The 48,521-nt window shown below is 72.2% G+C and carries 47 protein-coding genes and 1 tRNA gene; 20 read left to right on the top strand and 28 right to left on the bottom strand.

What is annotated here, in order from left to right; genetic code table 11:
- Positions 1-1,906, top strand: a 1,906-nt coding sequence (locus ACZ6H8_RS10285) for an acyltransferase family protein (protein ID WP_464146709.1), incomplete at its 5' end; no start/stop codon positions are given.
- A gap of 209 nt (positions 1,907-2,115) precedes the next feature.
- On the opposite strand, the gene ACZ6H8_RS10280 is transcribed toward ACZ6H8_RS10285, so the two are convergent.
- From ACZ6H8_RS10280 to ACZ6H8_RS10270, 3 genes are read right to left on the bottom strand one after another with little or no spacing between them, the layout of a single operon-like run.
- Positions 2,116-3,027 carry an NAD(P)/FAD-dependent oxidoreductase gene (locus ACZ6H8_RS10280; RefSeq protein WP_464146708.1) on the bottom strand — a complete coding sequence of 304 codons (912 nt, stop codon included), beginning with the start codon at positions 3,025-3,027 and terminating at the stop codon, positions 2,116-2,118.
- 2 nt (positions 3,028-3,029) lie between these two features.
- Complete coding sequence (gene gltX, locus ACZ6H8_RS10275) at positions 3,030-4,535, bottom strand: glutamate--tRNA ligase (protein ID WP_464146707.1); 1,506 nt, start codon at positions 4,533-4,535, stop codon at positions 3,030-3,032.
- A gap of 1 nt (position 4,536) precedes the next feature.
- A complete protein-coding gene (locus ACZ6H8_RS10270) occupies positions 4,537-5,307 on the bottom strand; it encodes a MerR family transcriptional regulator (RefSeq protein ID WP_464146706.1) in 771 nt (256 codons plus the stop codon).
- Positions 5,308-5,388: 81 nt separating this feature from the next.
- Between ACZ6H8_RS10270 and ACZ6H8_RS10265 the strand changes: the two genes are divergently transcribed.
- Together ACZ6H8_RS10265 and ACZ6H8_RS10260 are read left to right on the top strand one after the other, a co-directional pair.
- Entirely contained in the window at positions 5,389-6,948 is a 1,560-nt protein-coding gene (locus ACZ6H8_RS10265; protein WP_464146705.1) for an alpha/beta hydrolase, read from the top strand.
- 133 nt (positions 6,949-7,081) lie between these two features.
- Complete coding sequence (locus ACZ6H8_RS10260) at positions 7,082-8,611, top strand: alanine/glycine:cation symporter family protein (protein ID WP_464146704.1); 1,530 nt, start codon at positions 7,082-7,084, stop codon at positions 8,609-8,611.
- A gap of 36 nt (positions 8,612-8,647) precedes the next feature.
- Here the strand turns inward: ACZ6H8_RS10260 and ACZ6H8_RS10255 are convergent, their stop codons facing one another.
- Complete coding sequence (locus ACZ6H8_RS10255) at positions 8,648-9,364, bottom strand: DUF937 domain-containing protein (RefSeq protein ID WP_464146703.1); 717 nt, start codon at positions 9,362-9,364, stop codon at positions 8,648-8,650.
- A 117-nt stretch (positions 9,365-9,481) separates the two neighbouring features.
- Between ACZ6H8_RS10255 and ACZ6H8_RS10250 the strand changes: the two genes are divergently transcribed.
- Complete coding sequence (locus tag ACZ6H8_RS10250) at positions 9,482-10,747, top strand: glutaminase (RefSeq protein WP_464146702.1); 1,266 nt, start codon at positions 9,482-9,484, stop codon at positions 10,745-10,747.
- A gap of 30 nt (positions 10,748-10,777) precedes the next feature.
- On the opposite strand, the gene ACZ6H8_RS10245 is transcribed toward ACZ6H8_RS10250, so the two are convergent.
- Genes ACZ6H8_RS10245 through ACZ6H8_RS10230 form a run of 4 tightly spaced genes read right to left on the bottom strand, consistent with a single transcriptional unit; the run spans position 10,778 to position 14,706 of the window.
- The gene (locus ACZ6H8_RS10245; RefSeq protein WP_464146701.1) at positions 10,778-11,773 is read right to left on the bottom strand and encodes a YeiH family protein; all 996 of its coding nucleotides are present in this window, start codon (positions 11,771-11,773) and stop codon (positions 10,778-10,780) included.
- 14 nt (positions 11,774-11,787) lie between these two features.
- Positions 11,788-12,552 (bottom strand): fumarylacetoacetate hydrolase family protein, encoded by a 765-nt coding sequence (locus ACZ6H8_RS10240; RefSeq protein WP_464146700.1) that lies wholly within the window; start codon positions 12,550-12,552, stop codon positions 11,788-11,790.
- Positions 12,552-13,649 (bottom strand): branched-chain amino acid aminotransferase, encoded by a 1,098-nt coding sequence (locus ACZ6H8_RS10235; protein ID WP_464146699.1) that lies wholly within the window; start codon positions 13,647-13,649, stop codon positions 12,552-12,554. Before ACZ6H8_RS10235 ends, ACZ6H8_RS10240 begins: the two co-directional genes overlap by 1 nt.
- Before the next feature lie 10 nt (positions 13,650-13,659).
- On the bottom strand, positions 13,660-14,706 hold the full coding sequence (locus tag ACZ6H8_RS10230; RefSeq protein WP_464146698.1) for a 3-isopropylmalate dehydrogenase: 1,047 nt from the start codon (positions 14,704-14,706) through the stop codon (positions 13,660-13,662).
- A gap of 188 nt (positions 14,707-14,894) precedes the next feature.
- On the opposite strand from ACZ6H8_RS10230, the gene ACZ6H8_RS10225 reads away from it, so the two are divergent.
- Together ACZ6H8_RS10225 and ACZ6H8_RS10220 are read left to right on the top strand one after the other, a co-directional pair.
- Positions 14,895-15,149 carry a DUF6458 family protein gene (locus ACZ6H8_RS10225; protein ID WP_464146697.1) on the top strand — a complete coding sequence of 85 codons (255 nt, stop codon included), beginning with the start codon at positions 14,895-14,897 and terminating at the stop codon, positions 15,147-15,149.
- The gene (locus ACZ6H8_RS10220; RefSeq protein WP_464146696.1) at positions 15,149-15,538 is read left to right on the top strand and encodes a VOC family protein; all 390 of its coding nucleotides are present in this window, start codon (positions 15,149-15,151) and stop codon (positions 15,536-15,538) included. The genes ACZ6H8_RS10225 and ACZ6H8_RS10220 overlap by 1 nt, the downstream gene beginning before the upstream one ends.
- Before the next feature lie 12 nt (positions 15,539-15,550).
- Here the strand turns inward: ACZ6H8_RS10220 and ACZ6H8_RS10215 are convergent, their stop codons facing one another.
- Positions 15,551-15,973: a hypothetical protein gene (locus tag ACZ6H8_RS10215; RefSeq protein WP_464146695.1), complete on the bottom strand. Its 423-nt coding sequence runs from the start codon at positions 15,971-15,973 to the stop codon at positions 15,551-15,553.
- Between the two features lie 136 nt (positions 15,974-16,109).
- Entirely contained in the window at positions 16,110-17,669 is a 1,560-nt protein-coding gene (locus ACZ6H8_RS10210; protein ID WP_464146694.1) for an MFS transporter, read from the bottom strand.
- Positions 17,670-17,720: 51 nt separating this feature from the next.
- Here ACZ6H8_RS10210 and ACZ6H8_RS10205 point away from each other — a divergent pair, with 51 nt between their 5' ends.
- Positions 17,721-18,260, top strand: a complete 540-nt coding sequence (locus ACZ6H8_RS10205; RefSeq protein WP_464146693.1) for a TetR/AcrR family transcriptional regulator — start codon at positions 17,721-17,723, stop codon at positions 18,258-18,260.
- A gap of 17 nt (positions 18,261-18,277) precedes the next feature.
- Here ACZ6H8_RS10205 and ACZ6H8_RS10200 read toward each other — a convergent pair whose 3' ends face one another.
- Both ACZ6H8_RS10200 and serA read right to left on the bottom strand, forming a co-directional pair.
- Positions 18,278-18,991, bottom strand: a complete 714-nt coding sequence (locus ACZ6H8_RS10200) for an alpha/beta fold hydrolase (RefSeq protein WP_464146692.1) — start codon at positions 18,989-18,991, stop codon at positions 18,278-18,280.
- A gap of 54 nt (positions 18,992-19,045) precedes the next feature.
- Positions 19,046-20,641 (bottom strand): phosphoglycerate dehydrogenase, encoded by a 1,596-nt coding sequence (serA, locus tag ACZ6H8_RS10195; RefSeq protein ID WP_464146691.1) that lies wholly within the window; start codon positions 20,639-20,641, stop codon positions 19,046-19,048.
- A gap of 502 nt (positions 20,642-21,143) precedes the next feature.
- Between serA and ACZ6H8_RS10190 the strand changes: the two genes are divergently transcribed.
- The 5 genes from ACZ6H8_RS10190 to ACZ6H8_RS10170 all read left to right on the top strand — a co-directional run bounded on the left by ACZ6H8_RS10190 (position 21,144) and on the right by ACZ6H8_RS10170 (position 25,433).
- Positions 21,144-22,448 (top strand): quaternary amine ABC transporter ATP-binding protein, encoded by a 1,305-nt coding sequence (locus tag ACZ6H8_RS10190; RefSeq protein WP_464146690.1) that lies wholly within the window; start codon positions 21,144-21,146, stop codon positions 22,446-22,448.
- Positions 22,448-23,359: an ABC transporter permease gene (locus ACZ6H8_RS10185; RefSeq protein ID WP_464146688.1), complete on the top strand. Its 912-nt coding sequence runs from the start codon at positions 22,448-22,450 to the stop codon at positions 23,357-23,359. The genes ACZ6H8_RS10190 and ACZ6H8_RS10185 overlap by 1 nt, the downstream gene beginning before the upstream one ends.
- A gap of 103 nt (positions 23,360-23,462) precedes the next feature.
- Positions 23,463-24,374 (top strand): glycine betaine ABC transporter substrate-binding protein, encoded by a 912-nt coding sequence (locus tag ACZ6H8_RS10180; protein WP_464146687.1) that lies wholly within the window; start codon positions 23,463-23,465, stop codon positions 24,372-24,374.
- Positions 24,375-24,505: 131 nt separating this feature from the next.
- Complete coding sequence (locus ACZ6H8_RS10175; protein WP_464146686.1) at positions 24,506-24,997, top strand: YbjQ family protein; 492 nt, start codon at positions 24,506-24,508, stop codon at positions 24,995-24,997.
- A 40-nt stretch (positions 24,998-25,037) separates the two neighbouring features.
- Positions 25,038-25,433 carry a DoxX family protein gene (locus tag ACZ6H8_RS10170; RefSeq protein ID WP_464146685.1) on the top strand — a complete coding sequence of 132 codons (396 nt, stop codon included), beginning with the start codon at positions 25,038-25,040 and terminating at the stop codon, positions 25,431-25,433.
- A gap of 24 nt (positions 25,434-25,457) precedes the next feature.
- On the opposite strand, the gene ACZ6H8_RS10165 is transcribed toward ACZ6H8_RS10170, so the two are convergent.
- The 10 genes from ACZ6H8_RS10165 to ACZ6H8_RS10120 form a co-directional block, all read right to left on the bottom strand.
- Positions 25,458-25,997 carry a hypothetical protein gene (locus ACZ6H8_RS10165; protein ID WP_464146684.1) on the bottom strand — a complete coding sequence of 180 codons (540 nt, stop codon included), beginning with the start codon at positions 25,995-25,997 and terminating at the stop codon, positions 25,458-25,460.
- Positions 25,994-26,404 (bottom strand): hypothetical protein, encoded by a 411-nt coding sequence (locus tag ACZ6H8_RS10160; RefSeq protein WP_464146683.1) that lies wholly within the window; start codon positions 26,402-26,404, stop codon positions 25,994-25,996. Before ACZ6H8_RS10160 ends, ACZ6H8_RS10165 begins: the two co-directional genes overlap by 4 nt.
- A gap of 42 nt (positions 26,405-26,446) precedes the next feature.
- A complete protein-coding gene (locus tag ACZ6H8_RS10155) occupies positions 26,447-27,454 on the bottom strand; it encodes a DUF2332 family protein (RefSeq protein WP_464146682.1) in 1,008 nt (335 codons plus the stop codon).
- Positions 27,455-27,532: 78 nt separating this feature from the next.
- Positions 27,533-28,573 (bottom strand): sugar phosphate isomerase/epimerase family protein, encoded by a 1,041-nt coding sequence (locus ACZ6H8_RS10150; protein ID WP_464146681.1) that lies wholly within the window; start codon positions 28,571-28,573, stop codon positions 27,533-27,535.
- Positions 28,570-29,673 (bottom strand): Gfo/Idh/MocA family protein, encoded by a 1,104-nt coding sequence (locus tag ACZ6H8_RS10145; RefSeq protein WP_464146680.1) that lies wholly within the window; start codon positions 29,671-29,673, stop codon positions 28,570-28,572. Before ACZ6H8_RS10145 ends, ACZ6H8_RS10150 begins: the two co-directional genes overlap by 4 nt.
- Entirely contained in the window at positions 29,670-30,800 is a 1,131-nt protein-coding gene (locus ACZ6H8_RS10140; RefSeq protein ID WP_464146679.1) for a Gfo/Idh/MocA family protein, read from the bottom strand. Before ACZ6H8_RS10140 ends, ACZ6H8_RS10145 begins: the two co-directional genes overlap by 4 nt.
- 17 nt (positions 30,801-30,817) lie before the next feature.
- Positions 30,818-31,657 (bottom strand): carbohydrate ABC transporter permease, encoded by an 840-nt coding sequence (locus ACZ6H8_RS10135; RefSeq protein WP_464146678.1) that lies wholly within the window; start codon positions 31,655-31,657, stop codon positions 30,818-30,820.
- Positions 31,650-32,645, bottom strand: a complete 996-nt coding sequence (locus ACZ6H8_RS10130; protein WP_464146677.1) for a carbohydrate ABC transporter permease — start codon at positions 32,643-32,645, stop codon at positions 31,650-31,652. Before ACZ6H8_RS10130 ends, ACZ6H8_RS10135 begins: the two co-directional genes overlap by 8 nt.
- Positions 32,646-32,700: 55 nt before the next feature.
- Positions 32,701-34,002, bottom strand: a complete 1,302-nt coding sequence (locus tag ACZ6H8_RS10125; RefSeq protein WP_464146676.1) for an ABC transporter substrate-binding protein — start codon at positions 34,000-34,002, stop codon at positions 32,701-32,703.
- 108 nt (positions 34,003-34,110) lie between these two features.
- Positions 34,111-34,872: a sugar phosphate isomerase/epimerase family protein gene (locus ACZ6H8_RS10120; protein ID WP_464146675.1), complete on the bottom strand. Its 762-nt coding sequence runs from the start codon at positions 34,870-34,872 to the stop codon at positions 34,111-34,113.
- Between the two features lie 157 nt (positions 34,873-35,029).
- On the opposite strand from ACZ6H8_RS10120, the gene ACZ6H8_RS10115 reads away from it, so the two are divergent.
- On the top strand, positions 35,030-36,208 hold the full coding sequence (locus ACZ6H8_RS10115; RefSeq protein ID WP_464146674.1) for an ROK family protein: 1,179 nt from the start codon (positions 35,030-35,032) through the stop codon (positions 36,206-36,208).
- 105 nt (positions 36,209-36,313) lie between these two features.
- Here ACZ6H8_RS10115 and ilvC read toward each other — a convergent pair whose 3' ends face one another.
- The 4 genes from ilvC to ilvD are packed head-to-tail and all read right to left on the bottom strand — an operon-like array spanning position 36,314 to position 41,415.
- Positions 36,314-37,339: a ketol-acid reductoisomerase gene (ilvC, locus tag ACZ6H8_RS10110; protein WP_464146673.1), complete on the bottom strand. Its 1,026-nt coding sequence runs from the start codon at positions 37,337-37,339 to the stop codon at positions 36,314-36,316.
- Between the two features lie 56 nt (positions 37,340-37,395).
- Complete coding sequence (gene ilvN / locus ACZ6H8_RS10105; RefSeq protein ID WP_464146671.1) at positions 37,396-37,905, bottom strand: acetolactate synthase small subunit; 510 nt, start codon at positions 37,903-37,905, stop codon at positions 37,396-37,398.
- Positions 37,905-39,692 carry an acetolactate synthase large subunit gene (locus ACZ6H8_RS10100; protein ID WP_464146670.1) on the bottom strand — a complete coding sequence of 596 codons (1,788 nt, stop codon included), beginning with the start codon at positions 39,690-39,692 and terminating at the stop codon, positions 37,905-37,907. The genes ilvN and ACZ6H8_RS10100 overlap by 1 nt, the downstream gene beginning before the upstream one ends.
- Before the next feature lie 31 nt (positions 39,693-39,723).
- Complete coding sequence (gene ilvD, locus ACZ6H8_RS10095; RefSeq protein WP_464146669.1) at positions 39,724-41,415, bottom strand: dihydroxy-acid dehydratase; 1,692 nt, start codon at positions 41,413-41,415, stop codon at positions 39,724-39,726.
- Positions 41,416-41,506: 91 nt separating this feature from the next.
- Between ilvD and ACZ6H8_RS10090 the strand changes: the two genes are divergently transcribed.
- From ACZ6H8_RS10090 to ACZ6H8_RS10075, 4 genes are all read left to right on the top strand, one after another.
- A complete protein-coding gene (locus tag ACZ6H8_RS10090) occupies positions 41,507-42,298 on the top strand; it encodes a sugar phosphate isomerase/epimerase family protein (RefSeq protein WP_464146668.1) in 792 nt (263 codons plus the stop codon).
- Positions 42,299-42,383: 85 nt separating this feature from the next.
- Positions 42,384-42,593, top strand: a complete 210-nt coding sequence (locus ACZ6H8_RS10085) for a hypothetical protein (RefSeq protein ID WP_464146667.1) — start codon at positions 42,384-42,386, stop codon at positions 42,591-42,593.
- A gap of 37 nt (positions 42,594-42,630) precedes the next feature.
- Complete coding sequence (locus ACZ6H8_RS10080; protein ID WP_464146666.1) at positions 42,631-43,512, top strand: carbohydrate kinase family protein; 882 nt, start codon at positions 42,631-42,633, stop codon at positions 43,510-43,512.
- 119 nt (positions 43,513-43,631) lie between these two features.
- Positions 43,632-44,855 carry a pyridoxal phosphate-dependent aminotransferase gene (locus ACZ6H8_RS10075; protein WP_464146665.1) on the top strand — a complete coding sequence of 408 codons (1,224 nt, stop codon included), beginning with the start codon at positions 43,632-43,634 and terminating at the stop codon, positions 44,853-44,855.
- Positions 44,856-44,879: 24 nt separating this feature from the next.
- Here the strand turns inward: ACZ6H8_RS10075 and ACZ6H8_RS10070 are convergent, their stop codons facing one another.
- On the bottom strand, positions 44,880-45,713 hold the full coding sequence (locus ACZ6H8_RS10070; protein WP_464146664.1) for a hypothetical protein: 834 nt from the start codon (positions 45,711-45,713) through the stop codon (positions 44,880-44,882).
- A 119-nt stretch (positions 45,714-45,832) separates the two neighbouring features.
- Here ACZ6H8_RS10070 and ACZ6H8_RS10065 point away from each other — a divergent pair, with 119 nt between their 5' ends.
- Positions 45,833-46,126: a hypothetical protein gene (locus ACZ6H8_RS10065; RefSeq protein WP_464146662.1), complete on the top strand. Its 294-nt coding sequence runs from the start codon at positions 45,833-45,835 to the stop codon at positions 46,124-46,126.
- A gap of 84 nt (positions 46,127-46,210) precedes the next feature.
- On the opposite strand, the gene ACZ6H8_RS10060 is transcribed toward ACZ6H8_RS10065, so the two are convergent.
- Positions 46,211-46,283, bottom strand: a tRNA-Lys gene (locus ACZ6H8_RS10060).
- A gap of 74 nt (positions 46,284-46,357) precedes the next feature.
- On the opposite strand from ACZ6H8_RS10060, the gene bcp reads away from it, so the two are divergent.
- The gene (gene bcp, locus ACZ6H8_RS10055) at positions 46,358-46,822 is read left to right on the top strand and encodes a thioredoxin-dependent thiol peroxidase (RefSeq protein WP_464146661.1); all 465 of its coding nucleotides are present in this window, start codon (positions 46,358-46,360) and stop codon (positions 46,820-46,822) included.
- Between the two features lie 204 nt (positions 46,823-47,026).
- Positions 47,027-48,427 (top strand): FGGY family carbohydrate kinase, encoded by a 1,401-nt coding sequence (locus ACZ6H8_RS10050; RefSeq protein ID WP_464146659.1) that lies wholly within the window; start codon positions 47,027-47,029, stop codon positions 48,425-48,427.
- Positions 48,428-48,521 lie beyond the last annotated feature (94 nt).

The raw sequence follows: 48,521 nt of genomic DNA, 5'->3' as shown, positions 1-48,521 counted from the left end.
GGTCTCGGGCGGGGTCGACGTGTTCTTCGTCATCGCAGGCTTCGTGCTCGTGCCGCCGCTCGTCGCCGCGATCGTCGACCGCGGCCCGCGCGCAGCGGCCAGCACCATCCGGCGGGCGATCGTGCGGCAGCTGCCGCTCGCCGGGCTCGTGCTGGGCGCCGTCGCCATCGCCGTGCTCGTGCTCTGGCCCCCGCACCTGCGCCGCGGCATCCTGCTCGACGTGCTGTCGGCGGCGACCTGGACCATCAACTGGCGCCTCGTCGACCGCAGCACCGACTACCTCGCGCAGACCGCCACCGCCTCCCCCGTGCAGCACCTGTGGGCGACGTCGGTGCAGCTGCAGGCGACGATCGGGCTCGTGGGCGTCGTGCTCGTCGCCGTGCTGCTCGGCCGTCGCCCCCACGCCCGTCGGCGGGTGCTCGTCGCGCTCGCGGGCGTCGCGGCAGCGTCGTTCGCGTGGGCGCAGGTGCACGTGACGCTCGCACCCGAGGCGGCGTACTTCGACACCGCCGCACGGCTCTGGGAGCCTGCCGTCGGCGCGCTCGCCGGACTGCTGGCCCCCTCGCTGCGCGTCGCGCACCGGTGGCGGGGTGCGGTGGCCGGTGGCGGGCTCGTGCTGCTGCTGGGCTCCGGGGCGCTGTCGCCGCTCGGCGACCACCCCGGCCCCGTCGCGCTCGTGCCCGTCGCGGGGGCCGTCTGCATCCTCGTCGCAGGCGCTGCCGGTGCGCCCACTGCTGCGGCGCGCGTGCTCGGCGCTCGGCCGCTCGTCTGGCTCGGCGGCCTGTCGTGGGGCCTCTACCTGTGGTCGTGGCCGCTGCTCGTCGCGTACCGGCTCGTCGCGCCCGGGCGCTCGGCGGCGACGCCGCTGCTCGACGGCGCGCTGCTCCTGGTCACCGCCATCGTGCTCGCGTGGCTGTCGCAGCACGTGCTGCACGCCCTCGACCGGCTCGCCAGATGGCGTCCGTCGCGACTGCTCGCGCCTGCCGCAGCCACGGTGACGCTGCTCGCGATCGTCACCGTCGGTGCCGCCTCGCCCGCGTCGGCGCACGTCGCTCGCATCGACTCCCCCGCCGCCGCGCAGACCGCGATCGACGCGACGCTCGCGGAGGGCACGTTCGCGGGCACCGACGCCATCGGCCGCGTCGCACAGGCGCCCGAGTGGGTGGAGGACGACTGCCTCGACGCCGGCCCCGACCGCGCCGACCGCTGCATCTACGGACCCGCAGACGCAGCGCTCGACGTCGCGGTCGTCGGCGACTCGCAGGCGATCTCGTGGATGCCCGCGCTGCGCCTCGCGATGCCGGAGGCGCGCATCCAGCTGCTCACGATGGGGTCGTGCGCGTTCTCGACCGTGACGACCGACGTGCCCGACATCGCCCGAGACGCGTGCCTGCGCCACGGCGACTGGGTCACCGAGCGGCTGCTCGCCGACCCGCCGGGCCTCGTCGTCGTCGCGAACGGGCTGCACCGCGTCGACGGGCTCGTGGGCCCTGCCGGCCCCGTCTCGCCCGTGGACGCGACCCGTGCCGCCGCCGACGGCACCGCAGAGCGCCTCGCGCCGCTCGCGGCGACGGGCTCGCGCATCCTCTGGCTCGATGCCCCGCCGCCGATCCCCTCGCTCGCGTCGTGCGCGACGCCGCACGCCGTCGAGCCCGCGCTCGACCGGTGCACGACCGACGGCCGCAGGCTCGACGCGCGCGTCGACGCCTTCGCGGATGCCGCGGCCATGCTGCCGGGCGCGACGTTCGTCGACGTGCGGGCGTGGGTCTGCCAGGACGGCACGCTGCGATGCCCCGCGACGATCGACGGCATGCTCGTCACCGCCGACGGCTCGCACCTGTCGTGGATGGCGTCGCGTGCGCTGGCGCCGCTCGTCGCCGACGTCGCGCACGCAGCGCTCGCCTGAGCCGAACCAGCACGTGAGCGCACCCTCGGCTGCACCATGCAGCGGAACCCCCGCTCACGTGCTGGTTCGGCGCCGCGAGCCCCACCCCTCCCGCAGGCCGCGCACCGCTCCACGTCGCGATCTTCCAGTCGATGCGGCGATGCGGCCGATTCGCCGCATCGACTGACCGATCAGGAGGCGGCAGCGACCGATCGAGGTCGAGAGCGCAGCTAGCGGCCGGCAGCGATGAGGTCGCGGTTGATGACCGACGACGCGATCGTGCCCTCGCCCGCCGCGACGGCGAGCTGCCGGAAGCCGGGCGTGATGTCGCCAGCGGCGTAGATGCCGGGCACGCTCGTGCGCTGGCTGCCGTCGACGACGACGGAGCCCTCGGCGTCGCGCTCGAGCCCCAGCAGGTCGGCGAAGCCGATGCTCGCATGCCACACGGGGCGCACGAAGCCTCCCGTGCGCGCCGAGCGGCGCCCGTCGTCGAGCACGACCTCGCGCATGCCATCGCGGTCGCCCTCGATCGCGGCGATCGGGGTGCGCTCCACGACGATGCCCAGCGCATCCAGCCGCGCCTCGTCGTCGGCCGTGACCGTGCCGACGCCGTTCGTGTAGACGACGAGGTCGTCGGTGTGCCTGCGGATGACGAGCGCCCGCTCGGCGAGGTCGTCGGTCTCGCCGATGAGCGCCAGCGGCCGACCGCGCTTGTCGTAGCCGTCGCAATCCATGCAGGAGTGCAGGCTCGTGCCGTACCAGGGCCGCACCATCGACGGCAGCGGCAACGTCTCCGTGAGGCCCGTCGCGATGAGCACGGCGGGGCTGTGCAGCTCGGTCTGCTCGTCGGTGCCCTGCCGCTTCGCGACCGTCACGAACCCGTCCGACACGGGCGAGATCGAATGCACGATCGTGCGCTCGTACGACACCGTCGGGTACGCGAGCGCCTCCTCGCGACCGAGCGTGCGCAGCTCGAGCGGCGAGATGCCGTCGCGGGTGACGAAGCCGTGGCTCGCGAGCGTCGCCGCATGCCGCGGCCGGTTCGAGTCGAGCAGCGCCACGTGCCGGTGCGCCCTCGCGAGGTTGAGCGTCGCAGCGAGGCCGGCCGGCCCCGCGCCGACGACGACGACGTCGAGGTCCACCGCTAGATGCGGCCCATGAGGCGCGTGAGACGCGCGACGGTCTCGTCGCGCCCCAGCAGCACCATCGACTCGAACAGCGGCGGGGAGATGCGACGGCCGCTGAGCGCGACGCGCAACGGCGCGAACGCGAGACGAGGCTTGAGCCCCAGGCCGTCGATGAGCACCTCGCGCAGCACGCGCTCGACGTCCTCGGTCGTGAACGGCACGGTCTCGTCTGCGAGGGCTGCGGATGCCGCGGCGAGCGTCGCGTGCGCGTCGTCGCGAAGCGCACCGAGCGCGTCGTCCTCGTAGTGCACCTCGTCGGCGGTGAGGAACAGGAACCGCAGCAGGCCGTCGGCCTCGCCGAGCAGCTGCATGCGCTCCTGCACGAGCGGCGCCGCCTCCGTGAGCAGCGCGAGCTCCGCGGCGGTCGGCGGCGTCGAGAGCGCATCGCCGAGGTACGGCACGAGCCGGGTCGCGAAGTCGATGGGCTGCAGGGCGCGCACGTGGTCGCCGTTCAGCGACTCCGCCTTCTTCGCGTCGAAGCGCGACGGGTTGGGCAGCACGTCGGCGACGTCGAACGCGGCGACGAGCTCGTCGCGCGTGAAGACGTCGCGGTCGGGTGCGAGCGCCCAGCCCAGCAGCGACAGGTAGTTGAGGAGCCCCTCGGGGATGAAGCCGGCCTCGCGCAGCAGGAACAGGTTCGACTGCGGGTCGCGCTTCGACAGCTTCTTGTTGCCATCGCCCATCACGTAGGGCAGGTGGCCGAAGCGCGGGATGGCGTCGACGACGCCGATGTCGGCGAGCGCGCGGTACAGCGCGATCTGGCGGGGCGTCGACGAGAGGAGGTCCTCGCCGCGCAGCACGTGCGTGATGCCCATGAGCGCGTCGTCGACGGGGTTCACGAACGTGTACAGCGGCTGGCCGTTGGGGCGCACGACGACGAAGTCGGGCGACGAGCCTGCCGGGAACGTGATCTCTCCGCGCACGAGGTCGTCGAACGAGAGGTCCTCGTCGGGCACGCGCAGGCGCAGGCTCGGCTGACGCCCCTCGGCGCGGAACGCGGCGCGCTGCTCGTCGGTGAGGTCGCGCTCGTGGTTGTCGTAGCCCTGGCGCGGGTCACGGCCGGCCGCGCGGTTGCGCTCCTCCATCTCCTCCGCCGTCGCGTACGACTCGTAGAGGTGCCCGGCCTCGAGCAGTCGCTCGATGATGCCGCGATAGAGCTCGCCGCGCTGCGACTGCCGGTACGGGGCGTGCGGGCCGCCGATCTCGACGCCCTCGTCCCAGTCGATGCCGAGCCAGCCGAGCGCGTCCAGCAGCTGCTGGTACGACTCCTCGGAGTCGCGGGCGGCGTCGGTGTCCTCAATGCGGAACACGAGACGACCGCCGGTGTGGCGCGCGTAGGCCCAGTTGAACAGGGCGGTGCGGATGAGACCGACATGCGGGGTGCCGGTGGGCGACGGGCAGAAGCGGACGCGGACGTCGGCGCCGGACGCGGTGGAGAAGGGGACGCTCATGGCGATCCCCATCCTAGGCGGGCGGGCCGCTCTCGTCGGCGATGCCGGCGCCTCCCGCTGCAGCCCGCTGCTCCTCGAGGACGCGGTGCGCGCGGGCCATGACGTCGAGCTGCGCGACGGAGTACACCTCGAGCATCGTGCCGATCACGGTCGCCTCCATCTCGGCTGGGCCCCGCGTGGCGTGCTCGGTCGGGTCGTTCACCCACGCCCACCGCTCGCGGATCTCCGCGAGATACGGCGCGTAGCGCTGCGCGAGCGCCTCGCGCGTCGCCTCGTCGGCGTCGGCGGGGAGGGCGTCGAGCTCGTCGTCGAGGGGCGTGCGGCCGAGCTCGCCGATCATCTCCCGCATGCGGTCCATGCCGGCGTCGTCGTAGATGCGCGAGTACACGAGCATGAGTGCGCGGTCGGCCTCGGTCATGCGGCTCGAGAGCTCGCTGAACCCCTCTGGCACGTCGGTCGCCCCGCCGTGCTCGACGATCGCCGAGACCTCGTCGCGCATGCGCTGCAGGCGATCGATCTGCGCGCCGAGCTCGGCGTCGAGGGCGCGCAGCGCATCCATGCCGCTGCCGGGGTCGTCGACCATGTCGCCGATGCGTGCCAGCGGGATGCCGAGGTCGACGAGCCTGCGGATGCGCAGCAGCCGCACGAGGTGCGCCGCGCCGTACTGCTTGTAGCCGTTCATGCGGCGCTCGGGCTCGGGCAGCAGCCCCACCGAGTGGTAGTGCCGCACCGTCTTCACGGTCGTGCCTGCGAGCTCGGCCAGCTGCCTCGTGCTCCACGCCATGGCGACGAGCCTGGCACGGATCGCTTGACCCTGCCCCGAGGGCACGGGTTGGGGTGGTGGTCGAACGAACCAGGAGGATGCATGACGACCCCATCTCGCAGGACGCTCGCGGCGATCGCCGCCGCCGCCCTGCTCGTACCGCTCGCAGCGTGCACGACGACCGATCCCGACGCCTCCGCACCGCCGGACGACGCGCTCGCGACCTTCCACGAGCAGGAGCTGGGCTGGGAGGCCTGCGAGGGCTACGGCACGACGAGCGTCGAGAGCGAGGTCCTCGCGCTCGCGCCGACCGCCGAATGCGCCAGGCTCGCGGTGCCACTCGACTACGACGACCCTGAAGGCGACGAGGCATCGATCGCCGTCGTCCGCATCCCTGCGCGCGGCGACGCGATCGCGCCGCTCGTCACGAACCCCGGCGGCCCGGGCGGCACCGGCATGATGACCGCGGTGCTCACGAGCCTGAGCCTGCCGGAGAGCGAGATCACCGAGCGCTTCGACGTGGTGGGGTTCGATCCACGCGGCGTCGGCGCCTCGACCCCTGCGGCGTCGTGCATGACGGATGCCGAGGCCGACGAGGGCTCGGTGCGCACCTCGTCGATCGACGGCACCGCGGCGTGGACCGAGGAGACGACGCGTGACCTCTTCGAGCGCTGCGCGGCGGGCGTCGGCGGCGAGGACGTGCTCGCGCACCTCGGCACGCGCGATGCGGCTCGCGACATGGACGTGCTGCGCGCCGCGCTCGGCGAGGAGCGGCTGACCTACCTGGGGCAGAGCTACGGGAGCAGGCTCGGCGCCGTCTACGCGGAGCAGTTCCCCGAGCGGGTGCGCGCGATGGTGCTGGACGGCGTCGGCGACCCGACGGCCGGCACGATCGAGCGGCGCATCCAGGCGTACACGGGATTCCAGGGCGCGTTCGAGGACTTCACGGCGTGGTGCACGCAGCAGGCGGACTGTCCGCTCGGCACCGACCCGGCAGCGGCGCTCGACCGGTACCACGAGATCGTGCGTCCGCTGCTCGACGAGCCCGTGCCTGCGCTCGGCACCGACCTGACGTTCGACGAGGCGATCGGCGGCATGATCTCGGGCCTGTACGACCAGGGTGCGTGGCCGCGCATGAGCACAGGCCTCGCGCAGGTGCAGCAGGGCTTCGGCGACGAGCTGCTGCAGCTCACGCGTGACTTCGCCGGACGCGCGCCGGACGGCGAGTGGCCGAGCTTCACGTCGTCGAACCTCGTCATCGACTGCATGGACGAGCAGCGCTTCGACGCCGCCGAGGCGCAGCGTCTGCGCGAGTCGATCCACGACGCGGCACCGTTCATGGATCCGGGCGTCGAGGTGCCGGGCGCGCGCGACGCCTGCGAGCACTGGCCTGCGGAGCCGACGCTCGACATCCCCTACGCGCAGGACGTCGAGGGCCTGCCGGACACGCTGATCGTGTCGATCACCGGCGACCCCACGACGCCGCACGCCGGCGCCATCGTGATGGCGGAGGCGCTCGACAGCGCGCTGCTGACCGTCGAGGGCACGGGCCACACCGTCGTGATGGGCGGCACGACGCCCTGCGTCGACGAGGTCGCCGCGCGCTACCTCGTCGACCTCGAGGTGCCCGCCGCGGGAGCGAGCTGCACGCTCGGCGGATGACGCATCGCGGGCGAGGCGGGCGGCCGCCCGCCTCCCCGCGCCGTGACCTTCCCGTGACCTGCGATCGGTATCGTGCCGACGCAATCCCGGGGTGAAGGCGCTCCGGGCACGTGCACGCCCCTGGAAGGACCCCATGGATCTGTCGGCCCTCGAAGCAGCGATCAATCAGGCGGTGGGTGGCGTCGCGAGCGTCCTCGGCGCCATCGTCTTCGTCCCCATCCCCATCGCAGGCACCGAGGTGCCGATCGTCGTGCTGTGGCTCGTGGCTGCGGCGATCGTCTTCACGATCTACCTCGGCGTCATCCAGGTCCGCGGCGCGAAGGTGTCGCTCGAGGTCGTGCGAGGCAAGTTCTCGACCCCCGACGACCCCGGGGAGGTCACGCACTTCCAGGCGCTCGCATCGGCGCTGTCCGGCACGGTCGGCCTCGGCAACATCGCCGGCGTCGCGATCGCCGTGTCCCTCGGCGGACCCGGCGCGACGTTCTGGATGATCCTCGCCGGCCTCTTCGGCATGGCGACGAAGTTCGTCGAGTGCACGCTCGGCGTGAAGTACCGCACCATCGACGACGACGGCACCGTGAACGGCGGTCCGTTCCGCTACCTGCCGATCGCGTTCCGGCGCTTCCCGAAGCCCGTCAGCGCGATCCTCGTCGGCATCTTCGCCGTCGCGATCCTCATCTTCGGCGTCGCAGGAGCCGGCATGTTCCAGGCGAACCAGGCCTTCGAGCAGCTGCAGGCCGTCACGGGTGGCGGGACCGACGGCCTGCTCGCGTCGCCGCTCGCCGGACTGATCGTCGGGCTCGTGCTCGCAGGCATCATCGCGCTCGTCATCATCGGCGGCATCCGGTCGATCGCGAAGGTCACGTCGAAGCTCGTCCCCGTCATGGGGATCGTCTACGTCGCTGCGTGCCTCGTCGTGCTCGTCGTCAACGCCGGGCACATCCCGGACGCGTTCGGACAGATCATCGCGGGAGCCTTCGCCCCCGAGGGCGTGACGGGCGGCGCGATCGGCGTGCTCATCGTCGGCATCCAGCGCGCCGCCTTCTCGAACGAGGCGGGCATCGGCTCGGCCGCCATCGCGCACTCGGCGGTCAAGACCCGCCGTCCGGTCTCCGAGGGCTTCGTCGCCCTGCTCGAGCCGTTCATCGACACCGTCGTGATCTGCACCATGACGGCGCTGACGATCATCATCGCCGACGCCCCCGGCTACGCCGCTGCCCGCTCGGGCGAGTCCGACGCGACGGGCGTCCAGCTGACGTCCGAGGCGTTCGCGACGGTCGTGCCGTGGTTCCCGCTCGTGCTGGCCGTCGCCGTGTTCCTCTTCGCGTTCTCGACCATCATCACCTGGTCGTACTACGGCCTGAAGGCGTGGCACCACCTGTTCGGCAAGCGCCGGAGCACCGACATCGTGTTCCGTCTCGTGCTGTGCGCGTTCGTCGTGATCGGCTGCCTCGTGAGCCTGCAGAGCGTCGTCGACATGGCGGATGCCGCGCTCTTCGCCTGCGCGTTCATCAACATCCTCGGCCTCGCCATCCTGCTGCCCGTCGTGAAGCGCGAGATGCGGCAGTACCTCGCCGATCGCAAGGCGGGCACGCTGCACGAGCTCGGCGCGGACACGCGGGAGCAGCTGGTGCAGATCCGCCGCGAGCAGGGCAACGACTGAGTCGCGCCGGGCTGGGCGGATCGGCGTCCGTGCGTCCTAGCGGCGGCCGCCGCCCAGCAGGCCGCCGAGCAGGTCGCCGAGGATGGTGCCGCCGGCCTGCTGCTGACCGCCGCCGCCGCCCAGGATGCCGCCGAGCAGGTCGCCGAGACCGCCGCCGCCCGACTGCTGCTGCGCCGGGCCCGTCGAGCTCGAGCCAGAGCCCGGGTTGCCCGTCGGCACGCGCAGCGAGCCGCCAGCGCCGCCCCCGCTGTTCGCGAACGGGTTGTCGCGGCCGGTGGGCAGCGCCGCTCCCCCGCCGCCCGGCTTGGGCTTCGGGGCCCGCGTCGGCGTCTGCGCAGCGCCAGCGCCACCGCCACCGCCCGAGAAGACCCGCTCCGCGAGCCATGCGAGCACGATGGGCGCGACGATCGGCAGCACCTTGCGCACGATGTCGCCGAGCCCGCCGCCGCCCGCACCGCCGAGCGCCGTGACCACCTGGTCGGTCTGCCCGCCGAAGACGTTGCGCACGATGCGGTCGCCATCGTCGGGATCGACGTCGCCGTCGAGCCGCGCGCCGAGCGCACCCTGGTGCTTCGCGAGCGCCCGCTCGAGCGACGCGGCGCCCGCGTCGTCCTGCGCGTTCGCCTGCATGCCGCCGACGAGCGCTGGCAGCACCGCCTCGATCGCCCGCTGAGCGTCCGCCTGGTCGACGCCTGCCTGCCGCGCGATCCGCGCGACGGGCAGGCGGTCCATGAGCTGCTGGATCTCGGACATCGTCGTCCCCTCCCGTGCAGGCTCCGCTGCCCGCTCGCGGTCAGGATAGCCCGGGTCGTCCAGGCACCGGCGCGCACGGCGACGCACGAGATGCGGATGTGGTGCAGGGTGGGGCATGTGCGCTCACCGTTGTCCGACTACCTGACCGAGGTCCTCGAGGCCTGCACCGACGAGGACGACGGCGAGCTCGCCGCGTACATCCCGGAGCTCGCCGATGCCGACCCGTCGCGGCTCGCGTTGGCGCTCGCGACGCCAGACGGCACGCGCTACGGCGTCGGCGACGCGGAGGTGCGCTTCACGATCCAGTCGATCTCGAAGCCGTTCGCCTACGCCCTCGCGCTCGTCGACCACGGCCTCGACGCCGTGCTCGAGCACGTGGGCGTCGAGCCATCGGGCGAGGCGTTCAACGAGATCTCGCTCGATCCCACGACGAACCGACCGCTGAATCCCATGATCAACGCGGGCGCGATCACGGTGCACTCGCTGCTCTCCGACGAGCGCATCGCCTCCGGCTTCGCGGCGTTCGCCGGCCGCGAGCTCGAGGTCGACGACGACGTCTTCACCTCCGAGCTCGACACCGCCGACCGCAACCACGCCATCGCGTACATGCTGCGCAACCACGGCATCATCGACGCCGACCCCCACGCGGTCGTCGAGGGCTACACGCGGCAGTGCTCGCTGCTCGTCGACGTCGGCGACCTCGCCGTCATGGCCGCGACGCTCGCGAACGCAGGCACCAATCCGGTGACGGGTGAGCAGGTCGTGCCGCGATGGGTCGCCAGGCAGGCGCTGTCGGTCATGACGACGTGCGGCATGTACGACGCGGCCGGCGACTGGTTCACGCTCGTCGGCATCCCCGCGAAGTCGGGCGTCTCGGGCGGCGTCATCGGGGCACTGCCCGGCAAGGGCGGATTCGCGGCGTTCTCGCCGCGGCTCGACGAGCACGGCAACTCCACGCGCGGCGTGCGCATCTTCGAACGCCTCTCCAGCGACATGGCGATGCATCTCATGGAGGTGCCGCCCGCTGCTCGGCCGCTGACGCACGGGCACGCTGCGAAGGACGGCGATGGCGACGGCGACATGGACTCGATCTACGAGCTGCAGGGCGCGGTCGACTTCATCGGCATGGAGCGGTTGCTCGCCGAGCTCGAGCAGGAGGAGGAGGGAGAGCGCGAGATCGTGCTCGACCTCGCCCGGGTGCACGAGGTGCGCGACGTCGGCCGTCGCATGCTCCTCGAGGGCGCCCGACGCCTCGCGCTCGACGGCCACTCGGTGACCTTCGTCGATCCCGACGACATGCTCGAGACGGGCGACGCGGGCGTGATCGACGTCGGCGACGGCCCCGACGCGCAGGTGGTGCGCGACCGCGACTCCCGGCCCTGACGCGCAGGGCCGCGAGGCCGCGCGTCGGGGCTAGGCGAGCGCGACGAGCGCGAGCGCGAGCACCGCGATGCACGTGGATGCGCCGAGCGCCACGAGCACGCCACGCCAGTCCTGCCGCACGAGGGTCCCGAGACGCACGCGCGACAGCAGGCCGACGAGGGCGGAGGCGAGCAGCAGCTGCTGCACGAAGCCCGCGACGTCGAGCATCGCCTCCGGCAGCGGCACGAGCAGCCGCACGAGCGTCGCCGCGAGGAATCCGACGACGAACAGCGGCACGATCGGCGGCCGCGCACCGCTCGCCGATCCGGCCCGGCGCGCGCGGGCGGCGACGAGCGCCGTCATGGGCGCGAGCGTCACGACGCGCACGAGCTTCACGACGACGGCGAGCGCGAGCGCGCCCGGTCCCGCGATCGCAGCGGTCGCAACCACCTGGCCCACGTCGTGCACGCTCGCGCCCGTCCACACGCCGAACCCGGCGTCGTCGAGCCCGAGCGGCACGCGCAGCAGCGGCAGCACCCCGATCGCGGCCGTGCCGCAGAGCGTCACGAGCGCCACGGGCGTCGCCTGATCGCGCTCCGACGCACCCCGCGCCTGCGCGACGGCGCCGATCGCCGACGCTCCGCAGATCGAGAAGCCCGCCGCCATGAGCACGCGCTGGTCGGCGGGCATGCCGGCGAGGCGCGCGAGCGTCCACGTGAGGGCGAACGCGACGACGACGAGGATGACGACGCCGCCGATGAGCGCGGGGCCCAGCGCCCACACGTCGGCGAGCACGACCTGCAACCCCAGCAGCACGATACCCCCACGCATGAGCGTGCGGCCCGCGACCTTCGCGCCCGGCACGAGTCGCGCATCCGCAGCGAGCGGCGTCTGCCCGAGGGCGAGCCCCAGCAGCACCGACAGCGTGAGCCACGGCACGTCGACGCTCGCCGCGAGCAGGGCGTGGTGGATGCCGAGGCCCACGAGCGCGACGGCGACGCACGCGACGACCCCGGGCAGCGCGCCGCGCCCGCCCGACGACGGCATCGCCCGCGCGCCCGTCAGCCCTGCACGACGGGGTTGCGCAGCGTGCCGAGACCCGCGACGGAGACCTCGACGACCTGCCCGGCCGTCATGGGGCCGACGCCGGCCGGCGTGCCCGTGAGGATGACGTCGCCCGGCAGCAGCGTCATGGCTGCCGAGACGTGCTCGATGATCGTCGGGATGTCGAAGATGAGGTCCGCCGTCGATCCGGACTGCAGCGTCTCGCCGTCGAGCCGCGTCTCGAGCAGCAGATCGGCGACGTCGAGGTCGGTCTCGATGCCCGGCCCGAGCGGGCAGAACGTGTCGAAGCCCTTCGCGCGCCACCACTGCCCGTCGGACTGCTGCAGGTCGCGGGCGGTCACGTCGTTCGCGATCGTCCAGCCGAAGACGTGATCGAGCGCATCCGCCTTCGACACGCGCCGCGTCACGCGGCCGACGACGAGCGCGAGCTCGCCCTCGAAGTGCACGTTCGACGACTCCGGCGGCAGCACGATCGGGTCGCCGGGCCCGATGACCGACGTGTTCGGCTTCAGGAAGATCAGCGGCGACTCGGGCACGTCGTTGCCGAGCTCGGCGGCGTGCGCGGCGTAGTTGCGACCCACGCCGACGACCTTCGAGCGCGGGATCACCGGGGCGAGCAGCTGCAGCTGCGACAACGGGATGCGCTCCCCCGTCGTGTCGAAGCCCGCGAACAGCGGGTCGCCTGCGAGCACGACGACGTCGGTCTCGTCGACGACGCCGAAGACGATGCGGCCCTCGTGCGAGGCGCGGACGATGCGCATCAGCGCGCCTCGACGAGCTGCGTCATCCAGCCGTGCGGGTCGTCGGCGCGGCCGTACTGGATGTCGGTGAGGGCCTTGCGGAGCGCGAGCGTCACCTCGCCGGCGGGCGCATCGGCGTCGCCGAACGCGTCGGCGTCGTCCTTCGCCTTGATCGCGGCGATCGGGGTGATGACGGCGGCGGTGCCGCACGCGAACGACTCGACGATGTCGCCGGATGCGACGCCGTCGCGCCACTCGGCGAGCGTCACGGGGCGGTGCTCGACGGCGTGGCCGAGGTCGCGGGCGAGCTCGAGCAGCGAGTTGCGGGTGATGCCGTCGAGGATCGACTCCGACTTGGGCGTCACGAGCGTGCCGTCCTTCGTCACGAGCACGACGTTCATGCCGCCGAGCTCCTCGAGGTTCGCCTCGCCCGACTCGTCGAGGAACAGCACCTGCGCGCAGCCGTTCGCGAAGGCCTCCTGCGTCGGCAGCAGGCTCGCCGCGTAGTTGCCTCCGCACTTCGCCGCGCCCGTGCCGCCCTTGCCAGCACGTGCGTACTCGCGCGACAGCCAGATCGAGACGGGCTTGACGCCTGCGGGGAAGTACGGGCCTGCGGGGCTCGCGATCACCGAGTACAGCACCGTCTGCGCCGCCCGGACGCCGAGGAACACCTCGTTGGCGATCATGAACGGCCGCAGGTACAGCGAGTCCTCGCCGCCGGCGGGCACCCACGCCTCGTCGACGTCGACGAGCCGCACGAGCGACTCCACGAAGTCCTCCGTCGGCAGGCCGGGCAGGGCGAGGCGCTGCGCGGAGCGCTGCATGCGTGCCGCGTTCTGGTCGGGGCGGAAGGTCCACACCGAGCCGTCCTCGCGGCGGTATGCCTTGAGTCCCTCGAAGATCTCCTGGCCGTAGTGCAGCACGGCGGAGGCGGGGTCGACCGTGAAGGGCCCGTACGGCTCGATGCGCGCGTCGTGCCATCCGTCCTCGACGGTCCAGTCGATGAGGGCCATGTGGTCGGTGAAGTGCTTGCCGAAGCCGGGGGCGGCGAGCACGGCGGCGCGCTCGGCCTCGGTCTTGGGCGTCGTCGACGTGGTGGTGGTGAACTGCAGGGCCATGGTGGCTCCTTCAACGAGCCGCGACGAGCGCCGCGATGCGGTCGCCGGTCGCGGAGGTGGTGGTGGATGCCGGGCGGTCGGCGACGTCCTGGTCGACGGCGTCGCGGATGCGCCTCGCGGCGTCGGCGTGGCCCTGGTGCTCGCAGAGCAGGGCTGCCGACAGGATCGCCGCGGTGGGGTCGGCCGTGCCGGTGCCCGCGATGTCGGGCGCGGAGCCGTGCACGGGCTCGAACATGCTCGGGAAGGTGCCGTCGGGGTTGATGTTCCCCGAGGCTGCGAGCCCGATCCCGCCTGCGATCGCGCCGGCGAGGTCGGTGAGGATGTCGCCGAACAGGTTGTCGGTGACGATGACGTCGAAGCGGCTCGGCCGATCGACGAGGAAGATCGTCGCGGCGTCGACGTGCAGGTAGTCGACGGTCACGTCGGGATGCTCGGCGGCGACGGCGTCGGTGATGCGACGCCACAGCCCGCCTGCGTGGATGAGCACGTTCGTCTTGTGCACGAGCGTCAGGCGCTTGGAGCGGGTCTCGGCGAGGTCGAACGCGAAGCGCACGACGCGCTCGACGCCGAACGCGGTGTTGACGCTCGTCTCGTTCGCGATCTCGTGGGGCGTGCCGGTGCGCAGGCTGCCGCCGTTGCCGACGTACGGGCCCTCGGTGCCCTCGCGCACGACGACGAAGTCGACCTCGCCCGGGTCGCGCAGCGGCGACTCGACGGCGGGGTGCAGCGCGGTGGGGCGCAGGTTGACGTAGTGGTCGAACGCGAAGCGCAGACGCAGCAGCAGGCCGCGCTCGATGATGCCGCCCGCGAGTCGCGCGTCGCTCGGGTCACCGCCGACGGCGCCGAGCAGGATGGCGTCGTGCGTGGCGATGTCGGCCATGGTCTCCTCGGTGAGGATCTCGCCGGTGTCGAGGTAGTGGGCCGCGCCGAGCGCGAACTCCGTCTCGACGAGCTCGACCGATCCTGCGAGGGCGGCGCGCAGCACCTTCCTCGCCTCATCGGTGACCTCGGGTCCGATGCCATCTCCGCCGATCACGGCGAGCCGCAGCTGCTCCACACGTACCTCCTGACGCCCGAGCCTACCGGCGGCGATGACGCTCGGGGCGAGCCGGACGCACCCGAGTGGCAGTGAGGGAAGCACAGGATCGCGGCCGTGTCCAGCGCTGCGACGCGACCTCCGCCCGGCACTACCGTCGGCGGAGGTCGGGTGCGATCGTCGCGCCCCTCGACCGGAAGGAGAGCGTCATGCTCGGATTCGGCATCTTCCTGCTCGCACTGGGTGCGATCGTCACGTTCGCCCTGCCCGGCCTGTGGCAGATCCCTGGCGTCGACTGGATGCTCATCGGCTACATCGTCATGGGTGCGGGTCTCCTCGTGACGATCGCGGGCGCCGTGCAGATGGCGCGCGCCGGCCGCTCGCGCACCGTGCGGTCGTCGAGCGTCGACCCGGCCTCCGGCGAGCGCGTCGACCGCGTCGAGCGTCGCGACGACGTGCTCTGATGCCGACGATCGGGGGCGTGCACCACGTCGCGATCACGGTGCGCGACCTCGATGCGAGCGTCGCCTTCTACGAGCGCCTCCTCGGGTTCGGTCCGGTCGCCGAGCTCGAGGGCGAAGGGCTGCGGCGCAGGCTCTTCGCGCTGCCCGGCGGCACGAACCTGGGCCTCACGCAGCACGAGACGGCGAGCGTCGGCGGCTTCAGCCCGTTCCGCCCCGGCCTCGATCACCTGGGCCTCGGCGTGGCATCGCGTGACGAGCTCGTCGCGTGGGCGTCGCACCTCGACGACGTCGGCATCGCCCACGACGGCGTCGTGGACGTCGACTACGGCAGCGCCCTCAGCCTCAAGGATCCTGACGGCGTCGCGTTGGAGCTGTTTGTCGGGGCGTGAGCGCCGCCGGCCTCAGCGCCAACCGCGCGGCGGCGGGTGCCCGCTGTCGCTCCAGTACGACAGCGAGACGCCGAGCAGCTGGTCGCCCGGGATGGCGTGCACGAAGGTGGTTCGGGGATCGAGGATCCAACCAGCGATCTGCGCGTCCGGGGTCGCGCCGAGCGTCTCGGCCAGCGTCGCAGGACTCATGCCCTCAGGTGGCTCGAGCTCGAGCCACCTCCAGCACCCGCCTGATGCGCACTCGACGTCGGAGGCGGTCACCTCGGTACCGGCTGGCAGCTGCAGCGACGTCGCCGCTGGCGAGTCCCCCTCGGTGCGCCCGATCTCCAGGAAGATCACGTACATGCCGTAGAGGACCGACAGCAGCAGGGCTACCGCGAGTCCCGCCAGCACCAGGCCGCGCCGCTCAGCACGGACTCCTGAGCGTCGAGGCATGCGCGCAGGCTATCGGTGCGACCGCAGAGCGTCTCGGGGGCGGGCAGTGCGTTGCCGACGCACGCTCGTCAGCCCATTCCCTCCCGGCGCCGCGCGAAACCTCGACGTCGGCTCGAGCCCCGCCCGAGCCCCGGCCTCAGCGCTCGGCGGCTGCGATCGCGAGCGCCGCGGTCGACGGACGCCCGTCGCGGCCGCGCACGAGCCGCCACCACGTGAGGAACGCCGCCGCCGCGATGAGCACCGCACCCACGCCCGCGGTCCACACGACGCCCGCGTCGAACGCGTGGCGCGCCGCCTCGGCGAGCGCCGCCCCCGCCTCGCCGCCGACGCGGTCGGCGACGTGGATGCCGCCGCTGAGGGTCTCCTGGGCCCGCGCGGCGTCGTCGGCGCCGACGCCGTCCGGGATCACGAGGGTCGCCTGGTAGACGGCGGTGAGGATGCCGCCGAGCACCGCGGTGCCGAGCACGGCACCGAGCTCGTACGCCGTCTCCGAGACGCCGGCTGCCGCACCCGCCTTGTCGACGGGGGCGCTGGCGAGCACGAGGTCGTTCGAGAGCGTCTCGGCAGCACCGATGCCCGCGCCGAGCAGCGCGAACGCGGCGGCGATGGCCGCGACCGAGATGTCGGAGCCGATGACGGCGACCATGACGTACGCGATCGTCGAGGCGACGAGCGCGCCCACCATGACGACCTCCTGCCGCAGGTGGCGCACGAGCCGCACCGAGCCGAGGCCTGCGAGGATCATCGCCGCCGTGCCCGGCAGCAGCACGAGGGCCGCCTCGAGCGTCGACATGCCCACGACGAGCTGCAGGTGCTGCGTGAGGAAGAACAGGAAGCCGACGAGCGCGACGACCGACAGCAGGTTCACGAGCACGCCGGTGGAGAACGCGCGGTCGCGCAGCAGCGCGAGGTCGAGCATCGGATGCTCCGCGCGCTCCATGCGGCGCACGAACAGCACCCCGGAGACGGCTGCGAGGGCGACGAGCCCGGCCGCGACGGCGTCGATGCCGTCGGTCGCGAGGTGCTTGATGGCAGCGGCGAACGGCGCGAGCGTCAGCATGGCGAGCACGATGCCGACGACGTCGACGCGCGGCGCCGCAGCGTCACGGCTCTCGCGCACGAGCAGCGGCACGAGCACGAGCAGCGGCACGAGCAGCGGCACGGCGAGCAGGAAGATGCTGCCCCACCAGAAGTGCGCCAGCAGCAGGCCGCCGACCGAGGGGCCGACGGCGGAGCCGACGGAGAAGCCCGTCGCCCAGATCGCGATCGCGAGGCGGCGCTGGACGCGGTCGAGGAAGAGGCTGCGCAGCAGCGACATCGTCGAGGGCATGAGCGTCGCGCCGAAGAGGCCCTGCAGCGCGCGCCCGGCGATGAGCCACTCGGCGGTGGGCGCGAAGGCGCACAGCACCGAGACGACGCCGAAGCCGACGGCGCCGATCATGAGCAGGCGGCGACGGCCGAAGCGGTCGCCGAGCACGCCCATCGGCACGAGCAGGCCCGCGAGCACGAGCGGGTAGATGTCGACCATCCACAGCTGCTGCGAGCCGGTGGGCTCGAGCGCGCCCGCGATCTGCGGCAGGGCGAAGGCGAGCACGGTGTTGTCGATCGCGACGAGGAGCACGGGCAGCATGAGCACGGCGAGCGCGATCCACTCACGCACACCGGCGCGCGAGGTCTGGGTCTGGATCGTGGACATGCTCGCTACTGTACCGTCTGGACGGTACAGTCGGCAACGTATGCTGGTGGCATGACCGAGCGACCCACCGCCCGCGAGACGATCCTCGACGCGTTCGTGGAGGTGGTGGTGGAGCAGGGCGAGCGCGCTGCGACGCTGCAGGCGGTCGCCGAGCACGCGGGAGTGTCGAAGGGTGGGCTGCTGTACCACTTCGGCTCGCGCGAGGCCCTCGTCGATGGCCTCGCCGATCGGCTCGCGGCGCTCGGTGCCGAGGATGCGGTGGCGCTGCGCGAGGACCCCGACCCCGTCGCGCGCTTCATCCGCGGCTCGATCGTGCGCGAGACGCCGATCGACCAGGCGTTCGTCGCGGCGTTCCGCCTCATCCAGTCGGGCCAGCATCCCGCGCTGCGCGACGCGCTGCAGCGCGTCGACGACGGCTACCGCTCGGTCGTCGCCGAGGCGATCGGCGACGACCTCGCCCCCGTGGTGACGCTCATGAGCGACGGCATCTACCTGCGCTCGGGCCTCGACAGGGCATGGGCGCCGAGCGACGACGACGTCGAGCGCATCGTCTCGGCGGTCGACGAGATCGTGCGTCGCGCCCGCGACTGAGCGACGGTGCGCGCCGGCTACGCCGCGCGCTCGGCGATGAGCGCCGCGAGCTCGGCCGGCCTCGACCACATGGGCCAGTGGCCGGTCGGCAGGTCGACGATCGTCAGGGCGCGCTGCTCGCCCAGGCCGCGCAGGAATGACGCACCCTGCTCGGCGTACTCGCGGTACTCGTCGCCCGTGAACGCCGTCGCGACGAGCGTCTGCGGCACGTCGAGCCTGCGCTCGTCGCGCAGCGCTGCAGGCGTGCGCACGATCGCGGCGGGCTCGAGCACCGCCCGCTCACGGAACGTCGCGAGCTGCTCGTCGGTGAGGTCGCGCATCGAGCCGCCCTCGAGCTCCTCCTGCCACACGTCGTCGAGCGCGAGGCCCGGCCCCTCGAGATCCGGGCTCATCGCCCCGCCGTCGGCGACGGGGCACGTGTCGACCCACACCGCATGCCGCACGGCCTGCGGTGCGCGGTCGATCGCGATCGTCGCCGCGCCTGCGGAGCCCGAGTGCGACACGAGCACGGCCGGGGCCGCCCCGATCGCGTCGAGGATCGCCGCGACGTGGCTCTCGAGCGTCACCGGTGCGGGGTCGGCGCCGGGCTCGAGGCCCGGCAGCGTGAGCGCGACCGTCTCGTGCCCGGCTGCGCGCAGGCGCTCGGCCACGTCGTCCCACGCCCACGCACCCAGCCAGAAGCCGGGGACGAGCACGATGCGCGGATGCCGGGGGCTGGATGCGTCGCTCACGGCCGCGACGCTAGCCGCCGCCTCCGACACCGCACCAGGGTCGGCGCGGCGGCGCTAGAGCTCGACGATGTCGATCTCGCGGATCGAGTCGGCCTGGATGGCCTCGCCGATCTCCGCCAGCAGCGCCTCCGGCGCCGCCTGGTCGACCGTGAGGATCGACAGCGCCTTGCCGCCTGCGGTCGTGCGCGCGATCTGCATGCCCGCGATGTTGATGTCGGCCTCGCCGAGCGCGCGACCGTAGATCGCGACGATGCCCGGGCGGTCCTCGTACGTCATGACGACGTGGTGCGCCGCGAACGGCACCTCGACGTCGTGGCCGTTGATCGACACGATCTTCGCGACCTGCTTCGGGCCCGTGAGGGTGCCCGTGACCGACACGCGCTTGCCGTCGCTCGTCGCCGCGATCACCGAGACCGTGTTGCGGTACTCGTCGGAGCGCTCGTCGACGGTGAGCTCGCTCGTCACGCCGCGCTCCTGCGCGATGACGGGCGCGTTCACGAACGTGACGCCCTGCTCGCTGACGATGCGCGAGAAGAAGCCCTTCAGCGCACCCAGGCGCAGCACCTTCACGTCGTACTGGGCGAGGTCGCCGTGCACCTCGACGTCGACCGACTCCACGGGCCCGGCCGCGAGGCCTGCCGCGAACTGGCCGAGCCGCTCGGCGAGCGCGATGCCCGGGCGCACGTACGGGTCGATGACGCCGCCTGCGACGTTCACGGCATCCGGCACGAGGTCGCCTGCGAGCGCGAGGCGCACCGACCTCGCGACCGCGACGCCCGCCTTCTCCTGCGCCTCGTCCGTCGAGGCGCCCAGGTGCGGCGTGACCTGGATCGTCGGCAGCGACGTCAGCGCGTCGTCCTTGGGCGGCTCCGACACGAACACGTCGAGGCCCGCGCCCGCGATGCGGCCCTCGCGCAGCGCGTCCGCGAGCGCAGCCTCGTCGATGATGCCGCCGCGGCTCGCGTTGACGATGCGCAGGGTCGGCTTCGCGAGCGCGAGCTGCGGGCCCGCGATGAGACCGGTGGTCTCAGGGGTGCGCGGGATGTGGATCGTGATGAAGTCGGACTCGGCCATGAGCTCGTCGAGCGTGCGCAGCTCGACGCCCAGCTGCGCGGCGCGCGCAGGGCTCACGTAGGGGTCGAACGCGATGAGGCGCACGCCGAAGCCCGCGAGACGCTCGGCGACCAGCACGCCGATGCGGCCGAGGCCGACGATGCCGACGGTCTTCTCGTAGAGCTCGACGCCCGTGAACTGGCTGCGCTTCCACTGGCCTGCCTGCAGCGACGCGTGCGCGGCGGGCAGGTGGCGCGCGAGGCCGAGGATGTGGGCGATCGCGAGCTCGGCGGCGGAGATGATGTTCGACGTCGGCGCGTTGACGACCATGACGCCCGCCTTGGTGGCCGCGGGCACGTCGACGTTGTCGAGACCGACGCCCGCGCGCGCGACGACCTTGAGCACGGGCGCGGCGGCGAGCGCCTCGGGGTCGACCTGCGTCGCGCTGCGCACGAGCAGCGCGTGGGCGTCGGCGAGCGCCGACAGCAGCGCGGGACGGTCGGTGCCGTCGACGTGCCTGACCTCGAAGTCGGGTCCGAGGGCGTCGATGGTGGCGCTCGAGAGGGTCTCGGCGATGAGGACGACGGGCTTGGACACGCGGGGACCTCGCTGGGTGTGGACGACAGTGCTGGACAGGCACACCGGCGTGCCGCGTCCATGGTAGCGACGGGCGTGCGCTGCGGCTCGAACGCCGTCGCGCGACGTCACGCAGCCGCGCCGACCACAGCCGACGACCCTGCCGAGACAGGTGAGCGAACATCACGAACGTGCATCGATCCTCGGCGTCCGCGCGGCCGTGGATCGAGCACGCGGCCATGCAACGCGCGCGCTGATACACGATGCGCTGCGAGTCGGCAACCACGCGACGCGGTTGCAGCACCCCACCTCGCGTGAAACCTTGGTCGAGCCCCGCAACGGGGCTCCCCCGACCAGTCCGCGGTCGCCGGCGACGCCCCAGGGCCCCGCACCGGCGAGCGTACGGTCGGCGGCCTGACGCCGATCCGACATCGGCGCGCACGCCGCGTCGACACCGACGCGCACCGAGGGCCGCCCACCCGGGCGCGACCGATGCAGCCGACCGCGCGCTGCCGGAGAACTCGTGACCATTCCGCATGCCATCGAGGCCAAGCACCTCTACAAGGTGTTCGGCAAGCACCCGAGAGCCGTCGTCGACCGCCTCCGCGGCGGCGCCGCGCGCTCCGAGATCGCCGACGCCGGCACCGCCGCCGTCATCGACGCGAGCTTCTCGGTCGCGCCCGGCGAGATCTTCGTCATCATGGGCCTGTCCGGCTCCGGCAAGTCGACCCTCATCCGCATGCTCAACGGCCTGCACGACGCGAGCGGCGGCGAGGTGCTCGTGCAGGGCGACCCGATCACGGGCATCCCCGACAGCCGCCTGCGCGGCATCCGCCGCGAGCGTCTCGCGATGGTCTTCCAGCACTTCGCGCTGCTGCCGCACCGCACGGTCGCCGCCAACGTCGCCTACCCGCTCGAGCTCCGGGGCGTGCCGAAGGCGGAGCGCCTGGCGAAGGCAGACGAGGTGCTCGCGCTCGTCGGCCTCGACGGCTGGGGCGACAAGCTGCCCTCGCAGCTCTCCGGCGGCATGCAGCAGCGCGTCGGCATCGCCCGCGCACTCGCCGCCGACACCGAGATCCTCCTCATGGACGAGGCGTTCAGCGCCCTCGACCCGCTCATCCGACGCGAGATGCAGGAGCAGCTGCTCGAGCTGCAGGCGAGCCTGAGGAAGACCATCGTGTTCATCACGCACGACCTCAACGAGGCGATGTTCCTCGGCGACCGCATCGCCGTCATGCGCGACGGCCGCATCGTGCAGATCGGCACCCCCGAGGACATCCTCACCGACCCTGCGAACGACTACGTCGAGCAGTTCGTGCAGGACGTCGACCGTGCCCGCGTCCTCACGGCGTCGAACGTCATGGAGCGTCCTCGCTCGGTCGTCGCCGAGACCGCGGGCCCGCGCACGGCGCTGCGGCAGATGCGCGACGCGGGCGCGTCGGCCGCGTACGTCGTCGGCAAGGATCGGGCGCTCCTCGGGCTCGTCACCGACCGCGATGCCGTGCGGCTCGTGCAGCAGGGCGCCACGACCCTCACGGGCGTCGTGCAGCCCGCTCCGGTGAGCGTGCGCCACGACGAGGTGCTCATGAACCTGTTCGTGCCGTCTGCGGAGTCGCCGCTGCCGCTCGCCGTCACCGGCGACGACGGCCAGCTCGTCGGCATCATCCCACGCGTCACCCTGCTCGCCGCCCTCGGGCCGGGCGCCAACCCCACTGGAGAGCTCATGGTGCTGCCGCAGCCGGTGTCGCACGACGTCATCGACGAGGTGCTCGCCGACGCCGACGATGCGCACGGCCCCCTGGCCGCCGACACCGAGGAGGTGCGCTGATGGATGGCTTCCGCATCCCCGTCGGCGCGTGGGTCGAGGACGGCGTCCGCTGGATGCGCGACAACCTCGACTGGCTGCTCGGTGCCGTCTCCTCGGTCATGGGCTGGCTCGTCCGCTCCCTCACCGAGGTGCTCGTCGCATCGCCGATCGTCGTCGTCATCCTCGTCGCCGTCCTGCTGGCATGGCTGCTGCGGTCGTGGAGGTTCGCGATCGGCACCGCCATCGGCTTCACCCTCATCCTCGCGATGGGCGTGTGGGTCTCCGCCATCCAGACGCTCGCGCTCGTGATCGTCGCGACGCTCATCGCGGTCGCGATCGCCGTGCCCGTCGGCATCCTCGCCGCGCGCAACGACCGGTGCAGCGCCGTCGTCAAGCCCGTGCTCGACCTCATGCAGGCGATGCCCGCCTTCGTCTACCTGATCCCGGCGATCGTGTTCTTCAGCATCGGCGTCGTGCCCGGGCTCGTCGCGACGATCATCTTCTCGCTGCCGCCCGGCGTGCGTCTCACGGAGCTCGGCATCCGCGGCGTCGACGGCGAGACGGTCGAGGCGGGCTACGCGTTCGGCGCGACGCCCGGGCAGATCCTGCGGGGCGTGCAGCTGCCGCTCGCGATGCCCACGATCATGGCCGGCGTCAACCAGGTCATCATGCTCGCGCTCTCGATGGCGGTCATCGCCGGCATCGCAGGCGCTCCCGGGCTCGGCCAGGACATCGTGCAGGCCATGTCGACCGTGGACATCGCCACGGGCGTCGAGGCGGGCATCGGCGTCGTCGTCATCGCCGTCTTCCTCGACAGGCTCACCGGCGCCCTCGGCGCGGCACGCGAGCACGGCTCGTCGCTCGTCAGCCTCGTCGCCCGCCGCAGGGCGACCGCCGCGAAGGGCCAGCGCGGCCTCGCGCAGGTCGCCTGACGCCGTCGGCCGCGCACCCCGAGCCTCGACCCCCGACGCCTGCTGCCGCTCGCGGCAGCAGCACCCCATCCCATACGAAACCCACGTGAACGAAAGGTCCCTGATGAAGACTCGACACCTCACCGGCATGCTCGCCATCGGCGCAGCATCCGCGCTCGCCCTCGCCGGCTGCGCGAGCGGCAACCAGACGGAGGGTGGCTCCGGCGACGACGGCGACAGCCTCGGCACCATCACGCTCGGCTTCCTCCCCTCCTGGACCGACGGTCTCAGCACCGCCTACCTCCTCGAGAACCAGCTGGAGCAGCTCGGCTACACCGTCGAGATGCAGGAGCTCACCGAGGCGGGACCGCTCTACACCGGCCTCGCCCAGGGCGACGTCGACATGTACCCGTCGGCATGGCCGGAGCTGACCCACGCCTCCTACATGGAGGAGTACGGCGACCAGATCGAGGACCTCGGCACCTACTACGAGGGTGCAGCGCTCACGATCGCCGTGCCCGACTACGTCGACATCACCTCGATCGACGAGCTCGCAGCGAACGCCGACCGCTTCGGCGGCCAGATCTTCGGCATCGAGCCGGGCGCGGGCCTCACGGCGCAGACGCAGGACTCGATGCTGCCGACGTACGAGCTCGAGGGCACGTACGAGCTCGTCACCTCGTCGACCGCGGCGATGCTCGCCGAGCTCGACACCGCCATCAGCCAGGAGCGCGACATCGTCGTGACCTCGTGGACGCCGTTCTGGGCGAACGAGGCCTACGACCTCCGTGCGCTCGAGGACCCGCAGGGCGCCATGGGCGAGTCGGAGGGCCTCCACTTCCTCGGCACCGACGGCTTCGCCGACGAGTTCCCGGAGGCCGCCGAGTACATCGCAGGCATCCAGCTGACCGACGAGCAGTACGCGTCGCTCGAGGACATGGTCGTGAACGAGTACGGCGAGGGCCAGGAGTCCGAGGCCGTCGAGGCGTGGATCGAGGCGAACCCCGAGGCGTTCGACACGCTCGTCGCACCGTAGCCGACGCTCGCTCGATGCCACCTCGCGTGGCACCGACGACCGTCACGATGGGGCGCACGTTCGCGTGCGCCCCATCGTCGCGTCCAGGCGGGGTCAGCGCGCACCCAGCGCTGCGGTGGAGACTCGAGCCCATGATCATCGTCACGACGAACGACCTGCCAGGCTTCCGCATCCTCGCGGTGCACGGCGAGGTCATGGGGCTCACGGTGCGCAGCCGCGACGCCGCCACGAACTGGGTCGCAGGGTGGCGTTCGATCGGCGGCGGCGAGATCCCCGAGTTCACCCAGATGCTCGTCGAGTCGCGCATGCAGGTCATGGGCCGCATGGTCGAGGAGGCGCAGCGCCGCGGCGGCAACGCAATCGTCGCGATGCGGTTCGACGCGAACGAGATCGCGCAGGCGTGGACCGAGATCTGCGCCTACGGCACGGCCGTGACGGTCGAGCCGATCGCCGACGGCCCCGGCTCGACGGCGCAGTCCCAGCAGCTCGCCGCACGCCCCGTCGCCACCCTGCAGCCGCAGCCGCCCGCGCACGGCTACGCACCGCCGCAGATGGTGCCGCCCGTGCAGGGGCAGGTGCCGTGGCCGCCGCCGCCCGCGCCCGGCGCACCTCCGCAGCCGTAGCGGGCCACGGGCGCCCGCCGCATGCGCGAGGATGGAGGCGATGGATCCCTTCCTCGTCGTCCAATGGGTGCTGCGCATCGCGCTCGCCGTCGTGTTCGTCGCGATGGGAGCGCTGCACTTCGTGCCGAAGGTGCAGCGCGGCATGGGTGCGATGATCCCGCCTGGCATGAAGGGCACCGGCATCCGCTCGCCGCGCTCGCTCGTGCTCATCTCGGGCGTCGCCGAGATCGTGGGCGGTCTCGGCCTGCTCGCGCCGTGGGATCCGGTGCGCTTCGCAGCCGGCATCGGCCTCATCGCGCTGCTCATCGCCGTGTTCCCGGCGAACGCCTACGCCGCGCGGCACCGCGACCGGTTCGGTGCGTCGGCGGTGCCGCTCGTGCCGCGCGCGATCGCGCAGGTCGTGCTCGGCGCCCTCGTGCTGCTCGCCGCCATCTGACGCGCTCGAGGCCGTCGGGGGCCGCTAGCCGCCGAACGCCGCGATCGCCGCGCGCCTGGCGAGCTCCTCGAGCAGCAGCGTGAGCTGCGCGCTCACGCCGAGGCCGAGCAGCAGGATGCCGGCGCGCGCAGCGAGCCTGCGGCCGCGGGAGACGGCGGATGCGGCTGCGAACGCCACCGCCGGCACCGCGACGCCTGCGTACAGCACGACCCACGGCACGCGCTCGGCGATGCCGATCTCGGCGTAGACCTGCGGCAGGCCCACGAGGTTCGCGACCGCCGAGTACAGCTGGTAGGCGAACAGCACGACGAACACGAGCGTCACGATCACCACGTCGCTGCGGCGCTCCGGGCGCTCGTCGGGCTCGTCGTCGTCCGGCTCCTCGGCGGCGTCCGGCTCCTCGGCGACGTCCGGCTCCTCGGCGACCTGCGATGCGGGGGTGGCGTCCGCGTCGGCGTCGGCGACGTCGACCTCGGCCTCCGACCGCAGGGCGGGCGCGGCGTCGTCGGCCGTCACGGCATCCTCGGGTTCGTGCGGCTCGACCGCATCCTGACGGGCGGTCATGCGAGCGTCCCCACCACGAGCGGCCACGGCGCGGTGACGACCGCGCCCGCGATCCACCACGGCACGGGCTGCGCGGCGAGCCTGCGGGCGGCGAGCCACCAACCGATCGGCGCGAGCACGGCGAGCAGCTCGCCGAGCTGGTACATCGCGAGCGCCAGGATCGTCTGCTGCTGCGACGGGTTCGCGAGCATCACGACCACCCAGCCGGCAGCCCACGCGATGGCGATGACGAGGAAGAGGACGCGCACGACGCTCGTGGTCCTGCCGCCCGCGGCTGCGACGGCGGTCGGCGCGGCAGCGGTCGCGGCGGCGCCGGCGGCATCGGGTGCGGCGGCGTCCTGCGTCACGAGCGTCTCGTCGGCGTCGTCGCCCTCCCACGTGAGGGCATCGCGATCGTCGTCTGGCACCTGGGAACCCTACCGTCCGAGCCTATGGCGACGGCTCCGCGGTCACCGTGCGAGCGGTCGCACCCAGCGGCCGTGCGCGTCCGCGAGCGCGAACGGCTGCTCGTCGACCGCGATGCAGAAGTCGCCCTCGTCGTGCGTCGCACCGAGCGCGTCGAGCCGCTCGCGCACCGCGCTGCCAACCCCGAGCCCCTCGTTCGAGATCCAGGTCGCGTCGCTGCCGCGCATCGTCTCGGCGAACGCGCGCCTGCCTTCGTCGGCGACGTAGGCGAGCACGGCGGTGTGGAACACGACGGTCGTCGCAGCCCGTCCGCGCGCCTCGTCGACGAGGGCTGCCGCATCGCGCACGAGATCGCCGCGCACCACGGTGGGACCGTGCTCGCGCGCGATCGCGACGGCCGCGTGCAGCCGGTCGAGCCGGTCGCGGTCGGGCGCGCCGTCGCCGACGGGCCAGATGAGCGTCTCGAGCCAGCGCACGTCGTCGTCGCTCGCCGCAGACAGCGGGTTCAGGTCGAGCCCCGCCGACCACGAGACGTCGGGCATCCTCGGCGCCGGCGTCCCGCCGAGCAGCCGAGTCGAGAGTCGCGGGGCACCCTCGTCTCCGACGACCGTCGTGCCGTCATCGCCCTCGAACGCGTACGACCAGCGGTCCGGCTGCAGGCACAGCCCCATGGAGGCGCCGACCTCGACGAGCGCGAGCGGCTGCGGCAGCGACGCGAACGCCGGCAGCAGCGTCGCGAGCCTGCGGGCCTCGTTCGTCTGCGTGCGTCGTGTGCGGATGCATGCCTCGATCGCATCCCACCGCTCGTGCACGTGCGCTGCAGCCTCTGGCCACGGCAGGCGCGTGTCGACGCCCGCGAAGCGCATGGCCGCCAGCACGAGGTTCGGCTGCTGCTCGATGCGGCTGAGCGGGGCGAGGCGTGTCAGCAGCGCGTCGTCGGCGGCGAGTCCGCGCGCCCAGTCGGCGTAGCGGGGGCTGCGTGCATCCCCCTCGATCGTCGCGAACCGCATCCAGCGGGCTGCGATCGCACCCTCGGCCGTCTCGTCGTCCACGCACGCAGGATACGAGGTTCTCGGCCGCGTTCGACAGCGAACGCGGCCGAGCGCCTCAGCTGGCGTCGAGCCCGGGGCCTACTGGTTCGAGAAGGCCGCGTCGAACGATGCGGTCGGCAGCTGCCACAGCAGCTCGCGGATGCGCGTGACCGCCTCGGCAGCGCCGTGCAGGCGGTCCATGCCCGCGTCCTCCCACTCGATCGAGATGGGGCCGTCGTAGCCGATGGCGGCGAGCGCCCGGAACGCGTCCTCCCACGCCATGTCGCCGTGGCCGGTCGAGACGAAGTCCCATCCGCGACGCGGGTCGCCCCACGGCAGGTGCGAGCCGAGCACGCCTGCGCGGCCGTTCGCCGGCCGCAGGCGCGTGTCCTTGCAGTCGACGTGGTAGATGCGGTCCTGGAAGTCCCAGATGAACGCGACGGGGTCGACCTGCTGCCACAGCATGTGCGACGGATCCCAGTTGAACCCGAACGCCTCCCGATGGTCGATGGCCTCGAGGGTGCGCACGCTCGTCCAGTAGTCGTAGGCGATCTCGCTCGGATGCACCTCGTGCGCGAACCGCACGCCCTCGCCGTCGAACACGTCGAGGATGGGGTTCCACCGCCTCGCGAAGTCCTCGTAGCCCGCGTCGATGCGATCGGCGGGCACGGGCGGGAACATCGCGACGTACTGCCAGATCGACGAGCCCGTGAAGCCGACGACGGTGTCGACGCCCAGCTTGCGCGCCACGCGCGCCGAGCGCTGCATGTCCTCCGCGGCGCGCTGCCGCACCCCCTCCGCGTCGCCGTCGCCCCAGACGGAGTCGCGCAGGATCGCCTGGTGCCGGAAGTCGATGGGGTCGTCGCACACGGCCTGGCCGGCGAGGTGGTTCGAGATCGCGAACACCTGCAGCCCGTGGCGGTCGAGGATGTCGAGGCGCGACTGCGCGTACGCGTCGTCCTCGTCGGCTCGCGCCAGGTCGAGGTGATCGCCGGAGGCGGCGATCTCGAGCCCGTCGTAGCCCCACTCCGACGCGAGGCGCGCGACCTCCTCGAAGGGCAGGTCTGCCCACTGCCCCGTGAACAGCGTCACGGGATGCCGTGCCTGCTGCGTCGATCCGTGCTGCGTTCGCTCGCTCATGCCGCCACGCTCCTCGCTCGTGCGGTCGTCGAGACGTCGATCCACTCGCCGGAGGCGGCCGACCGCAGCACCGCATCCGTGAGCACGGCGGCGCGGAGGCCGTCGTGGAAGGTGGGGAGCCCGTCCGGCGCCTCGCCCGCGATCGCAGCGTACGCGTCGGCGACGAACGCGTCGAAGGCGTCCTGGTACCCCATGGGGTGCCCGCCGGGCACGCGCGAGAGTCGCGCGGCGTCCGGCGAGAGCGTGTCGGGGTCGCGCTGCAGCAGCCTGGAGCCTGCGCGCTCGCCGATCCACAGCTCGTCCGGCCGCTCCTGCTCGAACCGGTAGCTCGCATCGGCTGCGTGCCACTCGATCGTCAGGGCGTTCTTGCGTCCCGGTGCCATCTGCGTCACGAGCGCCGTGCCGACGGCGCCGCCGTCGAGGCGGAAGAGCACGCCGGCGATGTCCTCGTTCGACACGGATGCGTCGCCGCGCCGCTCGAAGACGGTGCGCGTCGTCGCGGCGAGCGACACGATGCGCTCGCCTGCGACGAACTCCACGAGGTCGAGCAGGTGCGAGCCGATGTCGGCGAACGCGCGCGACGGGCCGCCGAGATCGGATCCGGCCCTCCAGTTCGCGTCGCCGGGCAGCAGCATCCAGTCCTGCAGGTACGCGGCATCGACCGACAGCAGCGCCTCGCCGCTCGCGGCGAGCCGCGCCCGCGCCTCGCGCACCATCGGGTGGTAGCGGTACACGAACGGCACGGCGCCGACGAGCCCGGAGGCGTCGAGCGCGTCGACGAGCGCCCGCGCCTCCTCGACGCTCGTCGCGAGCGGCTTCTCGCACACGACGTGCCTGCCTGCCGCGATGGCCTGCGCGGCGAGGGACGCGTGGGTCGTGTTGGGCGTGCAGACGTGCACGACGTCGACGCCCGCGGCGATGAGCGATGCGGCATCGGGCATCGCGGTGGCGACGCCGAGCGCCTCGGCAGCCTCGGCGGCGCGAGCAGGCGACGAGGAGGCGATGCCCACGAGGTCGGCCCGCGCGGAGCGTGCGGCGTGCGCGTGCACGCGCGCCATGAATCCGCCGCCGAGGATCCCGACCCGGGTCCTGGCGGTCACGCCGGCACCGCCGAGTGCGGCGTCGTCGGGTCGAAGTCGGTCTCGACGGGCACCATGGCCTCGACGCTCGAGTCGAGCGTCACGGGCTGACCCGTGCGGATCGACGCGTCGATCGCGATCATCGCCTCGAGCACGTGGAGGGCGAGCTCGCCGGAGGCGCGGTGCGGCCTGCCCTCGCGGATCGCGCGCACCATGTCGACGATGCCGATGCCCCGGCCGCCGACGGCGCCCTCGACCTCGACGGCCTCCCACGTGCTGTCGGCGCGGAAGTCCTCGCCGACGCGCGTGACCTCGAGGTCGCCCTCGAACATGTTGGGGTCGGGGATGCGCAGCGTCCCCTCGGATCCGGTGATCTCGACGACCCCGCCGCGGCGGTAGGCGGTGTCCCACGAGAAGGTCGACTGCGCGACGCCGTGCTCGAGCTCGATGAGCACGTGCACGTGCGTGGGCACGTCGACGGGGAACGACTCCCCCGCCCGGTCGCCGACCTTGATGGTCCGGGTGGGCTGCGGCGTGCGGCCGACGGCCGAGACGCGACGGATGGCGCCGAGCGCGCTCACGAGGGTCGTGAGGTAGTACGGGCCCATGTCGAACACGGGGCCCGCTCCGGGTGCGAAGAGGAACTCCGGATTCGGGTGGAACAGGTCCGGACCCGCGTACTGCATGACGGTCGTCGCGCCGATCGGCTCGCCGATCACGCCGCGCTCGATGGCGCGCAGGCCGCTCTGCACGCCTTGGCCCAGCACGGTGTCGGGTGCGATGCCCACGCGCAGCCCCAGCTCGTCGGCACGGGCGAGCAGGCCCCGTGCGGAGTCGAGGTCGACGGCGATGGGCTTCTCGCTCCACACATGCTTGCCCGCCTCGACGGCGCGCAGCGACACCTCGGCGTGGGCAGCGGGGATCGTGAGGTTCACGATCAGCTGCACGTCCGGGTGCGCGAGCACGTCGTCCGGCGTGCCCGCGTCGGCCACGCCGTGCCTGTCGGCCTGCGCACGAGCGCGGTCGACGTCGAGGTCGCCCAGGATCACGACGCGCACGTCGGGGTACTGCGCGAGGTTCGTCAGGTACTGCTCGCTGATCATGCCCGCACCGATGAAGCCGATGCCGACGGGGGTCTGCAGCGTCACGCTGCCTCCTTCGATGGTCACTTGACGGCTCCTGCCGAGAGTCCGGCGACGAGGTGCCGCTGGACGAGCAGGAAGCCGACGAGGATGGGGATCGAGACGACGATCGACGCCGCCATGAGCTGGTTCCACAGCACGTCCGACTCCGAGGAGTATGCCTGGAGCCCGATGGGCAGGGTGCGCGTCGCGTTGCTCGAGAGCACCGCGGCGAAGAGCACCTCTCCCCATGCGGTGATGAACGAGTACACGGCGACCGCGACGATGCCGGGTCTCGCGACGGGCAGGATGACGCGGAACAGCGCGCCGAGCCTGCCGGTGCCGTCGATCATCGCGGCCTCCTCGAGCGCAGCCGGGATCGCTCGCATGTAGCCCGTGAGCATCCAGATCGAGAACGGCAGCGTGAAGGTCATGTAGGTGACGATCATGCCGAGGTGGCTGCCGGTGAGCTGCAGCCCGATCGTGCGCTGGATCTGCGTGAAGATGAGGAACAGCGGCAGCAGGAACAGGATCCCGGGGAACATCTGCGTCGACAGGATCACGAGGCTGAAGGGCCGCTTGGCGCGGAACGACAGCCGGGCGAGCGCGTACGACGCGAGGATCGACACGATCACCGAGAACGCCGTGGCCGTGACGGTGACGATGAGCGAGTTCGTGAAGTAGCGCGCGAGCGGCACCGTCGACCACATGTCGATGAACGGCTGGATCGTCCACGTCGTCGGGATCCACGTAAAGTCGCCCGACACGTCGGAGAGCGGCTTGAACGCCGTCGTGACGATGATCCACAGCGGCACGAGCACGAAGATGGACAGCAGCGTGAGGGTGATGGCCCTCGCGACCTTGAATCCGCGGGTCTCAATCATCGAGGTCGCCTCCCTTCGGCAGCACGAGTCGGATGTAGAACACCGACACGACCAGCAGCGCGAGCAGCAGCAGGAAGCTCATGGCTCCACCGGCGCCGAAGTCCCACAGCAGGAACGAGTTCTGGTAGATGAGCGGTGAGATCAGCAGGGCCTGGACGGGCGACTGCGGACCGAACAGCACGTAGGGGATGTTGAACTGGTTGAAGAGCCAGAGCCCCAGGATGAGCACGAGCGCCGCGTTGGCGTGGCGGATCATCGGCAGCGTGATGGTCCAGAACTGCTTCCAGTTCGAGGCGCCGTCGAGCGACGCGGCCTCGTAGACGTCGGTCGGCACGTTCTGCAGCGCTGCGAGCAGCATGAGGAACGCGAAGGGCCACATCGACCAGATCGAGACGACGACGAGCGAGATGAACGAGTTGTCGCCGATGAGCCAGTAGGGCCGATCGCCCGAGAAGCCGAGCCAGTCGACGAGGACCTGGTTGACGACGCCGTCCTGCTGGTTGAGCATGAAGCCCCACGCGAGCGTGCCGACGTACGTCGGGATCGCGTACGGCACGAGGAACAGCGTGCGCAGCAGGCCGCGCCCCTTGAAGCTCGACGTGAGGAACACGGCGGCCGCCATCGCGAGCACCCACGAGACGCCGAGCGTCAGCACGACGTACACGGCGGTGCGTCCGACGGAGCCGAGGAACTCGGAGCCGATGGCGCTCGAGGGGTCGAGGCCGCGTGCGAAGTTGTCGAGGCCGATGAACGGCGCCTGCAGCCAGTTGCGCAGCGAGCGCTGGTCGAGCTCGATGAAGGCGATCCACACGCCGAGGATCATCGGGATGATGTGGATGAGCAGCTCGAGCAGCACCGCGGGGAGGATGAGCAGGTAGGCGAGCCTGCGGTCCTTGTGCTGCTGGGTGCCGCGACGGGGCGCTGCGGGCTTCCTCGTCGGCGTCGGCGCGGATGCGGCGACCTCGGGGCGGGTTGCGGTGGTGGTCATGATGCCTCCTGTCGGGCAGGGCCGGCGCTCGCGCGCCGGCCCCGTGACGGATGGGTCAGCGCACCTGGCCGTTCGCGGCCGCGAGGCGACCGGCGACGTCGACGTCGCCGCCGGTGGCGTAGGCCTGGAACGCCTCGCGCACGGCGTTGCCGACCGCGGCCTCGATCTCGCCGATGTTGCCGACGAGCGGGAAGGGCGCCGAGGCGTCGGCCTGCGCGTCACGCCGCACCTCGAGGGTCGTGTCGCCCGAGTCGGCGAGCAGCGGCTCGTCGTACGCGTCGGCCACGACCGGGAGGAGGCCGAACGACGAGGAGAGGAACGCCTGCTCCTCGACGCTCGTCATGTGCTCGACGAAGTCGAACGCCGACTCCTGGTTGGGCGAGTCGACGAGCACGGTGATGTTCGTGCCCGCGACCATCGACTCCACGTCCTCGCCGCCGTCGAGCACCGGCGTCGGCGCGATGGCCCAGTCGGTGAAGTCGCGGCTCGTGAACTGCTCGACGGGGTTCTGCTGCAGGATCATCGCGGCGTCGCCGTTGATGAACTGGTCGACGGCGTCGGCACCGAGGTCGATCTCGGCGTTGCTGGGCGCCATGATCGCCGACTCGGTCATGAGGTCGACGTACGCCTCGACGCCCGCGACCTGGCCGTCGCTGTCGAGCGTCGCCTCGCCCTCGTCGTCGACGAAGTCGCCGCCGTGCTGCTGGCCGAGGATGAACGCCATGTGCGCGTTCTGCTGCACGTTGGCCGCGGCGCCCGAGAAGCCCCACTGGTCGATGGCGCCGTCGCCGTCGGTGTCGACGGTGAGCTGCTGGCCGACCTCGACGAACTCCTCCCACGTCGCGGGCGGCTCGGTGATGCCCGCTGCGGCGAAGAGCGCGGGGTTGTAGTAGAGCGAGTACACGTTGGAGAGGAACGGCACGGCGTCCTGCGTCTCGCCAGGCACCTGCGCGGCCTCGTAGACGGCGGGCACGAAGCGGTCGGTGCCGCCGAGCCAGTCGAGCGAGTCGCCCTCGACGGTCGAGAGGGCTCCGGTGTCGTGCAGCGAGCCGGTCCACGTCGTGCCGATGTTGAGCACGTCGGGACCGGTGCCGGAGGAGATGGCGGTGAGGATGCGGTTGTAGAGGTCGGCCCACGGGATGACCTCGAACTCGACCTCGATGCCGGTCTCGTCGGTGAAGCGGTCGATCGACTCCTGGTAGGCCGCCTCGGAGTCGCCGATCGTCGCGGTCTGCTGGGTGGCCCACCAGGTGATCGACTCGCTGCCGCCGCCGTCGTCGCCTGCGGCGCAGCCGCTGGCTCCCAGCAGCACGGTGGCCGCGGCTGCGGCCCCCACGATGGTCTTGATGCGCGTCATCGGAACTCCTTCGTCCTGTCGTGCGTGCATCCCGCTCGGCGACGCTGCCGGACGGGCGGGTGTCGGCGTGCGCCGACGATGAGGTGTTGGGTCTGCGTGGTCGGGGTGTCAGCGCGCGTCGGTGAGCGCACGGATGCCGGCGAGGCTCGCGGCCGCGCCGTCGTAGATGTCGCCGCGGTACTCGTCGAACTCGACGACGAGCAGGCGGGCGGAGGGGGCGGCGTCGAGGATCGCGGTCCAGTCGATCGCGCCCTCGCCGACGGGCAGCTGGTCGTGGCGGTCCTTCGAGAGGGCGCCGTCGACGAGCGGGGCGTCCTTGAGGTGCAGCGCGACGACGCGGTCGCCGAGCGCGCGCAGGAGCGCGGGCACGTCGGCGCCGCCGACGGCCGCCCAGTACGCGTCGACCTCGAGCACGACCTCGGGGTCGAGCGCGTCGGCGAGCACCTCGAGCGCGGTGCGGCCGTCGATGATCGACTCCGCCTCCCAGAAGTGGTTGTGGTAGCCGAGGGCGAGGCCGTGCTCGCGCGCACCCGCCGCGGAGGCGTTGAGGTGCTCTGCGATGCGCAGCACGTCGTCGCGGCTCGTCCAGAGCTCGGGCTCGGTGAAGGGGTCGATGATCGTCTCGACGCCGAGCGAGGCGGCGGCGGCGAAGATCGCGGGCTGGTCCTCGCCGAGGAGGCGCGCGTGCGCCGTCGGCGCCGTGAGGCCGTTGGCGGGCAGCTCGGTGCGCAGCTCCTCGGCCCACTCGAGGATGTTGAACAGCTCGATGCGGTCGAAGCCGCGGGCGGCGGCGCTGGCGAGCGAGGGAGCGAGCCCCTCGGTCGTGATGCGCTCGCGGATCGAGTACAGCTGCAGTGCGATGTCGCTCATCGGCTCGGGTCTCCTCATCGAGATTGCTCCGGTTCGGCACGAACGTAGCATCACTTTTGCTGTCGTCCAAGCAAAAGTCGAACATGACACCGACTCAAGTCTCGTCGGCTAGCGTTGAACCCCGCCGCACCACCGCGGCGCCACGCGAGGAGGCCGCATGTCGCTGGTGACGCCACCGCATCCGACGAGCGCCGGCGTGCTCCTGCAGCACTTCCTCGACGGCCGCGCCCGCACGCGCGCCGAGCTCGTGGAGGCCACGGGCCTCGGCCGCGCGACCATCGCGGCGCGCATCGATGCGCTCGCCGCTGCCGGGCTCCTCCGCGCGGCTGGCGCGACGACGTCGACGGGCGGCCGCCCGCCCTCGATGCTCGCGTTCGACCCCACCGGGGGCACGATCGTCGCGATCGACTTCGGCGCGCGCCACGCGAACGTCGCGATCACCGACCTCGCCGCGACGGTGCTGGCCTCGGTCTCGCTCGCGCTCGACATCGCAGACGGTCCCACCTCCGCCCTCGACGCGGCCCTCTCGCACGCCAGGGCGCTGCTCGACCAGGCCGATCGCGACGCGACCGACGTCGTGGGCGTCGGCATCGGCGTGCCCGGCCCCGTCGAGCACGCGACGGGCAGACCCGTGAATCCGCCGATCATGCCCGGCTGGGATCGCTTCGACATCCCCGGGCACGTGCAGCACGCGTTCCCCGTGCCGGTCCTCGTCGACAACGACGTCAACATCCTCGCCCTCGGCGAGCACGCGGCGAGCGGCGCACGCCACGCCGACCTCGTGTTCGTGAAGGTCGCGACGGGCATCGGGGCCGGCATCATCGCTGGCGGCGTGCTGCAGCGCGGCGCAGACGGTGCAGCAGGCGACCTCGGGCACATCCGCGTGCCGTACAGCCCCTCACCGCTGCGCGCGCCGGGCGACGAACGCGACCTCGAGGCCATCGCGAGCGGCACTGCCATCGCCCAGGCGCTCGAGGCGCGCGGCATCGCGGCGTCATCGGGCGACGACGTCGTCGCCCTGCTGCGCGCAGGCGATGCCGATGCGCTCGAGATCACCCGCGAGGCCGGACGCGTGCTCGGCGAGGCGCTCGCGCTCGTCGTGAGCCTGCACAACCCCGCCGTCATCGTGCTGGGCGGCTCGATCGCCCGTGCGGGCGAGCAGCTGCTCGCAGGCGTGCGCGAGGTCGTCTACCGGCGCTCCATCCCGCTCGCGACGCAGCATCTGTCGATCGTGCAGTCGCAGGGCGGTGCGCTCGCGGGTGCACGCGGTGCGGCGATCCTGGTGCGGCAGCACGTGCTCTCCCCCGCCCTGGTCGACCGGCACCTGTCCCGCTGAGGTCGCCGCACCGCTCGCCGAAGACGATCGGAGGTTCTCGGCCGCTTGTGAGGTCACACGCGGCCGAGAACCTCCAAGGGTTCGCTCGCCCCGAAGGGCGCGGGGTCAGCGGGCGGCGGAGCCGTCCGTATAGTCGGCGTCGGGCTGCTCCCACGCGAAGAGCGAGCGCAGCTGCTTGCCGGTCGCCTCGATCGGGTGGCCGGCCTGCTCCTGACGGAGACGGTTGAACTCCGGCGCGCCGGCGTCCTGGTCCTCGATGAAGCGCTTCGCGAACGCGCCGGACTGGATGTCGGCGAGCACGGCCTGCATGTTCGTCTTCACGTCGGGGCTGATGACGCGGGGGCCCGAGACGTAGTCGCCGTACTCGGCCGTGTCGGAGATCGACCAGCGCTGCTTCGCGATGCCGCCCTCCCACATGAGGTCGACGATGAGCTTCAGCTCGTGGAGCACCTCGAAGTAGGCGATCTCGGGCTGGTAGCCGGCCTCGATGAGCGTCTCGAAGCCGTACTGCACGAGCTGCGACGTGCCACCGCACAGCACGGCCTGCTCGCCGAACAGGTCGGTCTCGGTCTCCTCGGTGAACGTCGTCTTGATGCCGCCGGCGCGCAGGCCGCCGATCGCCTTCGCGTACGACCACGCGAGATCCCACGCCGAGCCGGTCGCGTCGACCTCGACGGCGACGATCACGGGCACGCCGCGGCCGGCCTCGTACTCGCGACGCACGGTGTGGCCCGGGCCCTTCGGGGCGACGAGCACGACGTCGACGCCCTCTGGCGCCTGGATGTAGTCGAAGCGGATGTTGAAGCCGTGGCTGAACAGCAGCGTCTTGCCCTCGGCGAGCACGGGTTCGATGTCGTCGGCGTAGATGCCGCGCTGGTGCTGGTCGGGCGCGAGGATGACGATGACGTCGGCCCACTCGGCGACCTCGCGGTTCGTGCCGACGGTGAAGCCCGCCTCCTCCGCCTTCGCGCGGCTCTTCGACTCGGCCTTGAGTCCGATGCGCACGTCGACGCCCGAGTCGCGCAGGTTCTGCGCGTGGGCGTGGCCCTGCGAGCCGTAGCCGATGACGGCGACCTTCTTGCCCTGGATGAGGCCCAGATCGGCCTTGTCGTCGTAGATGACCTCGGTCATGGGGGATCGCTCCTCGTTGGTGTTCTCTGGTTCTGGACGGACTGGGTGCGTGCGCGTCAGCCGCGCAGCACGCGCTCGGAGATCGACTTGCCGCCTCGGCCGATGGCGAGGAGGCCCGACTGGGCGATCTCCTTGATGCCGTACGGCTCGAGCAGGCGCAGCAGCGCCTGGCACTTCGCGCTGTCGCCCGTGACCTCGATGACGAGCGCATCCGTCGTCACGTCGACGACGCGGGCGCGGAACAGGTTCGTCGCCTCGAGGATCTGCGAGCGGGTCGCGTTGTCGACCTTGACCTTGATGAGCATGTGCTCGCGCTGCACCGAGCCGGCAGGCTCGAGCTCGACGATCTTCACGACGTTGATGAGCTTGTTCAGCTGCTTCGTGACCTGCTCGAGCGGCAGGCCCTCGACGTCGACGACGACCGTGATGCGCGAGAGCCCAGGGATCTCGGTCTTGCCGACCGCGAGCGACTCGATGTTGAAGCCGCGGCGGGCGAAGAGCCCGCCGACGCGCGTCAGGAGTCCTGGCTTGTCCTCCACCAGGAGGGAGAGCACGTGCGTGGTCATCACTCTTCACCCCACTCCGGGCTGTGCTCCTTGGCGTACTGCACGAAGGAGTTGGAGACGCCCTGCGGCACCATCGGCCACACCATCGAGTCCTTGGAGACGATGAAGTCGATGACGACGGGGCGGTCGTTGGTCTCGAGGGCGAGCCGGATCGCGTCGTCGATCTGCTCCTCCTTCGTGACGCGGATCGCGAGGCAGCCGTACGCCTCGCCGAGCTTCACGAAGTCGGGGATCATGCGGGCGTCGTCACCGGTCTCGAGGTCGGTGAACGAGAAGCGGCCCTCGTAGAAGAGGTTCTGCCACTGCCGCACCATGCCGAGCGACGAGTTGTTGATGATCGCGACCTTGATGGGGATGTCGTTGAGCGCGCACGTGGCGAGCTCCTGATTCGTCATCTGGAAGCAGCCGTCGCCGTCGATCGCCCACACCACGCGATCCGGCTCGGCGACCTTCGCGCCCATCGCGGCGGGCACGGCGTAGCCCATCGTGCCCGCGCCACCGGAGTTGAGCCATGCGTTGGGGCGCTCGTACCTGATGAACTGCGCCGCCCACATCTGGTGCTGGCCGACGCCGGAGGCGTAGACGCCCTCGGGGCCGGTGAGCTCGCCGATGCGCTGGATGACCTGCTGCGGCGCGAGCTTGCCGTCGGTCGTGGGCGCGAAGCCCAGCGGGAAGCGCTCCTGCAGGCCGTGCAGCCGCTCCCACCAGTCGGTGAGGTCCGGGCGGCTCGCAGCGACGGCGTCCTGGAACGCGACCGTCAGGTCGGAGGCAACGTCGCGCACGTCGCCGACGATCGGCACGTCGGCCGTGCGGATCTTCGAGATCTCGGCGGGGTCGACGTCGACGTGGATGACCTTCGCCCCGGGCGCGAACTCGGAGGCCTTGCCCGTGACGCGGTCGTCGAAGCGGGCGCCGAGGGCGAGGATGAGGTCGGACTCCTGCAGCGCGAGCACCGCGGGCACCGTGCCGTGCATGCCTGGCATGCCCAGGTGCTGCGGGTGCGAGTCGGGGAACGCGCCGCGTGCCATGAGCGTCGTCACGACGGGGGCGCCGATCGCCTCGGCGAGCTCGTGCACCTCGGCCGACGCCTTCGCGCGGATGACGCCGCCGCCGACGTACAGCACGGGCCGCTCGGACTGCGCCAGCAGCGCGGCTGCCGCCTGGATCTGCTTGCCGTGCGCCTTCGTGACGGGACGGTAGCCGGGCAGGTCGATGCGGTCGGGCCACACGAACGGCGCCGACTGCTGCTGCGCATCCTTCGTGACGTCGACGAGCACGGGGCCGGGCCTGCCGGTGGAGGCGATGTGGAACGCCGCCTGCAGCACGCTCGGCACGTCTGCCGCGTCGGTCACGAGGAACGAGTGCTTCGTGATGGGCATCGTGATGCCCGTGATGTCGGCCTCCTGGAACGCGTCGGTGCCCATGAGGTGGCTGAAGACCTGCCCCGTGATGGCCACGAGCGGCACGGAGTCCATGTAGGCGTCGGCGATGGCGGTCACGAGGTTCGTCGCGCCGGGGCCGCTCGTGGCGATCGCGACGCCGACCTTGTTCGACGCGGACGCGTAGCCCTCGGCGGCGTGGCCAGCGCCCTGCTCGTGGCGCACCAGGATGTGCCGCACGGCCGACTGCTGCATGAGCTCGTCGTAGAACGGGATGATGGCGCCGCCTGGCAGCCCGAAGACGTCGGTCACGCCGAGCGTCTCGAGCGAGCGCAGGATGGCGCCGGAGCCGGTGAGGACCTCAGGCCCCTGCACCCGAGGCGGCGTCGGACGTGGCGCGATGGTCATGGCGATCTCCTTGGTGACGCGGATGCGTGCGTCAGCCCGTGACGGCGCCCTGTGCGGCGGAGCGCACGAGGCGGGCGTACTTTGCGAGGACTCCCCGCGTGTAGCGCGGCGGAAGCGGCTCCCAGGCCTCTCGGCGGGATGCGAGCTCGGCGTCGTCGACCAGTAGGTCGATGCGCTGAGCCGGGATGTCGACGCGAATGGTGTCGCCATCACGGACCAAGGAGATGGGACCTGAGTCCACCGCCTCGGGCGCGATGTGTCCGATGCAGAGGCCGGTTGTGCCGCCTGAGAATCGTCCGTCCGTCAACAGTAGTACATCCTTGCCGAGCCCTGCGCCCTTGATGGCGGCGGTGATGGCCAGCATCTCGCGCATGCCCGGGCCGCCCTTGGGGCCCTCGTAGCGGATGACGACGACGTCGCCCTTCGCGATGCGTCCCTCGGTGAGGGCGTCCATCGCGGCGCGCTCGCGCTCGAACACGCGCGCGGGGCCCTCGAACGTCTCGGCGTCGAAGCCGGCGGTCTTCACGACGGCACCCTCCGGAGCCAGCGAGCCGTGCAGCACCGTGAGGCCGCCGGTCGCGTGGATCGGGTCGTCGAGCGTGCGCACGACGGTGCCGTCGAGCGGCGCCGGCGCGAGGTCGGCGAGGTTCTCGGCGACCGTCCTGCCGGTGACCGTGAGGGCGTCGCCGTGCAGGAGCCCCGCCTCGAGCAGCGCCGCCATGACGACGGGCATGCCGCCGACGCGGTCGAAGTCCTGCGCGACGAAGCGCCCGAACGGCTTGACGTCGGCGAGGTGCGGCGAGCGGGCGCCGATCTCGCGGAAGTCCTCGAGCGTCAGCTCGACGCCCGCCTCGTGGGCGATCGCGAGGAGGTGCAGCACGGCGTTCGTCGAGCCGCCGAGCACCATCGCGACGGTGATGGCGTTCTCGAAGGCCTTGCGCGTGAGGATGTCGCGGGCGGTGATGCCCTTGCGCAGCATCTCGACCACGGCCTCGCCCGAGCGGTGCGCGAACATGTCGCGGCGACGGTCTGCCGACAGCGGCGTCGACGAGCCCGGAAGGCTCATCCCCAGCGCCTCGGCGATGCACGCCATCGTGTTGGCGGTGTACATGCCGCCGCACGCGCCCTCGCCCGGTGCGAAGCCGCACTCGATGCGCTTGAGGTCCTCCTCGCTGAGGGTGCCCGCCTTGCACGCGCCGACGGCCTCGAACGAGTCGATGATCGTGAGCTCCTTCTCGGTGCCGTCGGAGAGCTTGACCCAGCCGGGCGCGATGGAGCCTGCGTAGACGAAGACGCTCGCGAGGTCGAGGCGAGCGGCAGCCATGAGCATGCCGGGCAGCGACTTGTCGCAGCCGGCCAGCAGCACCGTGCCGTCGAGGCGCTCGGCCATGACGACGGTCTCGACGGAGTCGGCGATGACCTCGCGGCTCACGAGCGAGAAGTGCATGCCCTCGTGGCCCATCGAGATGCCGTCGGAGACGGAGATGGTGCCGAACTGCAGCGGGTAGCCGCCGCCTGCGTGCACGCCCTCCCGGGAGCCCTGCGCGAGCCGGTCGAGCGACAGGTTGCATGGGGTGATGTCGTTCCACGACGACGCGATGCCGATCTGCGGCTTGTCCCAGTCGTCGTCGCCCATGCCGACGGCGCGCAGCATGCCGCGGCTCGTCGTCGCCTCGATGCCGTCGGTGACCGCGCGCGAGCGCGGCTTGATGTCGATCGCCATGCGCCCGAGTCTAGGAGCGCCGCGAGCGAGTCACGGCATCCTCACGGGCCAGCGCGCGCGTCGTGGCCCGGATGCCGCTACCGTCGTGCGAGTGATCCCCGTCGGACTCAGCACCATCAGCGTCTTCCCCAGAGGAGTCGAGGACGGCTTCCGCCTGTCGGCCGAGGCCGGCTACGACGGCGTGGAGGTCATGGTCACCACCGACGCCAAGACCCGCGACGCCGACCGCCTGAAGGTGCTCGCGAAGGCGTACGACCAGCCGATCCTCGCGATCCATGCGCCCACGCTGCTGCTGACGACCTTCGTGTGGGGCAGGGACGACTTCGTGAAGCTCGAGCGATCGGCGCAGCTCGCCGTCGACACGGGCGCCTCGACGGTCGTCGTGCACCCCCCGTTCCGCTGGCAGGGCAAGTACGCCGCGACGTTCGAGGATTCGGTGCGCGCCACCGAGGACAAGTACGACGTCGCGATCGCCGTCGAGAACATGTTCCCCTGGCGCACGGGAGGCAAGGACCGCAAGGCCTACCTGCCCGGCATCGACCCGAGCCTCATGGACGTGCGCCACGCGACGCTCGACTTCTCGCACTGCGCCCTCGCCGGCCGCGACTCCCTCGAGCTCGCGAAGGACCTCGGCCCCAGGCTGCGGCATCTGCACCTCACCGACGGCATCGGCGGCACGAAGAACCGCACCTCCGACGAGCATCTCGTGCCCGGCCGCGGCAACGAGCCCGTCGCCGAGGTGCTGCAGATGCTCGCCGCGACCGACTTCGGCGGCCAGATCATCGCCGAGATCAAGACGCGGGGCGTGCGCACCGAGAAGGATCGCCTCGCGCTCATCCAGGAGACGATCGACTTCGCCAGGAAGCACCTGGGTCAGGGCTGACCCGCCGGGCGGTCGCGACCGGTCGCCCTCGTCGGCCGTTGTCGACCCCTGCACGCTCGAGCCTCGGCTTCGATAGCGTGAGCGCGTGCGCAAGTTCATCATGAATCCTGGCTTCCTCGCCGCCGTCGCGAGCGGCATCGGCGTCGTGAAGATGACCCGCGAGGGACCCCGCGACTGGCGCCTCGGCCTGCTGTGGGCGTCGTGGGGCATCGGCATCGCCCTCGCGATCGGCTCCGTGCTCGACGACGACAAGCGGGTGCGCGCCGAGGAGCTCGACCGCGAGCTCGGTCTCTGAGCGCAGCGACGATGCCTCCTCGCCGACGGTCGCGGCCGTGACGCGCATCGCCGTCGTGGGCGACGCGCTCGTCGACGTCGTCGACGGCCGCAGCGTGCCGGGAGGCGCGGCGTTGAACGTCGCGGTCGGGCTCGCGCGCCTCGGCGCCGACGTCGACCTCGTCGCGATGGTCGCGGACGACGAGGCGGGAACGCTGCTGGCGGCGCATGCGGCCGCGCACGGCGTGCGGCTCGCGCCGACGCCCGCGCCGCTCGGCACCGCCACGGCGACCGCCACGCGCGACGGCGACACGATGCGCTACGTCTTCAACGAGGCAGGCGTGCGCAGGCACGTCGACGTCGCCCCGCTGCTGCCGCTGCTCGACGCCGCCGACCTCGTCGTCGTGTCGTGCCTCGCGTTCGACGACGCCGCGCAGGTCGAGCCCCTCCTGCGCATCGCGAGCCCCGAGCGCCGCCTCGTCGTCGACCCCAATCCGAGGCCCGGGTACCTGCCGACGCCCGAGCACGTCGTGCGCTTCCGCGAGGCCGTCGAGCGCGTCGCGGCGCGGGCGCGGCTGGTGAAGGTGGGCGACGAGGATGCCGAGCTCGTGTGGGGCACGGAGCCCCACGCCGTCGCGTCCAGGCTGCGGTCGGCGGGCGCCGCCGCGGTGCTCGTCACCGAGGGACCGCAGGGTGCGACGCTGCACACGCCCACGGCGGCGATCTTCGCGCCCATCCATCCGATGGATGCGCCCATCGTCGACACGATCGGCGCGGGTGACGCGACGATCGCCGCCGTCGCTGCGGCGATCGGCGACGCCGAGCTGTCCGGCTACGACATCGGCGACGACCTGTGGCCCGACGTGCTCGCCGACGCGATGGCGATCGCCGCGGCGACGTGCCGCGTCGAGGGCGGCCTGCTGCAGCTGCCGCGGCGCTGACGCACCCGGGCCGGCCGCCTGCTGCCTCGCGCCGCATCGGCGTCGGCGACCGCGCAGGCGGGCCGCGGACTCCGCAGTGGACGCGCCGCGCAGCCGGGCGGCCGACCTAGCATGGAGCGATGGAGCTCAAGTCGCTCGACCAGTCGTCGAAGCTGAAGCACGTCCTCTACGAGATCCGCGGACCGGTGCACGCCGAGGCCGCGAGGCTCGAGGCGGAGGGGCACCGCATCCTCAAGCTCAACATCGGCAACCCGAAGCCGTTCGGGTTCGAGACGCCCGAGACGATCGTGCAGGACATGATCGCCGAGATCCGCAACGCGGAGGGCTACTCGGAGTCGAAGGGCATCCTCTCCGCCCGCCGCGCCGTCGTGGCGCGCTACGAGGGCGTCGAGGGGTTCCCGCAGCTCACGGTCGACGACGTCTACCTCGGCAACGGCGTCTCCGAGCTCATCACGATCACGATGCAGGCGCTGCTCGACGAGGGCGACGAGGTGCTGATCCCCGCCCCCGACTACCCGCTGTGGACGGCGATGACGAGCCTCGGCGGCGGCACGCCCGTGCACTACCTGTGCGACGAGACCGCAGGCTGGCAGCCCGACCTCGACGACCTCGAGTCGAAGATCACGCCGCGCACGAAGGCGCTCGTCGTGATCAACCCCAACAACCCCACGGGCGCCGTCTACTCGCCGCAGGTGCTGCGCGGCCTCGTCGAGCTCGCGCGCAAGCACTCGCTGCTGATCCTCGCCGACGAGATCTACGACCGCATCCTGTACGACGACGCCGTGCACACCTCGATCGCGTCGCTCGCGCCCGACCTGCTGACGATCACGTACAACGGGCTGTCGAAGACCTACCGCGCCGCGGGCTTCCGAGCCGGATGGATGGTCATCTCCGGTCCGAAGCATCACGCGCAGGGGTTCCTGCAGGGCATCGACCTGCTCGCCTCGACGCGACTGTGCCCCAACGTGCCCGCGCAGTACGGCATCCAGACGGCCCTCACGGGCCACCAGTCGATCGAGGATCTGCTCTCGCCGGGCGGCAGGCTGCTCGAGCAGCGCGACGCCGCCGTGGCCGGGCTGCGCTCGATCGAGGGCGTCTCGGTCGTCGCGCCGCGCGGCGCGCTGTACGCGTTCCCGCGCCTCGACCCGGAGGTGCACGAGATCCGCGACGACCAGCAGCTCGTGCTCGACCTGCTGCTGCGCGAGAAGATCCTCGTCGTGCAGGGCTCGGGCTTCAACTGGCCGGCGCCCGACCACTTCCGCATCGTGACGCTGCCCTACGCCGACGACCTGACGGTCGCGATCGAGCGCCTCGGCAACTTCCTCGCGTCCTACCGGCAGTAGCTCGCTCACCGCGGGCCTGCGACCTCACGTGAGGCCGCAGGACGCGGCGACGTAGGCCAGCAGGTCGTCGCGCGTCGCGTCGTCGGCCATCAGCTGCAGCGTGCGCGGCTCGCCGTCGAGGAGCACCTCGACCGTGAAGATCGTGCCCTGCTTGTCCTCGGCGATCGCGTGCGCGTCGCAGCGGCCGGGGCGCACGACCCACGACGCCTCCTGGGCAGCGCCGCCCGGCTCGACCGCGACGCCGAGCGCCACGGACTCGGCGCGTGCGCCCGCAGCGTCGACGACGGCGAGGAGCACGGTCGACGACACCGAGACGAGCTCGAGCGTGCCCTCCCCCGTCGGCGTCACCTCGAGCCGCACGGTGGCGTCGGCGCCGAGCGCGGGCTGCGGCACCGCGACGAGCCCCCAGGCGAGCGTGGCGACGGCCTCGACCTCGAGCCTCGTGCACGGAGCGTCGGTGAGCGTCGCGATCTGGTCGTAGGGATCGCCGGGGTCGAGCCGCACCTCGGTGCCGTCCCCCAGGACGACGACGACCTCGTCGTCGAGCGGTGCGTCGTCGCATGTCGGCGCGGGCAGCTCGCCGCGCAGCGAGCGCGTCGCCCCGGCGGGGATGCTGGAGTCGTCGCCGCCGATCAGCGGCGCGACGAGCGCCGACGAGTGGTACTCGGCGTGGTCGACGACGACGTCGCGGTCGGATGCGTTCGTCACGACGATCCCCACGAGGCCGTCGGCGACGTCGCCGCGCTCCTGCACGATCTCGGCGGTCAGCGCAGGCGGCGGCTCCGCACGTTCGGGCGCCGCGCATCCCGCCAGCGCGCACGCCATGACGGTGGCGAGCACCGCCGCGATCGTCCGCATGCGCCCAAGCATCCACGCAGCGACCGCCGCGCGACAAGGCCGCGCTCCCCCTGCGACGAGCGCGGGGCGGCGATGCGCGGAGCCCGGTCGCGGTCGAGCGCGACTGGCATGGTGGTGCGATGGAGACCGTCGCAGTCGACCTCACCCTCGCCTACCGGATCATCGGCGCCACCGTGCTGGGCGCCTCGATGGGGGTGCTCTTCCAGCCCTACTGGCCGCAGTCGCAGGCGTTCGGTCGCGCCGCGTGGGTCTTCGTGCTGCTCGGCCTGTCGTGGCTGCTGTACGACACCCAGGGCGTGCTCGGCGGCGTCGTGCTCGCCGCGAGCATGCTCGTGTCGACGATCGGCCTTCGCGCGCTGCAGCGGCGTCGCAAGCGTCGCGACGGCGGCGAGGCGAGGGATGCGTCGTCGTGACGCGCGAGCATCCCGCCTGCGCTCGCTGCGCGCGTCCGGAGACAGCGAAGGCCCCGTCTCCACTGGAGACGGGGCCTTCTGTCGTACACCCCCCGGGACTCGAACCCGGAACCAATTGATTAAGAGTCAACTGCTCTGCCAATTGAGCTAGAGGTGCTCGGCGCATCACTGCGAACCGAGGAATCACTCTAGCACGGTGCAGAGGCATCCTCCGACCGCGATCATGGATCCATGCCTCTCGCCGTCGGTGATCTCGCTCCGGACTTCGTCCTCCCCGCCCACGACGGCACGCAGGTGCGGCTGTCGGATCTGCGCGGCCAGCGCGTGATCCTCTGGTTCTACCCGCAGGCGATGTCGCCGGGATGCACGCAGCAGGCGTGCGGCTTCCGCGACGCGATCGAGTCGCTCGCCGCCGAGGGGCTGACGGTGCTCGGCATCTCGCGCGACCCGGTCGAGCGACTCGCGAGCTTCGCGGCGCGCGACGCGATCCCCTTCCCGCTGCTGAGCGACGAGGACCTGCAGGTGCACCTCGCGTACGACACGTTCGGCGAGAAGCAGCTCTACGGCAAGACGGTGCAGGGCGTGCGGCGCACGACGCTCGTCGTCGACGCCGAGGGTCGCATCGAGCATGCGTTCTACAACACGAAGGCCAAGGGGCACGTCGAGATGCTGCGCAAGCGTCTCGGCTTCGCCTGATCCTGCGTCGGGCGTCGAGCGTCGGGCCCGACGGTGGTCGCTCGTGGTCGCCACGGGCGACCGATCACTGCCACGAGCGACCAGTCGGGTGCCACGAGCGACCGGACGCCTGCACGTAGGCTCGTCGGGCACACGTGAGGAGGCATCGATGCCGCACCCCGAGCCAGCCCAGGTCGCCGACCCGATCGCCCATCGGGTCGCACGATGACGCTCGTCGCAGGCATCGACGCGTCGACGCAGGGCTGCAAGGTCGTCGTGTGCGACGCCGCCGACGGCCGCCTCGTGCGCGGGGGGCGTGCCTCGCATCCCGCCGATCGCGAGATCGACCCTGCGCGGTGGTGGGCCTCGCTGCAGCAGGCGATCGCCGCCGCCGGCGGCATCGCCGACGTCGCCGCCGTCGCGATCGCCGGCCAGCAGCACGGGCTCGTGCCGCTCGACGCCGACGGCGAGGTCATCCGTCCGGCGACGCTCTGGCACGACACCCGCGCGGCCGCCGCCGCAGCCGCGCTCGTCGACGAGGTCGGCGCGGAGGCGTTCGTCGCCCGCACGAGCGTCGTGCCCGTCGCGTCGTTCACGGCGGCGAAGGCGCGCTGGCTCGCCGACGAGGAGCCCGAGCACGCCGCGCGCATCGCGGCGATCGCGCTCCCCCACGACTGGCTCACGTGGCGGCTGCGGGGCTACGGCCCGCGCGGCGCCTCCGAGCACGGCCCCGTGCTCGACGAGCTCGTCACCGACCGCTCCGACGCGAGCGGCTCGGCCTACTTCGACCCCACGACCAGCAGGTACGACGTCGACCTGCTGTCGCGTGCGCTGCGCCGCGACGCATCCGGCGTCGTGCTGCCTCGCGTCCTCGCTCCCGACGCATCCGTGCGTGGACTGCGCGACGTCGTCGTGGGTGCTGGTGCGGGCGACAACGCCGGCGCCGCGCTCGGGCTCGGTGCCGTCGCCGACGACGTGTGCGTGTCGATCGGCACCTCCGGCACCGTCTTCGCCGTCGCCGACATGCCAGCGCAGGATCCCACCGGCACGGTCGCCGGGTTCGCGGATGCCGCAGGCGGGTTCCTGCCGCTCGTCACGACCCTCAACGCGGCCCGCGTGCTCGACGCGACCGCCACGCTGCTCGGCGTCGACCATGCCGAGCTCGGCGCGCTGGCCCTCGCCGCCGCACCCGGCGCGGACGGCCTCGTGCTGCAGCCGTGGTTCGAGGGCGAGCGCACGCCGAACCTGCCGGATGCGACGGCGACGCTCTTCGGCATGACGCTCGCGTCGACGACGCGCGAAGGCCTCGCTCGCGCATCGATCGAGGGCGTGCTGTGCGGCCTCGCCGAGGGCCTCGATGCCGTACGCGCGCACGGCGCCAGGGCGTCGCGTGCGCTGCTGATCGGCGGCGCGGCGCAGAGCGCGGCGGTGCAGCGCGTCGCGGCGCAGGTGCTGGGCGTGCCGGTCGTCGTGCCCGAGCCCGGCGAGTACGTCGCCCGCGGCGCCGCCGTGCAGGCTGCGTGGGCGCTCACGGGCGAACGTCCGGCATGGCCGCTCGCGATCGCCGCCGAGCTCGACGCCGACCCGCGCCCGATCGTGCGCGAGCAGTACGCCGCTCGACGCTGACGCCGTCGTCGAACGCCCGGCACTCCGTCTGGGATTCGCGTTTCGCAGGCGATCAGGGGTGGTCGAGGGGTATCTTCCCTCGGACCCCCGCGAT

Source organism: Agrococcus sp. AC640b, assembly GCF_979255995.1.
Note: the sequence above shows the minus strand (reverse complement) of the source record. Positions and strands in the feature narration are given on the sequence as shown.

What these genes read in the sequence shown, in the direction of transcription:
- ACZ6H8_RS10175 (WP_464146686.1), top strand. Translation starts at nt 24,506, where the DNA reads ATGATCATCGTCACGACGAACGACCTGCCAGGCTTCCGCATCCTCGCG.
- ACZ6H8_RS10120 (WP_464146675.1), bottom strand. Translation starts at nt 34,872, where the DNA reads ATGAGCGACATCGCACTGCAGCTGTACTCGATCCGCGAGCGCATCACG.
- ACZ6H8_RS10180 (WP_464146687.1), top strand. Translation starts at nt 23,463, where the DNA reads ATGAAGACTCGACACCTCACCGGCATGCTCGCCATCGGCGCAGCATCC.
- ACZ6H8_RS10185 (WP_464146688.1), top strand. Translation starts at nt 22,448, where the DNA reads ATGGATGGCTTCCGCATCCCCGTCGGCGCGTGGGTCGAGGACGGCGTC.
- ACZ6H8_RS10070 (WP_464146664.1), bottom strand. Translation starts at nt 45,713, where the DNA reads ATGCGGACGATCGCGGCGGTGCTCGCCACCGTCATGGCGTGCGCGCTG.
- ACZ6H8_RS10170 (WP_464146685.1), top strand. Translation starts at nt 25,038, where the DNA reads ATGGATCCCTTCCTCGTCGTCCAATGGGTGCTGCGCATCGCGCTCGCC.
- ACZ6H8_RS10165 (WP_464146684.1), bottom strand. Translation starts at nt 25,997, where the DNA reads ATGACCGCCCGTCAGGATGCGGTCGAGCCGCACGAACCCGAGGATGCC.
- ilvD (WP_464146669.1), bottom strand. Translation starts at nt 41,415, where the DNA reads ATGGCGATCGACATCAAGCCGCGCTCGCGCGCGGTCACCGACGGCATC.
- ACZ6H8_RS10215 (WP_464146695.1), bottom strand. Translation starts at nt 15,973, where the DNA reads ATGCCTCGACGCTCAGGAGTCCGTGCTGAGCGGCGCGGCCTGGTGCTG.
- ACZ6H8_RS10210 (WP_464146694.1), bottom strand. Translation starts at nt 17,669, where the DNA reads ATGTCCACGATCCAGACCCAGACCTCGCGCGCCGGTGTGCGTGAGTGG.
- ilvN (WP_464146671.1), bottom strand. Translation starts at nt 37,905, where the DNA reads ATGACCACGCACGTGCTCTCCCTCCTGGTGGAGGACAAGCCAGGACTC.
- ACZ6H8_RS10065 (WP_464146662.1), top strand. Translation starts at nt 45,833, where the DNA reads ATGGAGACCGTCGCAGTCGACCTCACCCTCGCCTACCGGATCATCGGC.
- ACZ6H8_RS10245 (WP_464146701.1), bottom strand. Translation starts at nt 11,773, where the DNA reads ATGCCGTCGTCGGGCGGGCGCGGCGCGCTGCCCGGGGTCGTCGCGTGC.
- ACZ6H8_RS10235 (WP_464146699.1), bottom strand. Translation starts at nt 13,649, where the DNA reads ATGGCCCTGCAGTTCACCACCACCACGTCGACGACGCCCAAGACCGAG.
- ACZ6H8_RS10150 (WP_464146681.1), bottom strand. Translation starts at nt 28,573, where the DNA reads ATGAGCGAGCGAACGCAGCACGGATCGACGCAGCAGGCACGGCATCCC.
- ACZ6H8_RS10135 (WP_464146678.1), bottom strand. Translation starts at nt 31,657, where the DNA reads ATGATTGAGACCCGCGGATTCAAGGTCGCGAGGGCCATCACCCTCACG.
- ACZ6H8_RS10075 (WP_464146665.1), top strand. Translation starts at nt 43,632, where the DNA reads ATGGAGCTCAAGTCGCTCGACCAGTCGTCGAAGCTGAAGCACGTCCTC.
- gltX (WP_464146707.1), bottom strand. Translation starts at nt 4,535, where the DNA reads ATGGGGATCGCCATGAGCGTCCCCTTCTCCACCGCGTCCGGCGCCGAC.
- ACZ6H8_RS10220 (WP_464146696.1), top strand. Translation starts at nt 15,149, where the DNA reads ATGCCGACGATCGGGGGCGTGCACCACGTCGCGATCACGGTGCGCGAC.
- ACZ6H8_RS10115 (WP_464146674.1), top strand. Translation starts at nt 35,030, where the DNA reads ATGTCGCTGGTGACGCCACCGCATCCGACGAGCGCCGGCGTGCTCCTG.
- ACZ6H8_RS10260 (WP_464146704.1), top strand. Translation starts at nt 7,082, where the DNA reads ATGGATCTGTCGGCCCTCGAAGCAGCGATCAATCAGGCGGTGGGTGGC.
- ACZ6H8_RS10100 (WP_464146670.1), bottom strand. Translation starts at nt 39,692, where the DNA reads ATGACCATCGCGCCACGTCCGACGCCGCCTCGGGTGCAGGGGCCTGAG.
- ACZ6H8_RS10240 (WP_464146700.1), bottom strand. Translation starts at nt 12,552, where the DNA reads ATGCGCATCGTCCGCGCCTCGCACGAGGGCCGCATCGTCTTCGGCGTC.
- ACZ6H8_RS10225 (WP_464146697.1), top strand. Translation starts at nt 14,895, where the DNA reads ATGCTCGGATTCGGCATCTTCCTGCTCGCACTGGGTGCGATCGTCACG.
- ACZ6H8_RS10130 (WP_464146677.1), bottom strand. Translation starts at nt 32,645, where the DNA reads ATGACCACCACCGCAACCCGCCCCGAGGTCGCCGCATCCGCGCCGACG.
- ACZ6H8_RS10125 (WP_464146676.1), bottom strand. Translation starts at nt 34,002, where the DNA reads ATGACGCGCATCAAGACCATCGTGGGGGCCGCAGCCGCGGCCACCGTG.
- ACZ6H8_RS10255 (WP_464146703.1), bottom strand. Translation starts at nt 9,364, where the DNA reads ATGTCCGAGATCCAGCAGCTCATGGACCGCCTGCCCGTCGCGCGGATC.
- bcp (WP_464146661.1), top strand. Translation starts at nt 46,358, where the DNA reads ATGCCTCTCGCCGTCGGTGATCTCGCTCCGGACTTCGTCCTCCCCGCC.
- ACZ6H8_RS10050 (WP_464146659.1), top strand. Translation starts at nt 47,027, where the DNA reads ATGACGCTCGTCGCAGGCATCGACGCGTCGACGCAGGGCTGCAAGGTC.
- ACZ6H8_RS10270 (WP_464146706.1), bottom strand. Translation starts at nt 5,307, where the DNA reads ATGGCGTGGAGCACGAGGCAGCTGGCCGAGCTCGCAGGCACGACCGTG.
- ilvC (WP_464146673.1), bottom strand. Translation starts at nt 37,339, where the DNA reads ATGACCGAGGTCATCTACGACGACAAGGCCGATCTGGGCCTCATCCAG.
- ACZ6H8_RS10205 (WP_464146693.1), top strand. Translation starts at nt 17,721, where the DNA reads ATGACCGAGCGACCCACCGCCCGCGAGACGATCCTCGACGCGTTCGTG.
- ACZ6H8_RS10265 (WP_464146705.1), top strand. Translation starts at nt 5,389, where the DNA reads ATGACGACCCCATCTCGCAGGACGCTCGCGGCGATCGCCGCCGCCGCC.